The 57,671-nt window shown below is 62.2% G+C and carries 40 protein-coding genes (1 of these 40 running past the window's edge); 17 read left to right on the plus strand and 23 right to left on the minus strand.

Going from position 1 to position 57,671, the window contains the following annotated elements:
• Positions 1 to 1,329 precede the first annotated feature (1,329 nt).
• Positions 1,330 to 4,482, plus strand: a complete 3,153-nt coding sequence (locus Q6D67_RS14475; RefSeq protein WP_304706374.1) for a type ISP restriction/modification enzyme — start codon at positions 1,330 to 1,332, stop codon at positions 4,480 to 4,482.
• Positions 4,483 to 5,349: 867 nt separating this feature from the next.
• On the opposite strand, the gene Q6D67_RS14480 is transcribed toward Q6D67_RS14475, so the two are convergent.
• On the minus strand, positions 5,350 to 6,540 hold the full coding sequence (locus Q6D67_RS14480; RefSeq protein WP_304706375.1) for an ISL3 family transposase: 1,191 nt from the start codon (positions 6,538 to 6,540) through the stop codon (positions 5,350 to 5,352).
• Positions 6,541 to 6,932: 392 nt separating this feature from the next.
• On the opposite strand from Q6D67_RS14480, the gene Q6D67_RS14485 reads away from it, so the two are divergent.
• Positions 6,933 to 7,826, plus strand: a complete 894-nt coding sequence (locus tag Q6D67_RS14485) for a choice-of-anchor L family PEP-CTERM protein (RefSeq protein ID WP_304706376.1) — start codon at positions 6,933 to 6,935, stop codon at positions 7,824 to 7,826.
• Between the two features lie 65 nt (positions 7,827 to 7,891).
• Here the strand turns inward: Q6D67_RS14485 and Q6D67_RS14490 are convergent, their stop codons facing one another.
• Together Q6D67_RS14490 and Q6D67_RS14495 are read right to left on the minus strand one after the other, a co-directional pair.
• A complete protein-coding gene (locus Q6D67_RS14490; protein WP_304706377.1) occupies positions 7,892 to 9,064 on the minus strand; it encodes a triacylglycerol lipase in 1,173 nt (390 codons plus the stop codon).
• Positions 9,065 to 9,096: 32 nt separating this feature from the next.
• Positions 9,097 to 9,588 carry a hypothetical protein gene (locus Q6D67_RS14495; RefSeq protein ID WP_304706378.1) on the minus strand — a complete coding sequence of 164 codons (492 nt, stop codon included), beginning with the start codon at positions 9,586 to 9,588 and terminating at the stop codon, positions 9,097 to 9,099.
• A 195-nt stretch (positions 9,589 to 9,783) separates the two neighbouring features.
• On the opposite strand from Q6D67_RS14495, the gene ectB reads away from it, so the two are divergent.
• Positions 9,784 to 11,040 carry a diaminobutyrate--2-oxoglutarate transaminase gene (ectB, locus tag Q6D67_RS14500; protein WP_304706379.1) on the plus strand — a complete coding sequence of 419 codons (1,257 nt, stop codon included), beginning with the start codon at positions 9,784 to 9,786 and terminating at the stop codon, positions 11,038 to 11,040.
• Between the two features lie 24 nt (positions 11,041 to 11,064).
• Here ectB and Q6D67_RS14505 read toward each other — a convergent pair whose 3' ends face one another.
• The 10 genes from Q6D67_RS14505 to Q6D67_RS14550 all read right to left on the minus strand — a co-directional run bounded on the left by Q6D67_RS14505 (position 11,065) and on the right by Q6D67_RS14550 (position 24,355).
• Positions 11,065 to 12,375, minus strand: coding sequence for a malonyl-CoA decarboxylase (locus tag Q6D67_RS14505; protein ID WP_304706380.1), 1,311 nt, complete (start codon positions 12,373 to 12,375; stop codon positions 11,065 to 11,067).
• Between the two features lie 104 nt (positions 12,376 to 12,479).
• Positions 12,480 to 13,946, minus strand: a complete 1,467-nt coding sequence (locus Q6D67_RS14510; protein WP_304706381.1) for a dihydrolipoyl dehydrogenase — start codon at positions 13,944 to 13,946, stop codon at positions 12,480 to 12,482.
• Positions 13,943 to 15,757 carry a sodium:proton antiporter gene (locus Q6D67_RS14515; RefSeq protein ID WP_304706382.1) on the minus strand — a complete coding sequence of 605 codons (1,815 nt, stop codon included), beginning with the start codon at positions 15,755 to 15,757 and terminating at the stop codon, positions 13,943 to 13,945. The genes Q6D67_RS14510 and Q6D67_RS14515 overlap by 4 nt, the downstream gene beginning before the upstream one ends.
• 75 nt (positions 15,758 to 15,832) lie before the next feature.
• Positions 15,833 to 16,120, minus strand: coding sequence for a hypothetical protein (locus tag Q6D67_RS14520; RefSeq protein WP_304706383.1), 288 nt, complete (start codon positions 16,118 to 16,120; stop codon positions 15,833 to 15,835).
• 157 nt (positions 16,121 to 16,277) lie between these two features.
• Complete coding sequence (locus Q6D67_RS14525; RefSeq protein ID WP_304706384.1) at positions 16,278 to 16,688, minus strand: nuclear transport factor 2 family protein; 411 nt, start codon at positions 16,686 to 16,688, stop codon at positions 16,278 to 16,280.
• 27 nt (positions 16,689 to 16,715) lie between these two features.
• Positions 16,716 to 17,879 (minus strand): acyl-CoA dehydrogenase family protein, encoded by a 1,164-nt coding sequence (locus Q6D67_RS14530; RefSeq protein WP_304706385.1) that lies wholly within the window; start codon positions 17,877 to 17,879, stop codon positions 16,716 to 16,718.
• A 63-nt stretch (positions 17,880 to 17,942) separates the two neighbouring features.
• The gene (gene ppsA, locus Q6D67_RS14535; protein ID WP_304706386.1) at positions 17,943 to 20,348 is read right to left on the minus strand and encodes a phosphoenolpyruvate synthase; all 2,406 of its coding nucleotides are present in this window, start codon (positions 20,346 to 20,348) and stop codon (positions 17,943 to 17,945) included.
• Between the two features lie 99 nt (positions 20,349 to 20,447).
• On the minus strand, positions 20,448 to 21,497 hold the full coding sequence (locus Q6D67_RS14540) for a pectin acetylesterase-family hydrolase (RefSeq protein ID WP_304706387.1): 1,050 nt from the start codon (positions 21,495 to 21,497) through the stop codon (positions 20,448 to 20,450).
• Positions 21,494 to 21,970, minus strand: a complete 477-nt coding sequence (locus Q6D67_RS14545) for a Rid family detoxifying hydrolase (protein ID WP_304706388.1) — start codon at positions 21,968 to 21,970, stop codon at positions 21,494 to 21,496. The genes Q6D67_RS14540 and Q6D67_RS14545 overlap by 4 nt, the downstream gene beginning before the upstream one ends.
• A gap of 84 nt (positions 21,971 to 22,054) precedes the next feature.
• Positions 22,055 to 24,355: a TonB-dependent receptor gene (locus Q6D67_RS14550; RefSeq protein WP_304706389.1), complete on the minus strand. Its 2,301-nt coding sequence runs from the start codon at positions 24,353 to 24,355 to the stop codon at positions 22,055 to 22,057.
• A 155-nt stretch (positions 24,356 to 24,510) separates the two neighbouring features.
• On the opposite strand from Q6D67_RS14550, the gene Q6D67_RS14555 reads away from it, so the two are divergent.
• The gene (locus tag Q6D67_RS14555) at positions 24,511 to 27,201 is read left to right on the plus strand and encodes a cation-transporting P-type ATPase (RefSeq protein WP_304706390.1); all 2,691 of its coding nucleotides are present in this window, start codon (positions 24,511 to 24,513) and stop codon (positions 27,199 to 27,201) included.
• 104 nt (positions 27,202 to 27,305) lie between these two features.
• On the opposite strand, the gene Q6D67_RS14560 is transcribed toward Q6D67_RS14555, so the two are convergent.
• Positions 27,306 to 28,001, minus strand: coding sequence for a zinc-binding dehydrogenase (locus Q6D67_RS14560; protein WP_304706391.1), 696 nt, complete (start codon positions 27,999 to 28,001; stop codon positions 27,306 to 27,308).
• 265 nt (positions 28,002 to 28,266) lie between these two features.
• Here Q6D67_RS14560 and Q6D67_RS14565 point away from each other — a divergent pair, with 265 nt between their 5' ends.
• A complete protein-coding gene (locus tag Q6D67_RS14565) occupies positions 28,267 to 30,021 on the plus strand; it encodes a DUF3604 domain-containing protein (protein ID WP_304706392.1) in 1,755 nt (584 codons plus the stop codon).
• A 43-nt stretch (positions 30,022 to 30,064) separates the two neighbouring features.
• Complete coding sequence (locus Q6D67_RS14570; protein WP_304706393.1) at positions 30,065 to 30,940, plus strand: phytanoyl-CoA dioxygenase family protein; 876 nt, start codon at positions 30,065 to 30,067, stop codon at positions 30,938 to 30,940.
• A gap of 31 nt (positions 30,941 to 30,971) precedes the next feature.
• Here the strand turns inward: Q6D67_RS14570 and Q6D67_RS14575 are convergent, their stop codons facing one another.
• Complete coding sequence (locus Q6D67_RS14575) at positions 30,972 to 32,270, minus strand: MFS transporter (RefSeq protein WP_304706394.1); 1,299 nt, start codon at positions 32,268 to 32,270, stop codon at positions 30,972 to 30,974.
• 157 nt (positions 32,271 to 32,427) lie between these two features.
• Here Q6D67_RS14575 and Q6D67_RS14580 point away from each other — a divergent pair, with 157 nt between their 5' ends.
• A complete protein-coding gene (locus tag Q6D67_RS14580) occupies positions 32,428 to 34,386 on the plus strand; it encodes an NAD(P)/FAD-dependent oxidoreductase (protein WP_304706395.1) in 1,959 nt (652 codons plus the stop codon).
• 73 nt (positions 34,387 to 34,459) lie between these two features.
• Positions 34,460 to 35,323 carry an LLM class F420-dependent oxidoreductase gene (locus Q6D67_RS14585; RefSeq protein WP_304706396.1) on the plus strand — a complete coding sequence of 288 codons (864 nt, stop codon included), beginning with the start codon at positions 34,460 to 34,462 and terminating at the stop codon, positions 35,321 to 35,323.
• Positions 35,324 to 35,362: 39 nt separating this feature from the next.
• Here Q6D67_RS14585 and Q6D67_RS14590 read toward each other — a convergent pair whose 3' ends face one another.
• The 3 genes from Q6D67_RS14590 to Q6D67_RS14600 form a co-directional block, all read right to left on the minus strand.
• Positions 35,363 to 36,433: a c-type cytochrome gene (locus tag Q6D67_RS14590; RefSeq protein ID WP_304706397.1), complete on the minus strand. Its 1,071-nt coding sequence runs from the start codon at positions 36,431 to 36,433 to the stop codon at positions 35,363 to 35,365.
• 17 nt (positions 36,434 to 36,450) lie between these two features.
• The gene (locus Q6D67_RS14595; protein WP_304706398.1) at positions 36,451 to 37,845 is read right to left on the minus strand and encodes an FAD-binding oxidoreductase; all 1,395 of its coding nucleotides are present in this window, start codon (positions 37,843 to 37,845) and stop codon (positions 36,451 to 36,453) included.
• A gap of 94 nt (positions 37,846 to 37,939) precedes the next feature.
• Positions 37,940 to 39,244 carry an amidohydrolase gene (locus Q6D67_RS14600; RefSeq protein ID WP_304706399.1) on the minus strand — a complete coding sequence of 435 codons (1,305 nt, stop codon included), beginning with the start codon at positions 39,242 to 39,244 and terminating at the stop codon, positions 37,940 to 37,942.
• 270 nt (positions 39,245 to 39,514) lie between these two features.
• Between Q6D67_RS14600 and Q6D67_RS14605 the strand changes: the two genes are divergently transcribed.
• Complete coding sequence (locus tag Q6D67_RS14605; protein WP_304706400.1) at positions 39,515 to 40,246, plus strand: SIMPL domain-containing protein; 732 nt, start codon at positions 39,515 to 39,517, stop codon at positions 40,244 to 40,246.
• 128 nt (positions 40,247 to 40,374) lie between these two features.
• On the opposite strand, the gene Q6D67_RS14610 is transcribed toward Q6D67_RS14605, so the two are convergent.
• Both Q6D67_RS14610 and Q6D67_RS14615 read right to left on the minus strand, forming a co-directional pair.
• Entirely contained in the window at positions 40,375 to 41,103 is a 729-nt protein-coding gene (locus tag Q6D67_RS14610) for an anti-sigma factor (RefSeq protein WP_304706401.1), read from the minus strand.
• 14 nt (positions 41,104 to 41,117) lie between these two features.
• Positions 41,118 to 41,621 (minus strand): RNA polymerase sigma factor, encoded by a 504-nt coding sequence (locus Q6D67_RS14615; protein WP_304706402.1) that lies wholly within the window; start codon positions 41,619 to 41,621, stop codon positions 41,118 to 41,120.
• Positions 41,622 to 41,886: 265 nt separating this feature from the next.
• Here Q6D67_RS14615 and Q6D67_RS14620 point away from each other — a divergent pair, with 265 nt between their 5' ends.
• Positions 41,887 to 43,560, plus strand: a complete 1,674-nt coding sequence (locus tag Q6D67_RS14620; RefSeq protein WP_304706403.1) for a S8 family serine peptidase — start codon at positions 41,887 to 41,889, stop codon at positions 43,558 to 43,560.
• Here Q6D67_RS14620 and Q6D67_RS14625 read toward each other — a convergent pair whose 3' ends face one another.
• Positions 43,561 to 44,508 (minus strand): hypothetical protein, encoded by a 948-nt coding sequence (locus Q6D67_RS14625; RefSeq protein ID WP_304706404.1) that lies wholly within the window; start codon positions 44,506 to 44,508, stop codon positions 43,561 to 43,563.
• Positions 44,509 to 44,694: 186 nt separating this feature from the next.
• On the opposite strand from Q6D67_RS14625, the gene Q6D67_RS14630 reads away from it, so the two are divergent.
• Both Q6D67_RS14630 and Q6D67_RS14635 read left to right on the plus strand, forming a co-directional pair.
• Positions 44,695 to 45,555: a DUF3445 domain-containing protein gene (locus Q6D67_RS14630; protein ID WP_304706405.1), complete on the plus strand. Its 861-nt coding sequence runs from the start codon at positions 44,695 to 44,697 to the stop codon at positions 45,553 to 45,555.
• Positions 45,555 to 46,352, plus strand: a complete 798-nt coding sequence (locus tag Q6D67_RS14635; RefSeq protein ID WP_304706406.1) for a TSUP family transporter — start codon at positions 45,555 to 45,557, stop codon at positions 46,350 to 46,352. The genes Q6D67_RS14630 and Q6D67_RS14635 overlap by 1 nt, the downstream gene beginning before the upstream one ends.
• 15 nt (positions 46,353 to 46,367) lie before the next feature.
• Here Q6D67_RS14635 and Q6D67_RS14640 read toward each other — a convergent pair whose 3' ends face one another.
• Positions 46,368 to 48,164 (minus strand): DEAD/DEAH box helicase, encoded by a 1,797-nt coding sequence (locus Q6D67_RS14640; RefSeq protein WP_304706407.1) that lies wholly within the window; start codon positions 48,162 to 48,164, stop codon positions 46,368 to 46,370.
• A 175-nt stretch (positions 48,165 to 48,339) separates the two neighbouring features.
• Between Q6D67_RS14640 and Q6D67_RS14645 the strand changes: the two genes are divergently transcribed.
• Positions 48,340 to 48,768: a CBS domain-containing protein gene (locus tag Q6D67_RS14645; protein WP_304706408.1), complete on the plus strand. Its 429-nt coding sequence runs from the start codon at positions 48,340 to 48,342 to the stop codon at positions 48,766 to 48,768.
• Between the two features lie 16 nt (positions 48,769 to 48,784).
• On the opposite strand, the gene acnA is transcribed toward Q6D67_RS14645, so the two are convergent.
• Positions 48,785 to 51,529: an aconitate hydratase AcnA gene (acnA, locus tag Q6D67_RS14650; protein WP_304706409.1), complete on the minus strand. Its 2,745-nt coding sequence runs from the start codon at positions 51,527 to 51,529 to the stop codon at positions 48,785 to 48,787.
• Between the two features lie 193 nt (positions 51,530 to 51,722).
• Between acnA and Q6D67_RS14655 the strand changes: the two genes are divergently transcribed.
• The 4 genes in view from Q6D67_RS14655 to Q6D67_RS14670 are tightly spaced (at most 21 nt apart) and all read left to right on the plus strand, a layout consistent with a single transcriptional unit that may run on beyond the window.
• The gene (locus Q6D67_RS14655; RefSeq protein WP_304706410.1) at positions 51,723 to 52,826 is read left to right on the plus strand and encodes an efflux RND transporter periplasmic adaptor subunit; all 1,104 of its coding nucleotides are present in this window, start codon (positions 51,723 to 51,725) and stop codon (positions 52,824 to 52,826) included.
• Between the two features lie 21 nt (positions 52,827 to 52,847).
• A complete protein-coding gene (locus tag Q6D67_RS14660; protein ID WP_304706411.1) occupies positions 52,848 to 56,009 on the plus strand; it encodes an efflux RND transporter permease subunit in 3,162 nt (1,053 codons plus the stop codon).
• 8 nt (positions 56,010 to 56,017) lie between these two features.
• On the plus strand, positions 56,018 to 57,037 hold the full coding sequence (locus Q6D67_RS14665) for an amidoligase family protein (RefSeq protein WP_304706412.1): 1,020 nt from the start codon (positions 56,018 to 56,020) through the stop codon (positions 57,035 to 57,037).
• A protein-coding gene (locus Q6D67_RS14670; protein ID WP_304706413.1) for a gamma-glutamyl-gamma-aminobutyrate hydrolase family protein crosses the window boundary here: on the plus strand, positions 57,034 to 57,671 show its 5' portion. It continues 49 nt past the right edge of the window; the window shows 638 of its 687 coding nt (coding positions 1-638); the start codon lies at positions 57,034 to 57,036; its stop codon lies off the right edge, out of view. The genes Q6D67_RS14665 and Q6D67_RS14670 overlap by 4 nt, the downstream gene beginning before the upstream one ends.

Raw genomic sequence — 57,671 nt, forward strand, 5'->3', positions numbered from 1 at the left:
AAAAAGGCAGCCCGGCACCCCTACCCCCCGTCAAGGTACTATCCGCTGTCCTGGCGGCACGGGTGGCAAGCGGCGCACAGTCTCACTACTTGCGAAGTTTTCCCGGGGTGGGGTTGGTCATCATCATGTATCGAGCCAACCGGCGGAACCCCCTTTAGATACAGGGTATGGGCGATTCCGCTCGCTCGCCTATCCTGCACCATGACGCCATCCCGGGCTGGTGATGCCATGGTTGTGCGCCTGAGACAGGGGGCTGCGGAAAGTAGATCGGTACTCCACTCAACATCGATGGGTGGCTCTCTCGTTGTCGCTGACCCGTTTTTTCCGATTGAATCACCAGGATTGCACCTGGCAGCCACCCGCCCGGCCTTGTACAAGGTCACGGGGATCTATTCCCGGCCACCAGGCACCCCCAACCCTGCCAGTATCGAATCGCAAAGAAGGGTAGAATTGCCAAAGGATTTAGTGAAATATTCGAGGGCACAGCATGGGCGGATTCGGGAGCGGACCGCAGAGTAACCAGCCCGCCACCAGCGAGGCAAGGCGGGTGGATATTCGTTATCTGCGAAAGCGGGGGTTGTTGCAGCCTAGTTGTGCAGGGCGCCTCAATTGGAGCTGTAGGGGCGAACCCACCGGGAGCATTCGCTACCGGGTTGAGCAGAATGGCGAGACACTTGTTCTCGACTATCGCGTTAGGGAGCCTGGCGCAGAGTGGGAGCAAATAACCATTGCCGTCCCCTTGGAGAGCGTACCCTGCCGGTACGGGGGCGGGCGTCAATATTTCTGCTGTCCCAACAGACGCTGCAACCGTCGCTGTGAAGTGCTGTTTTCCTGCGGTGTGTACTTTGTTTGCCGAAAATGCTGCGGCTATCTGTACCCCAGTCAGAAGGGCGACAAGTTGGACAAGCTGCGAGAGGCGAGGGACACGTTGGGGGCTCGAATATTTGAAGACTGGGACGGCTCCTATGGTTGGCAAAAGCGAAAGGGTATGCATTGGCGGACCTTCGAGAGACTGAGCCGACGATACAGGGCAATTGATGCTTCGTGGAATAAAACCTACTGCGACATGGCAAGGGAGCTGTTAGGCGGGGATGCTGCGCTACATTTTTGAGAAGTACCATCGCTGGTTGCCAGAGAGAAGCCTGGGGGTAGTCAAAAGTCTGGATACCAGTGTCAAGTCAGGTGGGGTATCCGGATTTCAGGATAACTGGACTTGAGCGTGCGCTTTAACCTACCCCACCGGTGATACCCAATCTGAAGGTCGGGTTTGGTTGTGGGGCGCCCCCGTGGGACAATCCTGCCCTAAATCAGAAAAATGCGGGTATGGGCGTGAGCGTTATCAAGGAATTCCTGGACCAGGTAATCAAAACATACAAGACAGGTTCGGCCACTGAGCATTCGTACAGACCAGCGTTCGTGGATTTATTCTACGGTATTGATGAGGGCATCACCGCCCTCAATGAACCCAAGCGCATCAAATGCGGTGCGCCAGACTTCATCATCACGCAAGGTGAGATCGCGATAGGCCATGTGGAAGCCAAAGACCTGCACATCGGCATTCGGGCGATGAAGGACAGCAACAAAGACCAGCAACACCGGTACAAGGCCGCTTTACCCAACCTGATCTACACCAATGGCCTCGATTGGGACTTCTACCGTGACGGCGAGCTGACGGCCTCCGTCGCCATCGCTGATTTTCTGATGGGCGTGATCCCGAAACCCGACCAATACGAGACGCTGGAAAACCTGCTGCGCGATTTCATCGCCCAGAAGCCCCAGACCATCACCAGCCCGCGTGATCTGGCCGAGCGCATGGCAGGAAAGGCCAACCTCATAAAGGACGTGCTACGCAAGACGCTTGCCGATGACGAAGCACTTCAGACGGAGCTTATGGCCCAATATCAGGCGTTCAAGGAAAACCTGATCCACGACATCACGCCGGAAGACTTCGCCGACATCTATGCCGAGACCATCGCCTACGGGATGTTCGCAGCCCGCCTGCACGACACTACGCTAGATACTTTCAGTCGCCAGGAGGCCATGGAACTCCTGCCCAAATCCAATCCCTTCCTTCGATCGCTGTTCAGCTATGTGGCCGGCTATGATTTGGACGACCGGATCGCTTGGATCATCGACGACCTGGCGCGTGTTTTCCAAGCCTGTGACGTGGCACAGCTGATGGAGGGCTTTGGAAAGCTGACCGGCCAGAACGACCCCTTCCTGCACTTTTATGAGACGTTCCTCGCCGCCTATAACCCGGCCAAGCGCAAAGCGCGCGGCGTCTGGTACACACCCGAACCTGTGGTCAACTTCATCGTGCGCGCCGTGGATGAGGTGCTGCAAACGGAATTCGGCCTGCCCGATGGTCTCGCCGACACCTCGAAAGTTACGGTGGACTGGGACACCGGCCAGACCGACAAGAAGGGCAAGGCGGTTACGATTAAGAAAGACGTCCACCGCGTCCAGATCCTCGATCCGGCAACAGGCACGGGCACTTTCCTCGCTGAAGTTATCAAGCAGATTGCCCCCAAGATTCAGGGTGTAGCCCCTGGCATGTGGTCCAGCTACATTGAGGCCGATCTAATCCCGCGCCTACACGGGTTCGAGCTGCTGATGGCGTCCTACGCCATGTGCCACATGAAGCTCGACATGATCTTGACCGAGATGGGCTATACCCCCACAGGCAGCCCGCCTCGGCTGTCGGTCTACCTGACGAACAGCCTCGAAGAGGGCGAACCGGCCAATCAGCAATTGCCGTTTTCACAATGGCTGAGCCGTGAGGCTAAAGGAGCCAACGCTATCAAGCGCGACATGCCCATCATGTGCGTCCTCGGTAATCCGCCATACTCAGGCATTTCGCACAACATGGGCGGCTGGATCACGGACCTGATCGACGATTACAAGTACGTCGATGGCGTCCACTTCGGTGAGCGCAAGCACTGGCTGCACGACGACTATGTGAAGTTTATCCGCCTTTCCGAGAGCCTGATCGAAAAGAATGGCGAGGGAGTCCTCGGTTTCATCACCAACCACGGCTACCTCGACAACCCGACGTTTCGAGGAATGCGCTGGCACCTGCTGAACACGTTCGACCGCATTCACGTCCTTGATCTGCACGGCAACGCCAAGAAGAAGGAGGTCACACCCGACGGCAAGCCAGATAAGAACGTCTTCGACATCCAGCAAGGTGTGGCGATCATCATAGGGGTGAAGACCGGTGCCAAAAAGAAGGGATTGGCCGAAGTCTACCATGGAGACCTTTGGGGCTCACGGGACGCCAAATATACGGCGCTGACTCATAGTCGCCTTGGCAAACCGGTGACGAAACGGATCGACTGCGCTGGCCCCCAATATGCTTTCGCACAGAGAGACCACGCGCTGACAGAGGTTTATGGCAAAGGCTTTGGATTGGCCGATTTCATACCTGTAAATGGAACTGGCATAGTGACAGCCAAGGATGGCCTTGTGATCGACTTCACGAAACAGGGACTGAGAGACAGGATCAGCCGCTTTGCCGATCCGGTCAAGACTGACGATGAAGTTCGAGCCGAATTCTTCCCGAGCAAGAAGGCTGGGAAGTATCCTCCCGGAGATTCCCGAGGGTGGAAGCTGCCTGCCGCCCGCGCTTCCATTCAGAGTGCGGATTGGGTCGCTGACATCAAGCCCATCGCCTATCGCCTCTTCGATACACGCGCAATCCTATATCGGCCGGACATGGTAGATTGGGGGCGATTCGATACGATGCACAATATGCTGGCAGGTAAGAATTTTGCTTTGATTTCATGCAGGCAAAGCGCCGTTCCGACATGGGAGCACATATTCATAGCTGAGACCATTGTGGATGATAGCTTTGTCTCCAATAGGACTAAGGAGCGCGGCTACTGTCTGCCACTTTACCTCTATCCCAACGAACAAGAATTGGACCAGAACCGTAGAGTGAATTTTGACGACAAGCTTTACTCACGCCTGCAAGGACTGGCCTCGCATCCCGACCATGGTACGCCCGATGAAATCGCCGTGTTCGATTACATTTATGGCGTCCTACACTGCCTAGCTTATCGCGAGACCTATGCTGAATTCCTGAAAATCGACTTCCCCCGCATTCCCTGGCCTGTCACCCCGGATGAGTTCTGGAATGTTTCCGCCAAGGGAACCGAGCTGCGCAAGCTTCACCTAATGGACCCGGCCGTTATCGGGCAGACCCCATATCCCTTCACGGGCGAGGGCGACAACCTGGTGGTCAAGCCCCGGTTTGAAGAGGGCCGCGTCTGGATCAACGAGGCCCAGTATTTCGACAGCGTGCCCGAAGTCTCATGGTGCTTCTACATCGGCGGCTATCAGCCCGCCCAGAAGTGGTTGAAGGACCGTAAGGGACGCGCATTGGCCTTCGATGACGTGAAGCACTACCAACGGATACTGAAAATTCTTGCCGAGACCGATCGTGTCATGAGGACCATAGATATGACGTTGGATGCGTCGTGAGTGATTTCGTGAACTTTCCTAAACAGTCCGAGCGGATCTGATTTGCGAATATATGCGTGCTGCCTATAACAATGGGCGCAGATGCGGTGGAGGGGGTAGAGAAACATAGGGGGCACGCTTGGCAACACCGGCGGGTTACTGTCTCGTTAATGCTAAATCGTTTTTTTCTGGTGGAATTGGCCCACCGGCGCCGCTAAGAACCATACAAAATCATATATTGGGCCCGCGCCTGCGGAGCTGGGGTAGGCGACTGAGGTTTTCTGAGGTAGGAGGGATGCCTGGCAAATACCTGTACCGCCACCCCGGGGGGACCGTAGCGGGGGAACAATTTTTGTTTCCGCAAAATGGAGTGCGCTTGGGTGGCTGCCCTGGCCAGTCCGTATGAGGTGGTCGGCAATGTATAAGCAAACTATAGGTGGCTAAGTACGTCTTGTTACTTCCGGGGATGGGGAGTTTCCTGAACAGTACGCGCGCGCGAGGCCCGTGGTGATGACATCGCCTGTTGAGGTTTGTTGAAGTAGGTTACATGGTGGGCGGCTGTCGGCGGAATGCCAGCGTAAACCAGACGCGAAACCGAGGTGACAAAACTTATTGGGGGTATTTATGGGGGTACGGTGCCTTTTAATAGACGGTAAATTACTTATATAACAATACGTTAGGCATTGTATTCAGGCGATGCCGTCCCGACCAATTTTCCTTTTAAAATCAATGAGTTGCGGGCTCTACCCACTTAACGGGGGATGGGCCGGTTTTCACTAAACCCTGTTGATGATGCCATCCCATCCACAATGGGTCAGCACCCTCAGTCGGTAATTCTCAAAGGTTCTGAAGGCTCTACCCACTTAACGGGGGATGGGCCGGTTTTCACTAAACCCTGTTGATGATGCCATCCCATCCACAATGGGTCAGCACCCTCAGTCGGTAATTCTCAAAGTTTCTGAATCCGTACGCTCTCCTCGACATCATTTCCATCTTGTTATGAAAGCCCTCGGTGGGCCCGTTGCTCTTGCTGAACCGCCACATCGTGATGATTGGCTCTAGCCAAGATGTGAGGGTCCTTGCCAGCCGGTGAAGCGGGCTGGCGTGGAACTGTTTGATTAGTGCGAGCAGCTTGGGCAGTGCTCTTTCGGTCCGTTTTCTGGTCAAGGTTTTCAGGAGCAGCAGCCGGTTGAGGCGCTGCTTGGCCTGATACAGGGCGTTGAGCACCGGGAACGCACTGAGGTAGTTGCCGAGGTTATCGCGCTGCTCTGGTGACAGGCGCCATTCATGACGGCGCATGAGGCTAATCAGGCCGCGGTTCTTGCGACCCTCGGGGTCATGGTCCTGCCAGGCCTTCAGGAAGTGCTGATTCACGAGTCGGATGACGTGAAAGCGGTCAGCCACGATCATCGCATTGGGGAAGTAGCGACGAGCGATATTGCGGTAGGTCTCCGACAGATCCATGACGATCAGCTGGACGTTGTCCTTTCCCGGTAAAGCCTTCAGATAACGTTCCAGGCTGGCCTCCGAGCGCCCCAGCACCACATCAAACACCTTGTTGCGCTTGAGATCCACCAGCGTGGTGGCGTAGCCACGCTTGCGGGTAAAGAAGTGCTCATCAATGCCCAGTACCTTGGGGCAGGGGCGATTGGCCGTCTCAGACCGCCGCAGACGGCAATGGCTGTGATACCACCGTTCCACCGTGGCGGCACTGATCCCGTGGGTCAGCGTGAGCTTGCGCTGGGTGATGCCGCCGTCGTGGGCCTCAAAGACCTCGAGCCGGAACGCTTCCGAGGCTCTGAAGCGGGGTCGAACTCCCTTGAAACGGTGCCGAAAATACCGCCGACATTGCGGGCAGTGGTACTTGGGGGACGTCAGGTGAAGCGTCATCACCTGGTTGCCAAAGCGGGTATGCTTGAGCGTGCGCTGATAGGTCGCCTTGATCCTGACCCCGTTATGCTGGCAATAGATGCACGGCGGCCGTTTGGTGGGCCTGGCATAGACCTCAATGCCTTTATCGCGGTCGACCCGCTCGACCTCTAGCTCAGATATACCTAGAATATTTCCTGCGTGGGACATCGGTATTCTCCATTAAATTGATCGTCGCAAAATCAGTTTAATGAATACCGGTGTCCCCCGTTAATGATGAAGAGCCTGTCAGAATTTTTAACGATGGCCTCGCAGTATTTGACGCAGTCATAAATCCGTTTCATCAACTTATTGAAAAATAAAAAAAAGGCTGAGGCTGGCATGAGCAATGCTAAGAAGGGTCACTGGAGTGACGCTCTGCAATCATTTNTGTCAGAATTTTTAACGATGGCCTCGCAGTATTTGACGCAGTCATAAATCCGTTTCATCAACTTATTGAAAAATAAAAAAAAGGCTGAGGCTGGCATGAGCAATGCTAAGAAGGGTCACTGGAGTGACGCTCTGCAATCATTTCAGCCCAACCCAGCGAATTGGAGATGAAAATGAAAACGAACGTAAAAAACCTGACGATCGCACTGGCTCTCATCTTACCCGCCCCTGCCATGGCTTTCATTATCTCGCCGGTCAACAGCGATGCCGCCGCGACACTGTTCGCCGCGTTGCTCGGGCCAGATAGCGGCATCAACGTCGATATGACTACCCTGGCCTTCGTCGGCAAGACCACCGTGGGCGAGGAGCAGTCCGCCACCTACACCGGTATGAACCTGGTGCCTGACGACGGTGTTGGCGCTACCATCACTAATCCCGACGGGATCCTGCTGACCTCAGGTCATGCCAACATGCCCACGACCAACACGGAATCAAACTTCTCGAACAGCCTGAGCCAACCCGGCACTGGCTCTAATGCCGCGCTGAGTACCTTGTCTGGGAATAACACCTTCGACCAGAATTTCCTCTCTTTCGATTTCACATTGGCCGCTGGCAACGCCGTCAGCGCTAACTTCGTATTCGCCTCCGATGAGTTCCCAACGCAAACCGTGACCGATATCTTCGGTTTCTTCGTCGACGGTGTAAACAACGCCTTCTTCCCCGGCGGAGCGCTGGTCAGTAACGTTCCGCAGGCAAACTTCCAGTCCAACCCGGTAGGCAGCAGCCGCTATCCTAACGAGTACAACGGATTCACGCCCAGCCTCACCGTCACTGGCCTGCTGGCCCCCGGCTTGACGACCCATAACATGCTGATCGCCATCGCCGATACATTTGATAGTATCTTCGACAGTGGTGTGTTCATCGGCAATCTGCGGTCCACTACGGCAAGCAGCGGCGGTATCGGCGATCCCGCGCCTGTCGCCTCTGTGCCCGTGCCCGCGACCTATGCACTAATGGCCATCGGCCTGGCGCTTCTGGGCGCACTGCGTCGCCGCAGCGCTGTCTGAAGCTGCAACATCCCCAATGGGGAAAGCCGGCATAGAAGTGTCGGCTTTTTCATTCCAGCTGTAGCTCAAGTTGCCACTCGGCTCCCGCCTTTGGTCCACCACTGAATGAGCTGTTGGTGCACCCGGGGGTCACTCAGCAGGGCAAAGTGATTGCGCTCGTGGAACACCTTGCAGTGTTCAGGGTTGACCTCCAGGCACCTTGACGTGTCCTTGTGATAACCCACAGCGCTGTCGGTGCGCACCAGCATATCTCCGAGCAGCACACCCAGAGGGTGGCGCAGGTGCGCGCCCAGCGTGGCGGCGACAAAGTAGTAGTCGACACTTGGCATCAGGGGTACTGCTCGGCGCCGGTCCCTGCCGGGTCGGTCCGGATGCCAACCCTCCCAGTCTTCGTCAAGCAGGTTGCCAAAGCGCAAGTCCTTGATACCCGCGCTTCTGTATTTCCCCAGTGCCAGCGGTCGCGTGAACCGTGTCTGCTGTAGCATGAGATCAAGGGCGTGGCCCGCCCGCTCCAGCGGCGCACCGTGATGCGGTGTGCCGAGGCAGACAATCCGCCGCAGGGCCGGCAGCCAGGGCATCTTCGCTTGCTCTGCGTACCAGCAGGCGCTGCGGATCACCAGTCCTCCCATGCTGTGCCCGACCAGGGACAGCGACTCCAGCGGCACTGGCCAGGCCCTGAACAGGGCGTCCAGCAGCGCTGCCAGCTCGCGACCGTTGCAGGAGACGTTGCGACCGCTGTTGTACCGCAGGTACAGCGGAGTACAGCCCAGCGCCTGCTGCAGGCTGGAGCCGAGTGCAGGCGCCCCCGCGCGTGACCAGCCAAGCTCTGACATGCCGAGACCGTGCACCATCAGCGCAACGTGGCTGGCAGGCCTGGGAATGGCCGCCGCCAGTGCCTCTGGCTCCAGGCACAGCACGGTGCTATCGCAGAGCAGGGTCATGGGGATGGCGAGCGGATTTGCGGTTGCCTCCAGGTGATCGCCAAAAGCGCCGTTGAGCGCGGCGATTGCGCGCAGTTCAGCGGCCGAGCCGGTGTGGTTGGCGACCATTGAGCCGGGTAGCAGTGCAAGGGAGCGGTCCACCCCTTGCCGCAGGGCGCCATTCACACCGCGGATGATCGCGTACACCGAGGCTGCAATGGGGCCTCGGGCGATCGACTTGTGCACGCCCTCCACCGCATTGGTAACACCTGCCACGGAATCAAAGGCCAGCCGTAACCCGCCCTGAATGGTGTGCATGGAGAGCCCCCCCCGTTTTATCGGCTGTGGGTTCACAGCTCGCCCTCCTCGTCCGGGCCTGAAGCCTGCCCGCCCAGCTTGCCGAGGCAGGCGAGGCACAGTAGCGCCGGGCGGTGACCCGTTGGCACGCCGATGGCGGCGCGCACGCCCCGTTCGAGAATTGTATTACAATCTTCGCAAACGCCATTGCGATTGAGCGTGGCTTCATGCCAGCCGATAATTGCCCCGGGTTCGGCTGGAAGGGCCAATGTGCTCTCGGTAACGAGGGCCTGAGCTACCGGGTTGCGGCCCTGTACGGCGCGCGCGATCCGAGCGCTGTCGCTGACCACGTCTTCCACCAGATTAAAGGTGTTGAGCAGCACATTGCGCACGACGGTGGACACCGATAGCCCGAGCTGTTCGGCGCGCCCGCGCAACTCTTCATCGAGGTGCTCGGGTATTCGCGCCTGCAGGACTCTGGGCTTTCTCTGCTTGCCTTTATTGCCCGCCGGTTTGCGTGTTTGCGCCATGCCAGGTTCAGCCATAGTGTATTACATTAAAGCCAAATGTAGTTCATGTGTAATACAAAAGCAAGCCAGCTACTGCTGCAGTCTGAGGGCAGAGGTTCTGGACAACAGGTCGACAGGTGGACGGGTAGCCATGTCAAGCCTGAATTTTTTGTCGTTATTGCGCTAGGATTAACCATTGTCTGGCGCGTGCGCATTTGAGGGAGAACAGGTATGGAAGTGTTTGAGAAGCATGAGTCGCAAGTTCGCGGCTACATTCGATCCTTTCCGGTAGTTTTTGACAAGGCTATCGGAGCGGAGCTGTTCGATGAAGACGGCAACCGCTTTATCGATTTCTTCGCGGGCGCAGGCACTCTGAACTACGGTCACAATCCCGAAGCGGCCGTTGAGGCGAGCATCAAGTACCTGCAGGATCGGCGCATCGCCCACGGCCTCGACAAGGCCACGGTCGCCAAGAAAACGTTCATCGAGGTGTTCGTCAAGTATATCCTTGAACCCCGAGGTTACGATTACAAAATGCAGTTTACCGGTCCCACCGGTACCAACTGTACCGAAGCCGCGATGAAACTCGCGCGCCAGGTCAAGGGCCGGGCCAACATCGTCGCCTTTACCAACGGCTACCATGGACACACCATGGGCGCTCTGGCGGTGACGGGCAACGAGGCCTATCGCGATGCGTCCTACGGCTCGCGGGGTGCAGTGTCGTTCATGCCCTTTGACGGCTTTCTCGGCGACGACATTGATACGATTCACGTCTTCCGCCGCTTTCTTGAGGATCACGGTTCCGGTATGGAGACGCCGGCGGCGGTGATTGTGGAGACGGTCCAGGGGGAGGGCGGGATCAACGTCGCTTCCACCGATTGGCTGCAAAGGCTCGCCGCCCTGTGCAAGGAATTCGATATTCTGCTTATCATCGACGATATTCAGGTCGGGAACGGTCGCACCGGCAAGTTCTTCAGCTTTGAAGAAGCCGGTATAGAACCAGACATGGTTTGCCTTTCCAAATCAATTGGCGGCGGCAACCCGATGGCGCTGCTGTTGATGAAACCGGAGGCCGACGTCTGGTCGCCGGGAGAGCATACCGGCACCTTCCGCGGCAATTCAATGGCGTTTGTGGCGGCCACCGAGCTCATTCAACAATATTGGGCTGATGACAAACTCACCGCGGAAGTGGCGCGCAAGTCCGTCATCATGCTGGAAGCCCTGGATGGTTTGCGCGACGAGTTTCCCGCGCTGAACTGCAAGGTGCGTGGCCGCGGTCTGGTGCTGGGTATTGAGACCCCCGTAGCCGGGTTCTCAGACAAAGTGGCTGCCAGGGCATTTGAGAAACGGCTGGTGTGCGAGACATGTGGCGCTGATAGTCAGGTCAACAAGCTCTTCGTGGCGCTCAATATCGAAGACGAGCTGTTGCACGAGGGGCTGGCGCTATTCCGTGAGGCGTTCCGGGAAGTGGCGCAAGAGACACTGTAGGCTCCGGTTCGCACTGTGGGGCAGTCAGCTTTGACCGATGAGTAGCTTCCGGACGGCCGGTGTGGAGGCGATCTCGCCGCGATTCAGGAACGCCTCGTGGTGCTCTTCCACTTCCTCCAGATCGTACTCATAGTTCACCAGCAGTCCCGCTGACTGCTGTAGCCCCTTCGATGAGATATCCCCGAGCCAGTTGATGCGGGCGATGCTGGCGCCGTTGCCAAGGTGGAAACGGGCCACCGGGTCCAGCGGCACGCTACCGCGCTTTTCCTGCAGCAGGTAACGGGCGCACAGCCGCATGAGCAGCGGCTGCAGTCTGCTGTTCAAACCTTCATCCTGGTACCAGTGGGATGAGTCCAGCGCGCCGAGCAGGGCGGCATCCTGGGCGCCGAGCAGGGTCTGCTGTTCGTCCGCCAGCACCCGGTTCAGCCAGGCCCTGAAACCCGGTATTGGCGACAGGGTGGCAAATTCATCCAGCTGCGGCAGTTCCTCCTTCAACCGCATGACGACCTGCTTGATCAGGAAGTTGCCGAAACTGATGCCCCGCAGGCCGGGCTGGCAGTTGCTGATGGAGTAGAAAATGGCGGTTTTCAGGCGTTCCTGGTCAACCGCGCCGTCCTGTGGCGCGAGGATGCTCTGTACCGAGCTGGACACCGAAGCTACCAGCGCAACTTCGACAAAGATCAGCGGTTCATCCGGCAGCGCCGGGTGGAAGAAGCCGAAACAGCGCCGATCCTGGGCATCCAGGCGTCGGCGCAGATCGTCCCAGCCCTGCATCTCGTGCACGGCCTCGTATTCGATCAGTTTCTCCAGCACCGAGGCCGGTGAATCCCAGTCCAGGGTTCTGAGCTTGAGGAAACCGGGGTTGAACCAGGAGCTGAGCAGGTGTTGCAGGTCGTCGTCCACGGCCCGCAGCGAATCGTCAGCGGGCATCAGTGCCAACAAATCTTCGCGCATGTTGACCACGGTGCGGGTGCCCCTGGGGGCCATGTTGATGCGCCGGAACAGGGTCTGTCGCGGTGATTCAACTGCCTGCGCCAGTGCCCGGTAGGCCTCCAGGCTGAGGGTGTCGCGATAGTCCGCCGCGCAGCGGTTGATCAGCTCCGGGTCCGGGTTGTAGTTGGCAGCCAGTCTGTGGAAAAAATCAGCTTTCTTTACCTCACTGAGCCTGGCGTAAGCGACTGCTACCTCATCTGCCAAAGCGATGCCTAGCGCCTCCCCCTTGTTGGAATAGAGCTCGCGACACAGAGCGGTGATGGTGTTTCTGTTGCGGGCAGAGCGCCGCAGCAGGTTCTTGCCGGCGTTGGCCACGGAGTTTAGCCAGCGATTGATGACCATGAGCTACCCATCTGAAAAAAGCCAGCCCCGGATGTTACTTGGGCTGGCAGGCCATGACCATACCCCTCAGCTATGGCAAAGGGATAACGGTGGTCTGCCCGGCATCAATCCAGCGCTTCGAGCTGGTAGCCTTCGCAAGCAGCGAGGTCGGAGTAGTCAAACTGGGATTCCCGGGCGATCTCACGCAAGGCGGTACGCAGGCCCTCTTCCAGCACCGGGTGGTAGAACGGCATGGCCAAAAGATCAGCCGCGGTAAGTCCGCGATGAATGGCCAGAGCAATCAGGTGGGCCAGATGTTCCGCTGCGGGAGCGCACATTTCGGCTCCGAGAATAGGGCCCCCATCCCGTGCCGCATAGACACGCAGAATGCCCTCGTCGCGCTGCGCGGTCAGCGCGCGCCCTTGCGACGAGAAATCCACACAGCCGGTGATGAATTGCCCGGGTTCGAGATCGGCATGGCGCTGACCGATCATCGCCACACCGGGAGACGAAAAAACCACGGCGAGTGGTGTGCGGCGCTCAAAACATGCCACCTCATCGCTGACCGCATTGACGCCGGCGATAAAGCCTTCATCCGCGGCTTCATGAAGCACACTGCGATAGGCGTTGGCATCGCCGGCAATAAAAATCGGCAGATCCCTGATTTGCATGGTTGTGGGATCAAACGGTGGCAGGCCGCGCTGGTTGAGCTTGACACCCAGCGCAGACAAACCAATGTCTTCGAGGTTCGGCTTTCGACCTATGGCCACGAGCACCTTTTCCACCTCCAGGTCGATGGGGCCGGCCTGTACCCGCACGCCGTCGCGAGTCGCACTGAGCTGGACTTCATGTCCCGTAGTCAGGGTCAGCTCTTCGCTTAGCGCAGCCCGCAGGCAGGCGCTGACTGCGGGATCGGAAATTCCCGCCAGCTGGTCACTATCGCTGAATGCGTGTACCTTCACCCCAAGTCGAGCGAGCGCCTGGGCCATTTCGACGCCCAGAGGCCCCAGGCCAATTACGGCCATGGAGGCCGGCAGTGTTTCCTGTTCAAAAAAAGTATCGGTGGTCAGGATTCGATCGCCCAGCTTGCGCCATTGATCAAGCACAATCGGATGCGATCCGGTGGCGATAATAATGCGTTGCGCTGCAAATACCTGATCGTGAACCTCAACCGTATTTGGCCCGGTAAGCCGGGCTCGCCCTTCGATACTCTGCTTACCAAGCGATTCGGTTGCCTTGAGTACTCCCGCAACAAAACGATCGCGCAAGGCGCGTACCCGCTGCAAAACCGCCGCTGTGTCGATCGATAAACCGGCGCTGCCGCGAATACCGAAGGCGTCAGCTCTGTGGCGCGCATGATAGGCATTGGCAGCTTCGATCAGGGCCTTGGAGGGCATACAGCCAACCCGGGCGCAGGTGGTACCGTATGGCCTTTCATTGATCAGTACGAAGCTGTCGGTTTTCTTTTTGACCTCGCGAACAGCGGCCAACCCTGCCGAGCCGGCCCCGATAATGACAACATCAACCTGGGTACTTGCCCCCTGCCGTGCACCGCGCCCGCCCATTGCGTCATGGTTTCCTTCGCCAGTCATCCTGCCACCTGTTTTGTCGGTTCTGCGTCACTGTTCCGGGAAAAGTATAGCAGCGTCCATCCGGCGTCGGTTTTGAAGGGCTGTTCGCTGGAGTAGATCTGGAGTGTGCCCTGCGGAGACACGCTGCCAAGCAAGAGCCAGTCATCGCCGGGTTCGCCAAGTCGGCTTTTCAGCTTGTCGAGATCAAAATCCTCGCTTAGCCGGGTGGACTGTACCGTCCAGCCGTCTTCCAGGCGCTCTTGTAGCGTACAGAAATCCGTCGGCGGTTCAAACGCGAAATAACCACGCTGCTGCAATGTCAGGCGTTTTTGCTCCTGGTCCGACTCCATTTGCGGAGCAAGTTGAAAGGTGCGGTGGTGGCCGAAGACAGCGCCCTGCGCTTTGCATACCAGTGCGTTGTAAAAATGGTTATCGGTCGCGCACAATAGGTAACTCAGATGTTCATTATCCAGCTCATGCTCCGCGTGTTCGGAAAGGATCTCGCCGTAATAGACTTTGATACCGTTCATGCGGATCGGCTTGAGGCGTTGATAAGAACCATCGGTCACCACAACGTCCACTTTGAGATCCTTCAGGGTTTGCGCCAGGGCCAGCGACCAGGGAGAAGCGCCTACGACAAGGAGGCCATTTGCTTCCTGCGCCGCCAGCGACATTTTTCGCGCCAGGGGGCCCAGTGTGAGTCCATGGGCCAGCACAGTCACAATAATGATTAAAAAGACCAACGGCAGAAGCACTTCAGCGTCCGGGTAGCCGGCAGCCACCAGCGCCGGACCGAAAATTCCTGCAGTCGCAGCTGCCACGATGCCCCGCGGGGCAATCCAGGCCAGCAGGAGTTTGTCCCTCCCCCGCATGGGTGCCCCCAGCGTTGCGAGGGCGATGGTCAACGGACGTACCAGCAACAGGATGGTCAGCACGAAGGCTGCGACCCGCAGGTCCAGGAATTCCAGCTGCTCGATTTTCATTTGCGATGGAATAATAATGAACAGTACCGATAACAGTACGACAGTGAGATTTTCCTTGAAATGGCGCAGCGGCTCGCGCTCGACCAGTTTCATATTGCCAATAACCAGGCCCATGACGGTTACGGTCAACAATCCTGCCTCATGCTGCACGAGGTTACTCGTCCAGTAAGCTGCCAACACCAGGACCATCAGCAGCGGTGCCTTGAGGTGCGGGGGAACGCCTCCGCGCCGGAAAAACCAACCGATGAGCCAGCCTCCCAGTCCGCCGAGAAGCGCAGCCACCGCGACGGCTGCTCCGAGCCCCGTGACTATCTGCGACCAATTACTCCCGGCAAGAGTGAAATATTGAAAGGTGAGTACTGCCAGCAGAACACCTACTGGATCATTGACTATCCCTTCCCACTTCAACAGGGACGACGACTCTGTGTTGAGACGCGCCTGGCGCAGCAAAGGCAGAATCACGGTCGGACCTGTAACCACCAGGATGGCGCCCATGACCCAGGAGACCGGCCAGCTCAACCCGGCAACGAAATGCGCGGCCAGTGCGCCCAGAATCCAGGCCAGTGGCGGACCGACAATGGTCAGGCGGCCCACACCATGACCGACTCGCCGGACTTCGCCAAGTTTCAGGTCCATGCCGCCTTCGAACAGTATGATGGCCACCCCCAGCCCGATGAGCTCGGTCAATTCAGTCTGTGACAGCTCCAGCTGAATGATGCCGCTCACCGGACCCAGCAGAAGACCCGAAGTGATCAGGACGACGATCGCGGGTAGATGGATCCGCCAGGCCACCCATTGGCTGGCAAGCCCCGCGCTCAGCACGATCAGCAAAAGGGTGGCGGTGTGCATAAATGCTCCGTCTTCGAGTTGTTAGCATGAGAAGCGTAACGGACCTGTCGAGGCCCGTTACGTTTGTGAGGCGGGTCAGAGCTGCGATTTGAAGTAATTGAAGGATTGCTTGAGGGCCTTGGCGACGTTTTCGACCTCGTCGACCATGGACTCCCAGGCGCTCTCGGACGCTGACCTGAGCTCATCAAGCTTTTCTCTTACCTGCTTGACCTCCCTGCGCAGCTTGACGATCTGCTCGTCGTATTTTTTTTCGGTGGCGTCGCTGACGTTTTTTGCCTTGCGTTCCAGTTTATCGATGTCTTCATTCAACTCATCAATTTGCTGCTTCATCCTGGCAGCGTACTCATCTCGTTTCGACATCATGTATTTCCTCTTGCTCATGTGAATTTGCGGTCGAGGTTGAGCGTGGCGGGCCCAATGCAACAAATATACTCTCAGCTCCCGAAGCGACACAACAACCTTTGATAGTTCCATAAGGGGACCGGAAGCTGGCACGGCGCCCCGCGTCAGCGGGTGTGGGTTACCCGGATGCTACCGTCCCTGCCGCCAGGGCGTTGATCTTCTGGGTGTCGTGGTAGAAGGGTTTGATCTCGGTAATCAGTCCCTCCCGGAGGCGCCAGATTTCGCTGATGGGCATGCTGAAGGCCTCGCCGCTGACCTTGCTCTGTCCGGTCATGGTTGCCAACACCACAACGGTATCGCCGTCGGCAATATACTCGTCAACGGTGACGGCGGTATTGGCGAACGTCGTGAATACCCGGCGCACCAGCCGGGTGAAGCCCTCGAAGCCGGAGACCACGCCGCCGAAGGGCAGGGAGTCGGCCTCGATAACTTTTGCCTCGGGGTGGAGCAAGCTGGCCACGGTTGCCATGTCCCCCTGCTGGGCGGCGCTCAGAAATCTGCGGACAATGTCCTTGCTGCTGTCAGTCATGTGGGCTCCTGCTGCCTCTGTGAGCACTCAGAACGACCGCGGCATGCCGTAGCTCTCCGCGATCATGTTCTTCGCCATTTCATTGCTGATAGGGCCCAGGCGCAGCAGCCGCGAGTCGCGCCAGTAGCGCTGCATGTCGGTTTCCGCGGAGTAGCCCATGCCGCCGAGAATCTGGATGCCGAGGTCGGCGGCCTTGCTGACATAGTCGGAGCACAACACCTTGGCCATGCCCGATTCGATGGCGCTGGGCTTGTCTTCCGCCTGCAGGCGGGCGGTGTGCAGGACCATCAGTTCGCCCTGTTTCTGCCACATGGCCATGTCGGCGAGATAGTGCTGCAGAATCTGGAACTGGCCGATGGGCTGGCCGAAGGCATGACGCGACTTCATGTGCGCCACGGCATCTTCGATGACCCCATCCAGCATGCCCAGACAGGTCGCAGCATTGACCAGGCGCTCGTTGTTCAGGGTCTTGGTGGACTGGTACCAGCCCCGATTGGGCTCCCCCAGCAGCAATTCATCGGCGACGAACACATCCTCCATCAGTACGGAGCAGGAACTCATAGCTCGCATGCCCAGCTTCGACAGCGGAGTTATCGTGATCCCCTTGCTGTTGCGCGGAACGAAGAAGATGGAGATGCCGTCGCTGCGCCTGGCGGCGTGCATGTCCGTGCGCGCCATTACCAGCAGGTAGTCGGCGACATCGGCGCCAGTGCTCCAGATCTTTTCCCCGTTCAGCAGCCAGCCGCCGTCAACCTTGTCGCCCCGGGTCCGCATGCCGCCGAGCAGATCGGTGCCGCCCCCGGCCTCGGTAAAGCTCATGGCGGTCTTCAACTCGCCACTGGCGATACGGGGCAGGAATTCCTGCTTCTGGGCCTCGGAGCCGCAGAAGTTGATCGCCTTGGTGCCGGAAAAGGAGGTAACCCCCCAGACCCAGCTCAGACCCGCCGCGGTGCGGGAGAATTCGCGAGCGAACAGAGTCTGGTTCAGAATGGTGCCACCCTGGCCGCCGTATTCCTCGGGGACGCCGATACCGTGGGCGCCAAATTCCACCAGTTTGTCCCACAGCTCATGCGGAAAGACGTGCTCCTGCTGTTCCAGATGGCGGCACCAGTCCTTGGGGCACTCCTTGTCTACCCATTTGCGGGTGACGTCGACAAACAGCTGGTCTTCTTCCGACAGGTCCATGCTCATGCTGCGTGCTTCCGGGTCTGATTATTCGTGGGACCCGATCATATTTGAACTTAGTTCAAACATCTACCGGTTCGCGGCCTCAGCTGCCGCCACGTGCACACTGGCCCGGGCCACGGAATCGGGATTCAGGGAGATGGAGTCGATGCCACAGTGCACCAGGAATTCGGCAAACTCCGGATGATCGGAGGGCGCCTGGCCGCAGATCCCCACCTTGCAGCCCTGTTCGTGGGCCACCCGGATCACCTGTTCGATCATCCGCTTGACCGCCTCGTCACGGGCGTCGAACAGGCTCTTGAGCACCGCGGAGTCCCGGTCGATGCCCAGCACCAGCTGGGTGAGGTCGTTGCTGCCGATGGAGAAGCCGTCAAAGCGCTGGGCGAACCGGTCGGCGAGAATCACGTTGGAGGGAATCTCGCACATCACATAGACCTTGAGGCCGGCGCTGCCGCGCCTGAGTCCCGCCTCGGCCATCGCATCAAGTACCTTGTCAGCTTCCCCCGGGGTGCGGCAGAAGGGGATCATGACGATGATGTTGTCGAAGCCCATGTCTTCCCGGGCGCGGCGAATCGCCCGGCACTCCAGCTGGAAACCTTCCCGGTACAGCGGGTGGTAGTAGCGGGAGGCACCGCGGAAACCCAGCATCGGGTTCTCCTCGTTCAGCTCGAAGTACTCGCCGCCGAGCAGGCCCCGGTACTCGTTGGATTTGAAGTCCGACATGCGCACGATCACCGGCCGCGGATACTGGGAAGCGGCGATCTTGGCGACGGAGCGGGCCAGGCTGTCCACGAAGTAGTCGGTCGGCTGCTCGAAGCCATGGTGCAGGTCGGCGATCTGCCGGGCGATCTCCGGGTCGGTTACCTTGTCCGGGTGGATGAGGGCCATGGGATGGACCCGGATCTGGCTGGAGATTATGAACTCGATCCGGGTCAGGCCGATCCCGGCGACGGGGAGTTGCCACCACTGCAGGGCACCGTCCGGCAGGGCCGCGTTGATCATCAGCGCGGTTGTTGTCGCCGGCAGGTCTGCCAGGCTGATGCTCTTGCACTCGAATTCCAGGCTGCCCTCATACACCTTGCCGGTCGCGCCATCGGCGCCGCTGATGGTGATATCCATGCCGTCGTGCAGCAGTTCCGTGGCATTGCCGCAGCCGACAATGGCCGGCTTTTTCAGTTCGCGACTGACGATGGCCGCATGGCTGGTGGTGCCACCGCTGTTGGTGACAATGCCGGCGGCCTTGCGCATGACCGGCACCCAATCCGGGTCGGTACGCTCGGTGACCAGGATGGCGCCCTCGGGAAAATGTTCGACATCGTCCGGGTCCGCAACCACACAGACAGGGCCGCAGGCGATGGCGCTGCCGACGCTGGAGCCCTCCAGCAGCACCTTGCCTTGCTCCGTCAGCTGGTAGCTCACCAGTACGCTGCGGTCTTTCTGTGATTCTATTGTTTCCGGTCGCGCCTGCACGATGAACAGCTGGCCGGCGCTGTTCCGCGCCCACTCGATATCCATGGGCCGCTGGTAGTGGCGCTCTATGACCTGCGCCCAGCGCGCGAGCTGCAGGACAGCGCTGTCCTCCAGCACCCGGCCGCGCTGTTCGTTGGCGCTGGTGGGGACTGTGACGGTCGCCTCGGCCCGCCCGTGCTCGCCCACACCTTCATCCTCTGGCTGTGCATAGCGCATTTTGCAGAGCTTGCTGCCGACGGTGCTCTCAATCACCGGGTTCAATTCCGGTCGCTCCAGAAAGGGTTTGTAGGCCATGTAGCGGTCGGGGTTCACGGAGCCCTTGACCACGGTTTCTCCCAGGCCCCAGGCCGCACTGATCAGCACGATATCCGGAAAGCCGCTCTCGGTATCCAGGGTAAACATCACCCCTGCCGCGGCGGACTCCACCATCTGCTGGACCCCGATGGACAGCGCCACCTGATCGTGGGCAAAGCCCTGCTCCTCGCGATAGGCAATGGCGCGATCAGTGTAGAGCGAGGCATAGCATTCGCGGCAGGCCTCCAGCAGGGCATCGGTTCCGCGGACATTGAGGAAGCTCTCCTGCTGGCCGGCAAAGCTGGCCTGGGGCAGGTCCTCGGCGGTGGCGGAGCTGCGCACCGCAACCGGCGTGTCCGGGGTCTGCAGTTGCTCACACAGTTGCAGGTAGGCGTCGGCTATCTGTTCGCGCTGCTTGGCGGAGAAGTCGCCGCTGCGAATAAGTTCGCGGATCACGTGCCCGCTAGCGGCCAGCGGCTGCCTGCCCGCGGCCAGTTCCGCGAGAGCGTCGCTGATCGGCTGGTGCAGACCGTTTGCAGTGAGATAGTCGCGGAAGGCCTGGGCGGTGGTCGCGAACCCATAGGGAACGGCGACGCCTTGCTCCGCCAGTTGCTGGTACATCTCACCGAGACTGGCGTTCTTGCCACCAACCTCAGCGAGGTGCTGCAGGCCGACTTCGTTGAACCACAGGATACAGGTGCTGGATGTCACGGACTCCCTCCGGCGTAGCGGGCTTGTACTTCAAGCATAGCCCACCAGACGCCGGTGGCATTGTCCGGGATCAAGCGATAGTGCTTCCGTGCTGTCCGCTCAGCGGCAGGCCTCGGGAGCGCCGCAGTGCACCTCCGCGACGTTCTCGCCGGCAATGAGCGCTCGCACCCAGTCCACGGCCCTGACGCCTGCGGTCTCCCTGCTGTAGAGCTCGCTGAAGCGCAGCAGGGTGTGGAACTCTCCGGCCGCCACATAATTGCGCAGGGAAGGGATGTCCGCCTGCAGTTCGCTCCGGTTGGCGTCCAGCCCGGGCAGCAGCTCTACGGGATCGCCGAGCATGCGATGAAAGTCCTCCTGCACCGCATCAAAGGCATGGTCGAACTGGTGAAAACGCAGCGCCGGTGCGGCCCTGTAGGCGAGGCGATAGAGGTCGGGGATGGTCAGTGTCTCCGCCGTCTGGTTGCCGGCGTTGTACCAGCCCGGCAGCGCGGCCAGTACATTCCAGCTCTGCCACAACACGGTGGGCGGAGGGAGCCGGTAACCGGCGCCGCCACCGGCAAACTGCACCACGTCCGCTTCCGGGTAGTGGCGGGCCACCATGGCGGCAAACACCGGTGATGACACTGCCCCGGCGCTGCCGCCGGCCACTACCACCCGCTCCGGGGCGGTGAAGTGGGCAAACAGGTAGTCCAGCGCGGCCATGCTGTTGGCCCAGCCGCGGTGATGAATGCTGAAATCGGTGCCATCGGCGCGCGTATAGGTGGCGTCGGCGGCGCCGAGATGGACATCGCCGGTGCAATAGGAGACAAACACCTGGGACCAGTCGCGGAAGGGATTTTCCGGATTGGCCAGGGCAAAGGCGCCGTCGTAGTGGCGGGGGTCGTTGCCGGCCTCGGCACTGGCGAAGGGCCGGTAGCTGGGCTGGCCCGCGGCATCGCAGGTTTCTGCCGACCAGCAGGCGCCGCCGCCGTTGAAGAAGATCATGACCTTCTGCGGGTCGGCTTCACGCACCTGGAAACTGAACGGTGTCCCGGTCGCACAGAGGGTGTCTCCCCCCGGTGCGATGGTCTCCCACTCGCCGTCGGCCGCCGTGGCGGTCAGCGCCAGGCTCGACAGAATCAGTGCACAGAAAGCCCTGCAGCGGGTCATTCGCTGGCACTGCCGCTGGCGACAGCGATGCACTCTACCTCTGCCCTGGCGCCGAGGCCGAGGCCGGTGCTGCCGAACGCACTGCGAGCGGGGTAGTGTTGGCTGAAGAAGCTCCGGTAGACCTCGTTGAATATGCCCCACTCGGACATGTCCGCGAGCATCACGGTGCACTTGACGATGTCGTTCATGTCGAGACCCTGTGCCGCCAGCACCGCGGCAATATTCTCCATGGTCTGGCGGGCTTCCTCACGGATACCGCCCGGAACCAGCACCAGGGTGCCGGGTTTGACCCCGAGTTGCCCCGAGAGGTAGTAAGTGTTGTCGACCCGCACGGCCTCGGAGAAGGGCAGGCTGTTGGGCAGTACGCCGCTGCCCCCCAGGTATTCCACCTCGCTGGCGGACGCAAGCGTTGCTGTTGCGGTGACTGCGGCACAGAGCACGGCGCTGCGCAGGCGGTTGAGAAGCTGGGACATGGTGTCAATCCTGTACTGTAGTTGATGGCAAGGGCCGCCGACGCCCGCATGGCACAGGCATCGGCGTAGCGGCAGTCTTTAATGTCAGAGGAACCTGTAGGAAACCTCTACCCCGTAGGTGCGCGGGTCGCCGGGGAAGTTGGCCACGGTGCCGAGGAAATCAGCGGTCCAGGCCTGGTCATACTCCTTGTCGAGAATATTGCGGCCCCACAGATACGCCGACCAGGACTCTGCTTCCAGGCCGATACGCCCGTTCAACAGCGAGTAGCTGTCCACCTCGCCCCAAACCAGGCTGCTGCCCGGGCGGGCGAAGGAAACATTGTCCTCGGTGGCGTAGAAGCTGTCGCTATAGGTCCAGTCGACGCGGGTTACCAGGTCCGCGTTCAGGGCCGCCAGCGGCAGGTTGTGTTGCACCGCCAGCGCTGAAGTCCACTCCGGCGCGTCGGGCAGTTTGTTGCCGGCCAGGTCGGCGCCCAGTCCAGCGGGGTTGCGCACGCTGGCGCCGCCCGGGAAGGAGTCGAACTCGGCGTCGTTATAGCCCATGGCCGCCTGCAGCATCAGGTTGTTGGTCGGGTACCAGGTAACTTCCGCTTCCAGCCCGCGGGAACTCACCTCCGCCGCGTTGCGGATGGTGATGGCGGAGGTGTTGTTTTCGAGTTGCACGAACTGGTTCAGCTGATAGTCCTCGAAGTCCATCTGGAAGGCCACCAGGTTATAGCGCAGGCGGTTCTCCAGAGCGGTGCCCTTGAGCCCGATTTCCCAGGCATCCACCGTCTCCTGATCGAAATCAATACCCTCGCTGAGAGCGTTCTCGGAAACAAAGTCGACGTTGAAGCCACCGCTCTTGAAGGCCTCTGAGTACTTAACATACAGATTCGTGTCATCCCCCAGGGCATAGCTCAGGCTGATCATGGGGGAGAGGTCATCGTAGTCTTTCTTGTCCTGGAAGTTGGCTACGGTCTGGCCGTTGACAACGGGGCCGACCGCCACCCCGAAGACCGCGGCACCGGGTACCTGGATGGGGCCGAGATCGACGATGTCGCCCACCAGGTCGAAGTCGACTTCACGCTCCTCGTCGGTATAGCGCAGGCCAAAACCGAGAGTCAGGCGCTCCGTGAGATCGAAGGTGCCATTGATGTAGGCCGCATAGCTGCGGGTATCGACATCGGCGAAGGTGCCAACGCCAGCGCCAGCGAAGGCGGCACCGAAGGGCGCCAGCGGTGGGGCCAGGCCCTGGAACACGATGCCGATATCCGGGCCGATGGTTACCTGGCGGCTGGAGACAGCCTTTTCGTCGTAGAGAAAGAGGCCAGCGACGTACTTCAGGCGCCCGCTATCGGGTGAAAACAGCTGGAACTCCTGGGTGGTTTGCTCATAGGCGTCGGGATAGTTCACGAACAGCATGTCGTTGAACGAGTGGTCGGTGTCCTGTCGGCGCTCGATGGAGGTATCGCGGTAGGCGGTAATGGACGCCAGGTTGTAGTCGCTGCCCAGATCGACATTGACCGTGGCAGACAAGCCCCAGATCTCCCGCTCTTCGTTGTTGTCAAAGTTGTTGTCGATATTGAAGCGGCCGGGGGAAGCAGTATTGGGTACGCTTCCGGACCAGTCTGAAATAGCGGCGCCGAAAAAGGAAACCCGCTCGGATTCCAGGTAATCGCCGGCGATATTGACATCGTAGTGTTCACCACCGAAGGCAAACTGGGCGCGCATGGCTGTGCCGTCCTGCTCATTGTGGCGAGTGCCGGTAGTGACGTTCTTGATGAAGCCATCGCGGTTGTGGTCGACGATGGAAAACCGCGCCGCGGCATCCTTGCCCAGGGGCAGGTTGCCGATGGCGGAGACGCGGTAGGAATCGTAGTTGCCCATTTCGCCGGTGACCAACAGTTCCTGCTCCCGGGAGGGCTTCCTGGTGATCAGGTTGATCGCACCGGCAACCGTGTTCTTGCCGAACAGCGTGCCCTGGGGGCCGCGGGCGACTTCGATGCGTTCAAGGTCGAGGATATCGAGGTTCTGGGCGGGAGACTGGCCCATGTAGACGCCGTCGACGTAAACCCCGGCCCGGGTATCGAAGCCGATATTGCGGGTATTCGCCCCGACGCCGCGTATACGCACTGCGGTGGTGCTGTCGTTGCCACCGGAGATGCTCATGTTGGGGATGAACTCGGCGACTTCGCGCATCTGCCGCACACCGGTTTTCACGATGGCTTCGCTGCTCATGACCGCGATGGATATGGGCACATCGGTCAGGCTCTCAGTACGCTTCTGGGCCGTCACCACGACTTCCTCGAGCATGCCGCCGGCACGTTCCTGGGCGGCGGCATTGACCGACAGCACCAGCAGGGCTGCGAGTGTCAGGCGGGACGGGTTCAGTGAGCTTTGCATGGTGTTCCCCTATAATGATTTTGCTGATGTGGGCAAGATGATTCTACCTCGGGGAGTTGGCTGTGGCTCGTTTATTCTGGCTGTGTCGTTGCCGTTCCCCGGTATGATGGGGCTGGGACATGGTTATTGAGCTTACCCGGGGAGGAAAGCCTGCTATGACGGACCCATGGCACAGCCGTGATGGCGTCGAGGTACTTGCCGATCTGGATAGCGATGCCCGGGGCCTGTCCCGGGAGGCGGCGGCCGAGCGCTTGCGCGATCACGGCCCGAATACCCTGCCGCTGCCGGCACGGCATGGCCTGATGCTGCGTTTCCTGCTCCACTTTCACAATATCCTGATCTATGTGTTGCTCGGGGCTGCCGTGGTCACGGCACTGCTGGGTCACTGGGTCGATACCGTGGTGATCCTGGCGGTGGTCCTGCTGAACGCGGTGATCGGCCTGGTGCAGGAGGGCAAGGCCGAGAAGGCCATGGATGCCATCCGCCACATGCTGGCGCCAACGGCCGCGGTGCTTCGCGACGGCAAGCGCCAGAGCGTGCCCGGCGAGTCGCTGGTGCCCGGTGACATTGTTCTGCTCGAGTCAGGCGACAAGGTGCCGGCGGACCTGCGCCTGCTGAAGGCCCGCGGTCTCGCCATCCAGGAGGCGATTCTGACCGGCGAGTCGGTGCCGGTTGAGAAGGGTATTGAGCCGGTTGCGGCGGCCGCGGTGGTGGGGGACAGGGCCTGCATGGCCTTCAGCGGTACCCTGGTGACGGCGGGCCAGGGTCAGGGTGTCGTGGTCGTGACCGGCGCCGATACCGAAATCGGCCGCATCAGCAGCATGCTCACCCAGGTGGATGTGCTGACCACGCCGCTGGTGCGGCAGATGTCGATATTCTCCCGCTGGCTCACCATTTTCATTCTGGGACTGGCGGGCCTGATTCTCGCCTTCGGTCACTTTGTTCAGGGCCAGGATTTCAGCCAGCTGTTCACCGCGGTGGTGGGGCTGTCCGTGGCGGCGATTCCCGAAGGCTTACCGGCGGTCTTGACGGTGACTCTGGCGATTGGCGTGCAGGCCATGGCCCGCCAGCACGCCATCGTGCGCAGGCTGCCGGCGATTGAAACCCTGGGTTCAGTGTCGGTGATCTGCAGCGACAAGACCGGCACCCTGACCCGCAATGAAATGATGGTGGCGGCGGCGAGCGTTCCCGGAGCTGATTTTGTGGTGGAGGGCTCCGGTTATGAACCGGCCGGTGAAGTCGGTGGCGACACCGGTGGTGCCGACCCGAAACGCCTGCAGCACCTGGCCCGGGTAGCCGCGCTCTGCAACGACGCGGCCTTGCACCGGCAGGAGGGTGCCTGGCAGGCCGAAGGGGATCCGATGGAGGCGGCCCTGCTGGCCTTTGCCGGCAAGCTGGGCCTCAACCAGGAGGAAACGCACGCCAGCTGGGTACGCACCGACCTGATACCCTTCGATACCCGGCACCGGTTCATGGCCACCCTAAATCACGACCATGACCACCACGCCTGCGTGCACGTGAAGGGCGCACCGGAAACCATTTTTGGCTTCTGTAGCGAGCAGCGTGCCCCGGACGGCTCGACCATGCCCTTCGACCACGATGCCTGGCACGCCCGGGCTGAGGTACTGGCGAAGCAGGGGCAGCGTGTTCTGGCGCTGGCGTCGGTGGCCGTGGCGGAGGAAAAAACTGCCCTGGACTTCGATGATGTAGAAAGCGGTCTGGTGCTGGAGGGCGTGGTTGGCCTCATCGACCCGCCGCGGCCGGAGGCCATCGCCGCTGTTGCGGCCTGCGCCGGTGCCGGCATCAGGGTGAAAATGATTACCGGCGATCACGCCGGCACTGCCGCCGCCATTGGCCGCCAGATAGGCCTGGAAAATGCCGATCGGGTGCTGACCGGTGTCGAACTCGATGAGCTGAATGATGCCGAGCTGGCCGCGCGGGTATTGGATACCGATGTCTTCGCCCGCACCAGCCCCGAGCACAAGCTGCGCCTGGTCAAAGCCCTGCAGAGCCACGGCAAGGTGGTGGCCATGACCGGCGACGGCGTCAACGATGCCCCGGCGCTGAAGCGCGCCGACGCCGGTATCGCCATGGGCCTGGGCGGCAGTGAGGCGGCCAAGGAAGCCGCCGAGCTGGTGCTGGTGGACGATAACTTCGCCACCATTGTCGATGCGGTGCGCGCCGGTCGTACGGTATACGACAACCTGAAGAAGGTCATCGCTTTCCTGCTGCCGGTAAACGGGGGTGAATCCCTGAGCCTGTTGCTGGCAATTCTGTTTGGTCTGACCCTGCCGATCACCGCGGCCCAGATCCTGTGGGTGAACATGGTCAGCTCGGTGGCCCTGGCCATGGCTCTGGCCTTTGAACCCACCGAACCCAATACACTCAAGCGGCCGCCCCGGGATCCGGCGAGCGCTATCCTTTCCCGTGGTCTGATCGTGCGCATTGTGTTGGTATCGCTGCTGTTCTGCGCCGGCGTGTTCGGCCAGTTCTGGCTGGCGCTGGCCCAGGATCTGCCGCTGGAGACGGCCCGCACCATGGCGGTTAATACCCTGGTGGTAATGGAGATTTTCTACCTCTTCAGTGTGCGCTACGCCTACGGTTCCTCCCTCAGCCTGGAAGGAGTGAAGGGGACCCGGGCGGTGTGGGTGGCGCTGCTGGTGGTGACGGGATTGCAGCTCGCCTTTACCTACCTGCCGTGGCTGGCCATGTGGTTCGAGGCGCAGCCGCTGGGGTTGGCGCAGTCAGTACAGGTGCTCGCCGTGGGTGTGGTCATGTTGCTGCTGTTGGAAGCGGGCAAGGCGACACAGGCACGGCTGGCTACCCTTGAGGCTCATGGCGCGTAGCAGAGTTGGCCGTCAGTCAGTGATTTCCCCGCTCACGATGCCGTTTCCGGCGCCCAGACCCGACAGCCCGTTGTTGCACTGCAGGGTGTATAGCGTTTCCAGAGTTAGTTGGGGAACGTAATCATCACCTTGGCGGAACGCTCCTTGTCCCTGGCAGTCGCGAATGCCTCCATGAACTGGTCGAAGCGGTAGCGATGGCTGATCATGGGCACCACATCAAGTTTGCGCGCGATCAGCAGCGCCAGTACGTCGTGGAACTCGGTGGGGTAGGCCAGCGAGGTGGTAATGGTCACTTCCTTGGCCAGCGCGGTCTGGAAATCCACGGCCACCGGTTCGTGATGGACCGCGATCACCACCAGCCTGGCGTGCAGCGGCGCGAGTGCGATGGCGTCGGGGATGACCCGCGCAGCGCCGGAGACTTCGATGAATGTGTCGGTGTGCACCACGGGCCAGCCGTAGAGAGTTCCCGCGCCGTGCGCCTCGCCCAGGGCCTGGCGGACATCGACCCTGGCAGGGTTCAAAGCGGCCTTTGCGCCCAGGGCACGAGCCCGCTCCAGGCGCTGTTCGGACATGTCAAAAACCACGACGTCCTCGACGCCGCGCTGGCGCAGGAACAGCACCACGCCGAGCCCGATGGGGCCGGCACCGAACACCACGACTCGGCTGCTGGGCTCGACTTTGGCGCGATTGACACCATGCAGCGCGACAGAGAGGGGTTCGGTAAGGGCCGCCTCCTCGAATGACAGTGACTCGGGGATGGGCAACACATGCTCGCCCGGGGTGACTTCCTTGACCGGCACTGTCCGACGACCTTTTCAACCGCTGGTATAAAGGTTCAGTCCCGGATACGTTGGACCAGAGCCTTTGCGGGAGTATGTTCAGTGGATTATCAGGGAGGTAAATCTCGTGCACGAATCAAGGGTATACAGAACCCGGTTGTCGGCGATCATGTTCGCGCTGCTAACTCTGGCTGGCTGCGATCAACCGGGCTGCACTCCGTCGGAACATCCAGTCCCTAAGCTGGTTGCGCTGTCTGCTTCCGCAGCTGAGGAACAACCCGCGCCCGTGCACTCTGCTGTGCCCCGTTATCCCGAGCACATTGCACTGTTTGGTGAACTGCACGTGCACACCATGAATTCGCCCGATGCCTTCATGATGAACGTCCGGGTGGGGCCTGAGGAGGCCTATCGCTATGCCCGCGGCGAGGCCATAGCGCATGTCAGCGGTGACAAGGTGCAGCTGAGCCAGCCGCTGGACTTCCTCGCGGTCACCGATCACTCCGAGTACATGGGTATCCTGCCGCAGCTATTCGATCCGGACAGCGAACTTGCGTCCCTGGAGGTCGCACAGGCCCTCACCTCGGGCGATGGCGCCGCGCGCCAGGAGGCGCTGCTGGGGGTGTTGATGACCATGGGTGCGGGCACTCCGATTCCCAGCCTGGTGGAACCCGAGCTGAGGTACGGTATCTGGCAGGAGTATGTGCAGCTGGCGGAACGTTTCTATCGCCCCGGCGAGTTCACCACGCTGGTCGGTTATGAATGGACCTCCTCCGGGGCCCTGGACGAGGTCAACCTGCATCGCAATGTGATCTTCCGCAGCAGCAATGTGCCCGACAAACCCTTTTCCAGCTTTGACAGTGTCGACCCCCGGGACCTGTGGCAGTGGCTGGACCAGCAGCGCGAGGCCGGGATCGAAGCTCTGGCGATTTCGCACAATTCCAACCTCAGCAACGGCCTGATGTTCCCGGATTCGGTCGCCTTTGACGGGGCACCGCTGGATGCCGGGTACGCCGAGCTGCGCCAGCGCAACGAACCGCTGGTGGAAATCACCCAGATCAAGGGCAGTTCCGAAACCCATCCGCTGCTGTCCCCCAATGACGAGTGGGCCGGTTTCGAGATCCTCGGCGATCTGCTGGGCGGACGCGGCACCGTGGGCGAGGTGCGGGGCAGCTACGTCCGCGACGCCTGGCTGACCGGGCTGCAGCTGGAGGCCGCCGCCGGCTTCAACCCCTACCGGTTCGGGGTGATCGGTGCCAGTGACGGCCACAATGCCAGCTCGCCGGTCGAGGAAGACAACTATCACGGCAAGATCGGCGTCGCCGACGGCACACCGGAACAGCGGCGCGGCGGCAGTTTCATCAACAAGGAACACGTAAAATACAGTGCCTCGGGCCTGGCGGGAGTCTGGGCCGAGAGCAATACCCGCGAGGCGATTTTCGATGCCCTCGCCCGTCGGGAGGTCTTTGCCACCAGTGGCCCCCGGATCAAGGTCCGGTTTTTTGGCGGCTGGGAGTGGCCGGAGGATATCCTCGAACGACACGATGCCGTGAGTCTCGCCTATGCGGGCGGCGCCGCCATGGGCGCGGATCTCCCGGACCGCAACGACGTGGCCGCGGCGCCCCAGTTTCTGGTCTGGGCGATGAAGGATCCGGCCAGTGCCTGGCTGCAGCGGGTGCAGGTGATCAAGGGCTGGGTCGAGGAGGGCGAAACGCAGGAGCAGGTGTATGACGTGGCCTGTTCCGATGGGCTGGAGCCGGATCCCGCCTCCCACCGCTGTCCGGACAACGGCGCCCGGGTGTCGCTGACCACCTGTGATATCTCTCGCGACAAGGGGGCCACGGAGTTGCATACCCTGTGGCGCGACCCTGATTTCAAACCGGAGCAGGCTGCGTTTTACTACGTTCGTGTGCTGGAAAACCCCACCTGCCGCTGGAGCACCTGGGACAGCCTGCGCACGGGCCTGCCGCTATCGGAGTCGGTGCCGCCGACCTTGCAGGAACGGGCCTATACTTCACCGATCTGGTATCGACCCCGGGGATAAAGGGCTTTCGCAGCTCAACCTCAGGCAAGCGGTGGGGGCGTTTATGAACGACAAGGTTTTGCTGAGACTGCCCTCCGAAGAGGAGGTCACTGCGTTCTGGGAGGACGGGGTAGTATGCCTGCGCGGCGTGCTCAACCCTGCTTTCGTCCTGGCTATGGCCCCCGCGGTCGACCGCCTGGTACAGGAGTCGATCGGCGGTACCATGTACGACATGTCCGCCATGGGGGCGGAAATCGCCAGCACCGGCGGCGATGTGCTGACCGACGGGCGTCAGGGCCGCGGCCGCTTTGTGTCTGGCACTGACCACTGGCGGGTTGACGCGGGATGTCGGGCCTTCGCCCTGAATCCCGGTATCGGTGCGATCGGCGCGCGCCTGTTGCGCTCGCACAAGGTCAATATGTGGGAGGACAGCGTACTGGTGAAGGAGCCGGATACCGCCGAGCGCACCGCCTGGCACCAGGACTTGTCCTACTTTCACGTGCGCGGGGAGCAGGTCTGCACCACCTGGATCCCGCTCGATGTCGCCGACGCCGAGACCGGTGCCATGAGCTTTGTGCGGGGCTCCCATCGCTGGCAGGGCCAGTACCGGCCCAACTGGTTCGTATCCAACCTGCCGATGCCGGGCACCGAGGGTGAGGTGATTCCGGATATCGAGGCGTTGGCGGCCGCCGGCGAGGTCGAGGTCGTGCAGTTTGATCTTGGCCCCGGTGACATGACGGTGCACCACGCCCGCACCCTGCACGCCGCGGGCGGCAACCTGAGCCCCAGCCGACGGCGGCGGGCTATCAGCCTGCGCTACTGCGGTGACGACGTGGTCTATTATTTCCGCGCGGGTGCGCCGCGCAAGCCACACCATGAATTCGTCCGCGAGGGCGACGTGCTCGACGGTCCCGATTGCCCGGTGGTCTGGCCGGTCTGAGAAAATCCCGCTACCGGCCCGGACCAACAGGTTATGCGAGCTCCCGCTGCGGTCTCTCCCCGTTGTCGGCTACTGTAGCCGGAATCGGTCCGCTCCGGAGCAGTGGCACAAGGAGCAGGGCTACTGTGGTGAAGACGATGAACAGAAGAAGCAGTTGGCGGTAGTTCCCGGTCAGATCGAACAGGAATCCCGCCAGTACGGGTGACAGGGACGACGCGCCAACCGCGAACAGGGTCATGACACCCATCACCCTTCCATACTCCTGCAGTGCGTACAGGCGGCCGATCAGGGCGCCCCAGAACGGCATGAAACCGCCACCGCTTACCGCCACCAGGGCCGTCGCGATCGACAGCGCGAGATAGCTGCCCGCGTCGCGAAACAGGGCCAGTGCCATGATGTTGGTTAGCAGCAGGGCCGCGAACACGATGCGGATATCCAGGCGGTCACAGCAGCGCCCGATCAGCGGGCTGAATACCATGCCTACCAGGGCGTAGAGGGAGATGAGCCAGGCCGCCTGGTCGCGGCTGGCACCGATGTCGGTGGCGAAGAAAGCCAGGTTGCTAAGCACGGTCGTGAACATGGCGACCATGACCGCAATCCCGGATCCCGCGAGCCAGAAACTGCGGTCCCTGAGTATCCACATGAACTCACCGGGTTGGCGAGTGCCCGGGGCGGTCGCGGGTGCTGGATCATGCAGGGGCCGATCACCGTCCGGGCCCAGCCCCAGCACTGCCGGTCGATCCACAATCGAGCGCCAGCTCAATAGCGGGATTACCAGAATCACAAACATACCCATGCCGCGAACCGCGATGCGCCAGTCGAAGGTATCGATCAGCAGCGTCATCAGTGGCGGGAACAGGAAACCGCCCAACTGGGTGCCCAGGGCGGCAATGCCGATGGCCAGACCACGCTGGCGCAGGAACCAGCGCGACAGCAGGAGCGGGGCAAACAGCATGCTCAGGACAACGGTACCCGCTGCCACCAGCAGTGCGTAGCTAGCCACGAACCCCCACACGTTCGGAGTAAAGGACATGGCGACGAAGCCGGAGCCCAGGGCCAGGGCAGCGCCCGCGACAATTATTCTGATGGAGTGCCGGTCCAGCCAGGCCCCCATCTTCGGCGCCAGCAGGCCCGTGGTAATGCTGCTGCCGGTGAGACCCAGCATGACCGCCGCCCGCCCCGAAGAGAATTCCCGCTCCACTTCGCCGGCGAGAATGCTGTACAGGTAGATGGACATGCCGGCAGCGATGGCCTGTACCAGCAGGCAGACTCCCACCAGGTACCAGCCATAGAAAATGGGGGTCGGTCTGCCGGGAGGATCAATGCTCATCGGCCTGATTCTGAGCTCGAATCCGGCGCATCACAAGGACATGGCGTCGCAGGAATCGGGGCTGGCATAAATTGGCACACCTCTCACCCAAATGAGGGAGGACAGTGCTGCCGCCAGCAGGCACTATGGAAGAACGATAAAAATGGAGTATTTGCCAATGGTGCTGCCTGTCGCGCCCACCCTGTCACCCATTACCGAAAGCAGCGAAACCATTGCGGGGTACCTGCCGGAACTGAATACTGCCGCGCTTATCATGTCCATCGTGCACATGACCGGCGATACCGGCATCCTCGAGGAGCTGCCGAGCCCACGCACCCTGGACGTAGTGGCTGCTGGCGCCGAGGCCGGTGAGGAATTGCTCGAAGGCGGCTATACCGCTGCCCAGGTGCAGTTCGTGCGCGAGCGGGCGCTGGCAGCCATCGCGGACTTGCGGGCCCGCGAGGGGCAGTTGCCGCCGCTGACTCCGGCGACCATGGATGCGCTGTACCGCTTCATGTGCGGCCCCGACGTGGATGCGGAGTACCTGGAATTCATCAACGAAGAAGTGGCGCTGGACGGTATCGATCGCCGCGGCCTGCAACTGCAGGATCCGGCGCTGCAGGCGCGCGCGGCGGAGTTCCCGGTGGTTATCATCGGTGCCGGCATGGGGGGAATTCTGGCGGGGATACGCCTCGGCGAGGCTGGAATCCCTTACACGATCATCGAGAAGAATCCGGGCGTTGGCGGCACCTGGTACGAGAATCGCTACCCCGGCTGCCGGGTCGATGTTCCCGGTCACAGCTACAGCTATTCCTTTGCACCCAACCACGACTGGAGCAGCCACTTTCCCCTGGCGGACGAGATCCGCGCCTATTTCGACAGCTGCGCCGAGCGCTTTGGCGTAAAGCCGCACATTCGTTTCGAGACCGAGGTTGTGGCTGCGGAATTCAGGGATGCCAGCGGCGACTGGGCAGTGCGTATCCGGGGCGCCGACGCTAGCGAGCAGGTGCTGGAAGCGCGGGCGGTGATCAGCGCCGTGGGCCAGCTGAACCGGCCGAAAATGCCGGAAATTGCCGGCCTGGAGCAGTTTCACGGGCCGCTGGTGCACTCGGGTGCCTGGCCGCGGGGGCTTGATCTCAGCGGCAAGCGGGTGGCGGTGATCGGCTCCGGCGCCAGTGCCTTCCAGATCATACCGGAGCTGGCGCAGACGGCGCGGCAACTTACGGCGTTCCAGCGCTCGCCGGTGTGGATGTTTCCCAACCCCGAATACCATTCCCCGGTCGGTAAAGGCCAGCGCTGGGCGCTGGAGAAGCTGCCCTATTATTCCAAGTGGTACCGGTTCTGGCTGTTCTTCACCTCCGTGGAGGGCGTCTACGACAAGACCCTGGTGGACCCGGACTGGCACAGCACCTGTTCCGTGAGTGCGGACAACGACGGCATGCGCGAAGCCCTGACTGCGTGGATCGAATCCCAGATCCAGGACCCGGAGCTGCTGGCGAAGGTGCTGCCCACCTATCCCCCCTTCGGCAAGCGTATCCTGCAGGACAATGGCACCTACCTGGCCGCCCTGCAGAAGGACAATGTGGAGGTGGTGACCGAGGGGATAGTCGAGGTGGACGCTCGCGGCCTGACAACTGCGGACGGCGTCCATCACGAGGTCGAGGCCATTGTCTGCGCGACCGGCTTCTACGCCGACCGCTTCCTGTTTCCGATGCACGTCACCGGCCGCGGCGGCGTCAGCCTCAATGAACAGTGGTCGGGGACCAATGGCCGCGCCTATCTCGGCATTACGGTGCCGAATTTTCCCAATCTGTTCTGTATCTACGGGCCCAATACCAATCTGGTCGTGGCGGGCAGCATCGCCCACAACGCCGAGTCCCAGGTGCATTACATCCTGGAATGCCTCGGGCTGCTGCTGGAGCGGGGGCAACACACCCTGGAGTGCCGGCAGGAGGTGCACGATGCCTACAATGCCCGGGTTGACGCGGTGAACGCCGGCACTGCCTGGGGTTCGCCGCTGGTCGACAACTGGTACAAGAACGAGGCGGGGCGGGTGACCGCGAACCTGCCGTTCCGCATCATTGAGTACTGGAAAATGACCCACCGGGTGGAGCCCGACGACTTTGCGATCCGCTGACCGCGGCGGGACAAACACCGCCATGAACCGGCCCCTACTGCCATAATAACGCGAAACACAGGAGAATACGGCCATGCATCTGGGCTTCAGCTTCATGAATACTCCCCACGACCCGGACCCGCGGGATCTCGCCCGGGCCCTGGAAGAGCGCGGCTTTGAGTCGCTCTGGACCGGCGAGCACAGCCATATACCGGTGTCCCGCAAGACTCCGTATCCGGCCGGGGACGAGCTGCCGGAAGCCTACAAGCTGATGGGGGATCCCTATGTCACCCTGATGGCCGCGGCCACGGTGACCACAACTCTGAAGCTGGGCACCGGCATCGCCCTGCTGATGGAGCGGGAGCTGTTTTCCCAGGCCAAGACCATAGCCAGTCTCGACCGCCTGAGCGGTGGCCGCCTGATGATCGGCACCGGGGTGGGTTGGAACGAAGAGGAATTTACCAATTGCACTGGCCAGCCCTGGGACAAGCGCTATGGCGTGATGCGCGAGACCGTTGCCGCCACCCGCGCCCTGTGGCGGGACGAAGAACCCGAGTACCACGGCGAGTACATTGATTTCGACCCGGTCTGGTGCAACCCCAAGCCGGCCCAGGCGGGGGGGCCGCCCGTTACCTTTGGCGCGATGGGTCCGCTCGGGGTCAAGCACGCTGCCCAGTGGGCCGACGGCTGGATGCCGGTGGACGTGGCCATGGGCGATGTTGCCACCTCTATTGCCGCCTTCCGCGAGCAGGTCACCGGCAACGGTCGCGATCCGGTCGCGGTGCCGATCACCCTGCAAACGCTGATCACACCGGATCTTGACACCCTGCAGCGCTATCGCGACATGGGTATTGAGCGGGTGGTCATTGGCGTCGCGGTGGATATGTGGGACCAGCCCGAAAAGATCATGCCGATGATCGACAGCTTTGCGGAGCTGATCCCACAGCTGGGCGCCTGAACGCGGCCGAACTCTCGCTGCACGGCCGCGGCACCGGCTTCAGTCCGTTGCCAGGCCCTGGCCGGCCGTCACTGGCAAGCCGAGAGCTGTCCAGACCAGAATGCCCTCGTCAATGATGGCAGTGTTCTGATACCCCAGTTCCCGCAGATTGTTGATCACGAAGTCGGATGCGGCGTGTGGACAAGCGCAGTAGGCAACGATCCAGGTACCGTCATTGGGCAGGTTGTCGCCGGCGCGTTCCTTCTCGCGGTAATACGGCATGGGTACCGCGCCGGGGATATGGCTGCGCTGCCAGGCCGAGGCAGGGCGCGTGTCCAGGAGGATAAACCGACGCTTCTCCTGCAGTGCCCGCACTACCTCAGCGGCGGGCACATAGCGTCCCTCACGCAAGGTGAATACCGGTTCCTCCCCGTCGGGGTTGAGCACATACTCCTCGGGCGCTGGTGGCTTGCGCAGCGTCGGCGGCTGAGGGCTCCATCCGGATGCCTGACTGCGCAGATAGGCGACGATCGCGTCGATATCCGTACTGGGTAACAGATCTGCAAAGGCAATCATGGGTGTGTTGTCACGGCCGTTGGCGATGGCATGGCGCAGGAAAGCGTCAGAGGCATTGGCCAGCAGGGCCGGGTCGCCCAGCGCCGGGCCGGTATCGCCCTCGCCCTCGGCTCCGTGACAGCTGGCACACTGCTCAGCGTAGACGACGGCACCCCTCGTGGCGTCGCCGTGTACCGGTGTGTCCGCCAGCTTGACAGGCTCTACCCCCTCGACGGCGAGCAACCAGCGAGTCAGCAGCCGCAAGTCATCGCGATTCAGGGGGCCGCCCATCTCATCGCTGTAGCCGTCCATGGCCGTGCCGGCACGGCCGTAGCCTACCGCGGTGAACAGAAAACCGGGAAAGGCTGTCGACAGCAGGGATTGACTGCGCAGTGATGGCGCGTGATCGGCGCGGTAACCGCTGCGGTCCTCGCCGTGACACAGCGAACAGTATTGCTGGTAGAGGGCTTCAGCCTGCGCCATCTCCGCGGGCTCCAACTCCAGCGACCAGTTCGGTCGTGCGACACTGAAGGTCGACACCGACAGCAGGAACAGCAAAAGCGCAATACTACGCATATAAATCTCTCTGTAACTCAAGATAGAACCTTGCCCGGATTGAGGATGCCCCCGGGATCCAGCGCCTGTTTCAGGGTGTGCATCAGGGCCAGTTCGGTTTCCGAGCGGCTGATGCCGAGGTAGGGCTTCTTCTCCAGGCCGATGCCGTGCTCTGCTGACACCGAGCCGCGGAAGGGCGCGAGGGGTTGATACACGGCCTGTTCCACCACCGGGCGCAGGCGTTCGTAGTCCGCCAGTGGCACCTGCACGCTGAGATGAAGATTGCCATCGCCCAGATGGCCGAAAATCCACAACCTGTGCTGCTCCAGCTTTGCATTCAGGCTGGCTGCCAGCGCCTGCGTATATTGCTCCATCTCCCCGATTGGCAGGGAGATGTCGAAAATGATCGGCGCGCCGCCGTTGAGGACCTGGCCGACATCGTCGCGCAGGGCCCAGAAGGCCTGGCAGTCGGCCTCCGACTTGGCGAGGACCGCATCCGCCAGCAGACCCGCCTCCCAGGCCGAGGCGAGGCAACGTTCGAAGCGCGCCGGATCCAGTTCCGGGTCGGCCCCCTGGCTTTCTACCAGCACATAAAACAGGTAGTCCTGCGGAATCGGCGGCTTGCCGGCCGCGGGCGGGCTGGTTACGAGAGCGTAGAAATCCCGCCACATCACTTCGAATGCGGACAGGGTGCCGCCCAGGTTGCGGTCCATATGGCGCAGGAACTGACTGACCTGGGCGAAACTGTCAATGGCGACAAACGCCATGGAGTGGGTCAGGGGTTGCTCACGCAGGCGCAATACCAGCCGGGTAATCACACCCAGGGTGCCCTCGGAACCGATGAAGAGCTGCTTCAGGTCGTAACCGGTATTGTTCTTGAGCAGGGGATTCAGTGCCGACACCACGGTGCCATCCGCGAGCACTACTTCCAGCCCCAGCACCATGTCCCGCATCATGCCGTAGCGGATAACGCGATTGCCGCCCGCATTGGTGGCAGCGGCACCGCCCAGGGTCGCGCTGCCGCGGGCGCCCAGGTCCAGGGGAAACATCAGTTTTTGTGTCTCGGCGGCTTCCTGCAGGGCCTGCAGTACCACACCCGCCTGCACGGTGGCGGTGCGCTGCTGCGGATTGATGTCCTCAATCGTCCGCATGCGTTCCAGGGAGAGGATGACCTGATCAGGGCCAGCGTCCGCGCCGTGTACCAGCCCGGTCAGGCCCCCCTGGGGCACCACGGTGACAGCGTTCTGCTGACACCAGCGCAGCACTGCGGCGACTTCCTCCGTGCTGCGCGGACGCACCAGGGCAGCTGCCTGCAGCGCATCACCGCGCCAGATGCCCGCTGGCCGGGTGGCGGTCTCCGCTGCGTCCAGCACTGCTGCCGGATCCAGCAGATTTCTGAGCTCCGCAACCAGTTCCGTGGCGACCTGATTCATGACGACCTCCTGGGCTCTGCGCCCCCGGACGCCCCCGACGGGGCGTCCCCGACTAGGCGCCCCCGACTAGGCGCCCCCGACTAGGCGCCCCCGACTAGAGAGCGTTGCTCCCCGGATATTCCAGAGCGAAGCCGACCAGTGTCCGCACACCTACGATCAGGGCGTCTTCCTGGGCCGTGAAGAAGGGTGAATGGTTGGAGGGCCGCTGCTCCCGGGGTACTGCCGGATCACCGACCCCCAGCATCAGGAACAGGCCCGGAATTTTCTCCTGATAATAGGAAAAATCCTCGGCGCCGGTGATCAGGTTCCCTTCGAACACGCGGTCCTCCCCCGCGGCACGCACCAGGGTCGGCATCATCGCCCGCAGCAGCTCGGGGTGATTGCCGGTCACTGGATTGGAGCCGGTGATGGTGAACGAGGCGCTGGCGCCATTGGCTTCGGCGATGCCGGTCACGGTGGCCTCCAGGCGCTCGAGCAGGCGTTCACGCTCGCCCATGTCGAAAGTTCTCACCGTGCCCAGCATGGTTACGTCGTCGGGAATGATGTTGCCGCGAACGCCGCCCTGAATGCTGCCGATGGTGACCACCGCGGGGCCCTTGGTGATGTCGATGTGGCGCCCCGGGATGCCCTGCAGTGCTGCCAGGATCTGGCCGGAGACGTAGATCGGGTCCACCCCCAGCCAGGGCGAGGAGCCGTGGGTCTGACGCCCGGTAACCTTGATTTCAATACCGTCCGAGGCGGCCATGAAGCTGCCGCTGCGATAGCCAAGGGAGCCGGCATCGTCGGGCCACACATGCAGCCCGAGTATGGCCTCCGGGGTATCCGGCCCCTCCAGGACACCCTCGCGAACCATCAGCTCGGCTCCGCCCTCTTCGCCGGGAGGCGCCCCTTCCTCGGCGGGCTGGAAGATGAACTTGACGGTACCGGCCAGCAGCTCGCGGTTCTCTGCCAGCACTTCCGCGGCGCCCATCAACATGGCGACGTGAGCGTCGTGGCCGCAGGCGTGCATCACCGGGACCTCCTTGCCCATGTATTCTCCCTTGGCCTTAGAGGCAAAGGACAGGCCGGTCTGTTCCAGCACCGGCAAGCCGTCCATATCGGCACGCAGGGCTACCACCGGACCTGGCTTGCCGCCCCGAAGGGTACCGACCACGCCGGTGTGGGCTATCCCGGTTGCTACCTCGTCAAAGTCGAGGCTGCGGAGGTGGGCTGCGACCTTGTCCGCGGTGCGGAACTCCCGGTTCGACAGCTCGGGATTGGCGTGCAGGTCGCGGCGCCACTCAATGACTCTGGGCTCGATGGCAGTAAAGGCGGATTCCAGCCCGGTTTGATTGTCGGCGGTGGCGCCGGCACTGACCAGGACCAGAGCTGACAGCAGGGGGGTGAGTTTTTTGCGCATGCTTGATCTCCTTTGCGGAGTCCGAGTGTAGCGCGACCCCGCCGCCGCGAATAGGGCCGCCCGGGAAGGGGCGCCCGGCCAGGGTGGCCCGCATAGGGCAGCCTGCGCGGTTCAGCCTCCATTCAGCAAACGGAGCGTAGCTGTATCCGGTCTGGCAGGTTGCCGGCTATCGCCTCAGCTATCGCTCTGGCGGTACTATCTACCAACCTCACAACGGCCACTCACATCACAACGGGCACTGGCCCGTAAACTCACCAAGGAGTACCTGCAATGAAGACAACCATACCGAAGACCCTGGGCCTGTGTGCCCTGCTGTTGATGGGTGCCGCTGGCGTTCAGGCCGGGGACGCTGACCCGCAGCCGCAGATCCGTGTGACCGGTGAAGGGCAGGCGACGCTGGTGCCCGACATGGCAATGTTGCAGCTGATGGTCACCCGCGAGGGCGCAAGCGCTCGCGAGGCGCTGGACGCCAACTCTGCGGCCATGCAGGAGGTGCTGGCCGCCATGCACAAGTCCGGTATAGCCGAGCGCGACCTGCAAACAGCTCAGTTCTCTATTCAGCCCCGCTATCGTCATCACCGGCCTGAAGCTTCGGGCCAGCAGGAGCCGCCCGCGATTGTCGGGTATACGGTGAGCAACAGTCTGACGGTGCGGGTTCGCGACCTGGACCAGGTCGGCGCGATTCTGGACAGATCGGTGTCCCTGGGTGTGAATCAGGGCGGCAGTATCGAGTTCCTGAACGACGATCCCGCGCCGGCGCTGGAGCAGGCGCGCGTGGCAGCGGTAAAAAATGCGTTACAGCGGGCTGCTACGCTGACCGCGGCGGCGGGGGTGAAGACCGGGCATATCCTGGAAATCTCGGAGCAGTCCTACCAGCCAAGGCCCATGCCGATGGCACGGACCGAAATGATGATGTCGGCGGATGCAGGCGCTGTCCCCATAGCCGGGGGTGAGAACACCTATAGCGTGACGGTCAATCTGACCCTGGCGCTGGAGCAGTAGCTGCCCGGGCCAAAAATCCTGATTGTCGGGGATAAGTGCGTGGCCCTGTTCGTCTTGATGTTGGCAATGGAGTCAATGTCTTCAGACAGGGTGGGGACCGCTAGCCCTCCACCCCTTAACCACAGGGTTTATTGCCAGCTTCCGGCGATAAGCCCTGCTTCGCTTTCCGCCCCTGCCACATCTCCCGCTACATGTTGGTCAATGAACCTGGCGAAATCGCCGCTGTCACTGGCGCTGGCAGGTCGGTAGGCTTCCTCGTCGCCACCCGGAAGCAGCGCCTGGGGTACCGCAATACGGGTTGTCCAGTTGCTGCTGTCGCGGCAGGCAACGCCGCGGATGGCGGAATCTTCGTCCGCGAGGATGTACTCACGACACCAGCTCCCCTCCTTGTTCGGGAAGCTGAGAACGGCGCGCAGCCGGCGTCCGTCGTCCAGCGTGTCCCAACCAGCGGCGCGGGATGGCAGGGTCTCCAGAGCGGCGGCCAGCAGTACGTCATCGGCTGCCCCTTCAAGCCCGTTCTGCCACTGTGACGCCAGCAGCAGCCCGGCAACGGCCGTCAGGGAGGCGGCAATAGCCAGTCCCTGGCGCAGGTTGCCCTGGAACCGTGCGAGCCGGTGGGGAAGGGAGCGAATGCGGCCGGGCCGGGGCTGCAACAGTTCCCGGATGCGGGCGGGTACCGGGGTACCGTCGTCACTGGTGGCCGCGTCCTGGAGTTCGCTGTGCAGGGTCTGCAACTCCGCCAGGCGGGCGCTCAGGGCAGGCTCCTGCGCCAGTCGTGATGTCAGCGCCGCAGCGGCTGCGGGCTCAAGCTCGCCATCGACGTACGCGGATAAAAGCTCGAAATCTCTGTCTTGCATAGTGTTGTCCACGTCTAATCCCACCCCGGGCCTTCCCGGTATTTCAGTAATTGCGCCCTGGCACGGGCGATACGGCTCATGATCGTACCCACCGGCACCTCCAGAATCGCCGCTGCCTCAGCGTAACTCTTGCCCTCCACAGCCACCAGCGTCAGAGCCAGGCGCTGCTCCGGCGGCAGCTTCGCAAGAGCTGCGCTCAGCGTCTCCAGGGCTCGTTCGTGTCCGGCACTCTCCTCGGCCGAGGGCGCTTCGTCGTTATCCCAGGCCATCAGCTGGGGATACCGCTGCCGGACATCGCGGGACCGGAGCTCGTCAATCCAGGCGTTCTTGCAGACCCTGTAGGCCCACTTGACAGCGTCTGCATCAGCAGGCATACCTTTCTCCAGAATACGCTCCACTGTCATCTGCAGCAGATCGTCCGCATCGGCGGCCGATCCACTCAGTGACCTGCAGAACCGGCGCAAGCTGCCGAGTTCTGCCAGTAGAATTTCTCGCTGTGAAGTGCTCAGCGATGGCATAATGGTCCTGTTACTGGAGATGACGGATAACCGCGTGATTCTATTCCATTTACTGGAATTATTCGCGTTGTGATTCGTCTCAATTGTATGTGCGTCACCGACGCGAGGGGTGAAGATCGTGCCACAGTGTACCGGATTCGCAATGCAGGCTGCTCGAGGACAGGTAGCACACACTCGGTTGCTGCTCGCAGGCGCACTGGCCGTCGTCCTGCTCTGGGCGGCGCCGCTACCGATGCAAAACGCCTCCGCCCAGGTTCCCTGCTGTATGGACGAATCCGAGCTTGAGGACCGTCTCGAAGACGACATCGAGGAGGATATCGCAGAGGACGTCGAGGACGGCGTGGACGACGCGGTCGGGGAAACCATCGAAGAATCGATAGAAGAGTCGATCCAGGACACTATCGACGAGTCGGTGGAGTCCTCGGTTGAAGAGTCCGTTGCGGGAGTGGTCGAAGAGACGGTTGAGGAGTCTGTTGAAGACTCGGTAGAAGATTCTGTGGAAGAGTCGGTTGCCGGTGCGGTGGAGGAGTCTGTCGAGGAGTCCGTTGAGGAAGAGGTAGTGGCTTCGGTCGAAGAGTCGGTCGAGGAGAATGTAGCGGCCTCAGTGGAGGAGTCTGTCGAGGAGGACGTGGCAACCTCGGTGGAAGAGTCGGTCGAGGAGAATGTAGCGGCCGCAGTGGAGAAGTCTGTCGAGGAGGACGTGGCAACCTCGGTGGAAGAGTCGGTCGAAGAGAATGTGGCGGCCTCAGTGGAAGAGTCTGTCGAGGAGAATGTAGCGGCATCGGTAGAGGATTCGGTTGCGTTTAGCGTCGCCGATGGAATCGAAGAGCGGCTCGAGACCGAGATTGACAGCGTTGTCGACGAGCTGGAGAGCCAGCTGGAAATCGACGAGGCTCGCATCAACACCCGGCAGTGGCTGGTCATGGCAGAGCCGGAGGTATTCGAGGAGCTGGCAGTCGAGGGTTACCTGTTCGACCGCGTAACTGAGCTCTCGGGCATGGGGCTGCTGCTGGCGGAAGTGGAAGCCCCATCCAGTTTCGAGATTTACGATATTCGCGAGGGGGTGATCGACGTAGTCGGCACCGGGCGTGCCGAAGTCGATCTCAACCACGTCTACACCGCTGGCGCGCCGGTGCAGCACTCGGTGGAGGGCAGCACTCCGCGCTCTGTTTTGCGCTTTCCCGCCGATATAGAAGACATGCCCCTGCGTCTGGGCATGATCGACAGCCTGGTGGACACCGCGCACCCGGCGCTGAGCGACGCCAATATCCACAGCGAGGCCTTTACCAGCGAAGGGGCCAGTATGCCGTCTTCTCACGGCACTGCGATCGCCTCGATTTTCATCGGCCGCGACCAGAGCTATCTGGGGCTGGCACCGCAGGCGGAGCTGTACGCCGCCGCTGTGTTCGAACAGGATCCCAGTCGCGGGGAAATTGCCAGCACGGTCAGCCTGGTCCGGGCGCTTGATTGGCTCATGTCCTCTGGCGTCGATGTCGTCAATATTTCCCTGGCCGGGCCACCCAATCGGCTGTTGGAGAAGGCGCTTGACCGCGCCGCCCTGCGCGGGGTGCTTATTTTCGCGGCAGCGGGCAACGGTGGCCCGATGGCAAAGCCGATGTACCCCGCAGCCTATCCCTCTGTTATCGCAGTCACCGCAGTCGACGCCAGCGGCCGCATCTTCCGCCTGGCCAACCGTGGGGATTATGTTGATCTGGCAGCCCCCGGCGTCGGCCTGCTGCACGCGCGCTCAGGCGGGGGTTATGCGACCTCATCGGGGACCTCTTTCGCGGTGCCTTTCGTGGCCACAGCGGCCGCGCGCCTGCGCCTGCTGACGCCGCTGGAAGATATCCGCGCTGCGCTTATTCGCAGTGTGCAGGATGAGGGTTCTCCCGGCAGGGATGACACCTATGGTTACGGGGTACTGCGTTTCGCCGGCTGACTACCAGCGGTACAGGAAGCGGGTGCCGACGATGCCCTGTTCGTAATCGCTGACCGCGAAGTTGGACTTGTAGTCGCTGTAACCGGCGTAGACCTGCAGGGCACTGTTTTCCGTAAGTGGATACTCGAGGTCGGCGAGCCAGCGGTGTCGCTCATCCGCCCGTTCATCTCCCTCACCGCTGCCGATGCCGGGCGTAATGCCACTGTAATCCCGCTCCTCATAGCGATAGGCCAACTCCACCTTCAGCACCTTTGATCCGAGATCAATGCGGCGTATGTAACGCAGCTTGGCGGCATGGGCCTTGTAGTTCAGACGCTCCAGGTTTGCATCCTCGGTTTTGAACCGGTAACCGAAATTGAAATAGCTGCGCAGGCCGCGGGCAAAATAGTACAGGTCCAGCTCACCGGTGTGGGTCTGGGCATCCCGCTCCGATCGATCCTCGATGCGCTTGTCGGCGAAGACATACGCTACCCGGCTGAACACTTTGCGGTTGACGAAGCCGGATAGCGAGGGTGAAACCCGGTACAGCTCCAGGAACCCCGCGTCGTCCAGCAGGGAGTTCACATAGAACAGCGACAGCCCCGTGTCCACCGGCTGCATTTTCATGCCCAGGTTGGCGCCAAGGATGTGGGATTGCCGGTTCAGCTGTGAAAATTCCTGAAACATGTCCTGGCTGAAGTCGTAGCTGAGCCGCAGGTCTGTATCAGGGGTAAAGTGTTTGCGCAGGCCCACTTTCCCATCCAGGGTCAGCGCGTAATCACCCTGGCGCACGCTGGTGTCGAGTTCATCGACGGTGACGTTGGTGTCGTATTCTCCGCCAATGCCGACTTCCGCTGAGTAGGTGGTTGCCGGCGGTTTCGATTGCGCGTCATCCGCGAGGCAGAACATGGGAGCAAAGCCAAACAGCAGGGCAGTGAACCTGTATAGGGTGGAGCAGGGCCATTGCATGCCTGGCTTCCTGAAGGCAGTCGGGACGGAAACAGGAGCCTAACCAATGGTGGCGGGCGTCACAAGGATTTATAGGGAATTATGTCGGTTTGTGGAGTGCTTTCCGGCGCGGGTGCAACGCTATGGTATTTGCCCGACAGGCTGAATCAGCGCAGAATAATGGCCCCCTGTGAGCTGTGAGATCCCGTGACCGACCTGCAATCCCCACTGCGCTACCTGCCGCATATGCAGTCTCCCGAACTGCTGCATATGGGTCTCTCCCCCATGCCCACAAACGCGTGGATAGAGCCCGATGAAGATACTGCATTGTTCCACCAGCACAAATTGCAGCAGCGGCAGCGGCTGGGTGACCGGGTCTGGTGCGCACTGCCGGAATCAGGGCCCGCGCAGGAGGAAACCGCAGAGTTGTTGGCGGCCCATCTGCAGCGCGACTATCCTGCACTTTATTCCTTGCACGGCTCATCCTTACGCTGTGCCGGCGGCGAATTCACGGTGCCCCTGAAAGGGGGGGAGCCGCTGTGGAACAGCTCCCTGTGGATAGCTGACGATCTGGTGCTTATGGAGCAGCGGGGCACGGAGTACGTCCTCACCGCAGCCAGTCTCTGCAGCCCCAGCCACTGGCGGCTGGAAGACAAGTTTGACCGTAGTATGAGCGCAATCCATGCGGTGATTCCCGGCTTCGACGCTACCCTGGAGCCGAAGATTGAGCGGTTCTTTGCGCATCTCCGGGTAGAGCGCCCCGTCGTGCGGCACAACTGGAGCCTCCAGTTGGGCAATGTGCTCTGCGCGCGCCCCGGCGAGGAGGGGCGGGGCGTGGGCGAGCTCTACTACCGCAGTGAACGGCAGTCCCTGCGGCGGCTGCCCAGGAGCGGCGCCATTGTTTTTACTATCCGGGTCTACCTGCATCCATTGCAGGTACTGGCGTCGGTGCCGGGAGCGATTCCCCGGCTGCTGGCGGCAATTGATGCCTGTTCTCCGGCGCTCTATGCATACAAGGGATTCGCGGCTATGGAGGATGCGCTCGCAGTCTGGCGTAGCCCTGGCTGATGGCGGATCTCGCGCTTTGGCAGTATCTGGTCATCGCCCTGTTGTTTGTCTGGGGAGGCTTCGTGCGTTCGGGCCTGGGCTTTGGCGGCGCCGTCCTCACCCTGCCTTTCCTGCTCATGGTGCACAACGCGCCGCTGGTGTACCTGCCGATCATATCGGTGCACCTGCTGCTGTTCTCGTTCCTTACCATAGCGCAGGCCCATCTCCGAGTCCGACGGGCGGGAACCGCTGCTGCCGGCGCGGTGCAGACGACAGTCAATTGGACTTTCCTGCGCTACGCGTTCCTGCTGATGCTGATTCCCAAGCTGATAGGGGTGGCGGGGGTTATCACCTTGCCGGCGACGGTGGTCAGCAGTTTCATTTTTGTAGTGGTGGCAGTGTACGCCGTCAGCTATATCCTGCAGCGTCCCTTCAAAAGTAACAGCCGCAAGCTGGATGCGTTGTTCATGATCCTTGGCGGCTACGTCAGCGGGACCTCGCTGATTGCAGCGCCCCTGGTGGTGCCGGTGGCCGCCAGTCGGGTGGCCCGACACGAACTGCGCGATACCCTGTTTGTGCTGTGGTTTGTGCTGGTTGCGATCAAGCTGACTGCGTTTGCCTGGACCGGAATAGACCTGCAGTGGCAGCACCACCTTTGGCTATTGCCCTGTGCCGCAGTGGGGCACGTGCTTGGCTTGCGCTTTCACGACTACACCCTGCGGGCGGACACTGGCGTGTTTTTCCGGGTGCTGGGAGTGGGTCTGCTGGCGGTGAGCCTGGCGGGTCTGGCACGCATGCTGGCGCAGACCCTGTCCTGAGACTTCTCCCCTGAGCTAGGTCCGGGGCTTGAAGCGGGGCTTCGGCTTGTTGGGTTTTTTTGGGCCCGAGGGCTTGCCCTCACTGGTCTTGCCCAGGCGTGCCATGCTGTCCGCGCCGGCGGTCGAGCCGTCCAGGCGGGCGATACCGAGCCGCTGTCCGCTCACCCAGACTCCACGCAGGTGGTCGAAGATCTCAGGGGGCATTCCCTCCGGCAGGTCCACTGTGCTGTAGTCGTCGTGGATCACGATGCGGCCGATGTGTTCACTGTCGATGTCGGCCTCGTTGGCGATGGCGCCGACGATATTGCCCGGCTTGACCCCGTGATTGTGCCCCACTTCGATACGGAACCGTTCCATGCCTTTGCCGGGGGCTGCATCCCGTTGCGGTGTTGGCGCCCGGGCGGGCCGTTCACGCTCACGCTCGCGGCGCGGCCGGTCCTCGCGGTCGCGGGGGGCCTCCCTGGGCGTGCGCTCGGTGGCGGCGGTGGTCGTACCCTGCCCCTTGCCATCGCCCTGCGCCAGCAGCGCCAGTGCCGCGGCGATGTCCACCACCGGGACGCCGAACTCACGCTGATAGTCGTCGACCAGCTGGCGCGCGGTGTCGAGATCCCGGGTGTCCAGGGTGGCGGTAATCTGCTGCTTGAAACGGTCGCTGCGGCGATCGCTCACGTCCTGTGCGCTGGGCAGCTGCATTGGCACGATGGTGTTACCGGTAGCCCGTTCAATGGCCTTGAGCAGGCGCCGTTCGCGGTTGGCGGCGAACAGGATGGCCTGGCCGGTGCGCCCGGCGCGGCCGGTGCGGCCGATGCGGTGCACGTAGGCTTCGACATCGGTGGGAATGTCGTAGTTGATGACGTGGCTGATGCGCTCCACATCCAGGCCTCTTGCGGCGACGTCGGTCGCGACCAGGATATCCAGCTGGCCTTTTTTCAGGCGCTCGACGGTTTTTTCCCGCTGCTGCTGGGGAATGTCACCGTTCAGCGGCGCCGCCGAATAGCCGCGAGCCGCGAGCTTCTCCGCCAGCTCCGTGGTGGCAATGCGGGTGCGCACGAACACAATGATGGCGTCGAAATCCTCCATCTCCAGGATCCGGGTCAGGGCATCCAGCTTCTGCATCCCGGCAATCATCCACACCCGCTGGTGGATGGATTCATTGGCCATGGACTTGACCTGGATGAGCACTTCCTGCGGGTCTTTCAGGTGGTGCTGGGCAATGCGCCGGATCGCCTGGGGCATGGTGGCGGAGAATAGAGCGATTTGGCGCTGCTTGGGGGTTTGCTCCAGAATCCATTCAACGTCGTCGATGAAGCCCATACGCAGCATTTCGTCCGCTTCATCCAGTACCAGGGCCTGCAACTGGGACAGATCCAGCGAGCCGCGGCGCATGTGATCCATGACCCGGCCGGGAGTACCGACAATAACGTGAACCCCGCGTTGCAGCTGCCGCAGCTGGCCGCGGTAGTCGGAACCGCCGTAGATCGGCACGACGTGGAAGCCGGGCAGGTGACTGGCGTACTTCTGGAATGCCTCCGACACCTGGATGGCCAGCTCCCGGGTCGGCGTCAACACCATGACCTGGGGCAGCTTGCTGGCGGTCTTCAGGCGCGCCAGCAGCGGCAGGGCGAATGCCGCGGTCTTGCCGGTGCCGGTCTGGGCCTGGCCTACCAGGTCGGAGCCTGCCAGCAACGGTGGAATGGTGCGGGCCTGAATTGCGGAGGGCGTTTCATAGCCAACATCGCTCAGCGCGCGGAGAAGAAAGTCGGGCAGGTTCAGGTCCGCGAAAGTGGTCGCGTCGGGGGACTCGGAGGTCATGGGGAAAGTACCTTGAGGGGTGGCGCAATAAATGGAGCGACAGTATACAGGGTCGCGCCGGCAGAACAACGGCGAGGCCGGGTAAATATGCCGGCCTGGGGGTTCATGGGCCACTGCCCCTGGCAGGGCCTTGGGCTATACTGCTGCGATAACCCCAATAACCGGAGACCGAACCATGCCCCAGCCGACAACCGTCAACGACTGCATGCGCCGCCAGCCCCTGACCATTCGCCCGCAAACCAACCTGGTGCAGGCTGTCAATTTGATCGTCGAGCACAGGCTCACGGGCCTTACCGTCACCGATGAGTCCGGGGAGGTGCAGGGGGTGTTGTCGGAAATCGACTGCCTGCGGGGCATACTCGCTTCGATCTACAACGACGGGGATCCCGAACACGCCCTGGTCAGCGAGGTCATGACCCGCACGGTCAATTCCTGCAGCGCCGGCGACAGTATCGTCGAGGTGGCCCAGGCAATGCTGGACACCCGTCAGCGCCGCCGCCCGGTCCTTGCGGACGGCCGGCTGGTGGGGCAGGTCAGTTGTCGCAACATCCTCTGGGCCCTGATGGAGCATTCCCGGCGCAAGCTGCAGGACCAGCGCAAGTAGGCCCGGTTCGGGCACGCTAGCCCTCGCTGTCAGCGGTACCTGCGAGGCGGCGCAGCACATAGTGCAGGATGCCACCGTGGCGGTAGTAGCTGAACTCATTGGGGGTATCTATGCGGATGCGTGCCTCGAAGCTCTGCTCATCCGCATCCGACCGGGACACGGTCACAGTGACCTTTTGCTGGCCGGGCTCTATGGCCGGAATGGCGAAGGTCTCGTCGCCCTCAAGGCCCAGGGATTCAGCGGTGTCGCCCTCGCTGTATTGCAGCGGCAGGATGCCCATGCCCACCAAGTTGGAGCGATGGATGCGCTCGAAGCTCTCCGCTATCACCGCACGCACGCCGAGCAGGGAAGGGCCCTTGGCGGCCCAGTCCCGCGACGAACCGGTGCCATATTCCTTGCCTGCGAGTACCACCAGGGGCACTCCCTTGCGGCGATAACACTCTGCGGCGTCAAAGATGGAAGTCGTTGATTCGTCTAGAAAATAGGTGGTCCAGCTACCCTCGGTACCCGGCGCCAGCTGGTTGCGCAGACGGATATTGGCGAAGGTGCCACGCATCATGACTTCGTGGTTGCCGCGGCGTGAGCCGTAGGAATTGAAATCCTCGCTGGCGACACCCTGCTCCTGCAGGTACTGGCCGGCCGGGCTGTCAACCGCGATCGCGCCGGCGGGGGAAATATGGTCAGTGGTTACGCTGTCGCCGACCTTGACCAGGCAGCGCGCGCCCTCGATGCCGGTGACCGCGGGCGCCTGCGGCGTCATACCCTCGAAGAAGGTCGGTTTGCGCACATAGGTGGATTCCGGCCAGGGGTAGCGCTCGCTGTCTGCCACCAGCAGCTCGTTCCAGGTCTCGTTGCCGCTGTAGACATCGGCGTATTTGCTGCGGAACATGTCCGCGTTGACCGCACTGGCCACGATCTCGCTGATCTCCGCGTTGCTGGGCCAGAGGTCGGCCAGGGTTACCGGCTTGCCATCTGCATCTTCTCCCAGCGGTTCCCGGTAGAAGTCGATTCCCATGCTGCCCGCGAGGGCATAGGCTACCACCAGCGGCGGTGAGGCCAGGTAATTGGCGCGTACATCCTGGTGGATCCTGCCCTCGAAATTGCGATTGCCGGACAGTACCGACGTCACCAGCAGATTGCCTTTGTGGATGGCTGCGGCGATATCCTCCGGCAGGGGGCCGGAGTTGCCGATGCAGGTGGTGCAGCCGTAGCCCACCAGGTAAAAGCCCAGGGCCTCGAGGTCCTCCATCAGGCCGGTTTTTTCCAGATACTCGGTGACCACCTTGGAGCCGGGGGCGAGGCTGGTCTTGACCCAGGGCTTGGCTTTCAGCCCGCGCTCCCGGGCCTTGCGCGCCACCAGGCCAGCGGCCACCAGCACCGCGGGGTTGGAGGTATTGGTGCAGCTGGTAATCGCGGCAATCACCACCGCGCCGTGTTGCAGTTGGAACGGTTCGCTGCTGCCGCGCTTGATGGTGACACCGGTAAGCGCGGTCGTCTCCTCTTCGGTCACGGTCCCGCCTTCTTCCTCCCAGTCGCCCTCTTCACCGGACACCAGAATGAGTTCCTGGAACTCGCCCAGCACCTTGGTGAAGTCGGCCTTGCTCTCGGTCAGCGGTACCCGGTCCTGGGGCCGCTTGGGGCCCGCGATGCAGGGCACTACCTGCGCCAGGTCCAGCTCCAGGGTGGCGCTGTAGCGCGCCTCCACACTGTCCGCGTCGTGCCACATGCCCATAGTCTTTGTGTAGGCCTCAACCAGGGCAAGCTGCTCTTCGCTGCGCCCGGTGAGCCGCAGGTAGTTGATGGTTTCCGCATCCACCGGGAAGATGCCGCAGGTGGCGCCGTACTCCGGTGCCATGTTGGCAATGGTAGCGCGGTCTGCAAGGCTCAGGTGGGCGAGTCCGGGGCCAAAGAATTCGACGAATTTGCCCACCACGCCGTAGCTGCGCAGCTGTTCGGTGACCGTGAGCACCAGGTCAGTGGCGGTGGCGCCCTCGGGCAGCTGGCCGCTGAGGCGAAACCCCACAACCTCGGGAATCAGCATGGTCACCGGCTGCCCCAGCATCGCCGCCTCGGCCTCAATGCCCCCCACGCCCCAGCCCAGTACGCCGAGACCGTTGATCATGGTGGTGTGGGAGTCGGTGCCCACCAGGGTGTCCGGGTAGGCCAGGCGTTTGCCGTCCTGTTCCAGGGTAAACACGCCGCGGGCCAGGAATTCCAGGTTGACCTGGTGCACGATACCGGTGCCGGGCGGCACTACCTTGAAATTGTCGAAGGCCTCCTGGCCCCAGCGCAGGAACTGGTAGCGCTCCAGATTGCGTTCAATCTCCACCTCGGTGTTGCGGGCGAGGGAATCCTCAGTCCCGAAGTAGTCCACCATGACTGAGTGGTCGATCACCAGCTCCACTGGCGACAGCGGATTGATCTTGCCGGGCTCGCCGCCCAGCTCGACCATGGCATCGCGCATGACGGCAAGGTCGACGATCGCCGGAACGCCGGTGAAGTCCTGCAGCAGAACCCGGGCCGGCACGAAGGCAATTTCCTGGCTCGGTGCTGCCGCGGGGTCCCAGTTGGCCAGGGCCTCAATGTCGCCATCGCTGACATAGTCCTCATCCCCGTGGCGCAGCAGGTTTTCCAGCAGCAGTTTCAGCGAGTAGGGCAGGGTGGCGGTGTCACCGACGGCTTCCAGCGAGGCAAAGGGGAAGATGGTGTAGTCGGTGTCGTTGACAGTGAGGTTTTGCTGCTTGCGGTAGCGTGTGCTCATACCTGGTCCTCTGGGGCAAAAAGAGTGAGCCGGGACGCAAAGGTCCCGATCAGTTATCCTACTATAGCAGCCGGGCCGCAGGCTGTTGATACGAACACTGGCGGCGGCCGTATATGACCCTTTTACCCAGGTATTTCCACCCGCAGCAGGGCCGCCCGCGTCCCACTGCAGGCAGATACCAAGGAGGCGTGCTTTGCGACGAACCCCCGTGATGGTTCCCAAATCGGCTATGTGTCGGCTGGCGTTGGTGGCACTGCTGGTGGCGCTGGCCCCGGCGCGTGCCGACACTGCCGTGCCGGTCGTTGTCGCAACCTCGGCGGAGGTGCCGATCTTGCGGGAATTGAGTCTGCAGGGGTCCGTCACCGCCGAGCGCAACGCCCGCCTGTCTGTGGCTATCGGCGGGCTGGTGACCGCAATGGAGGTCGACACCGGTGATCGGGTAGAGGCCGGCGATTTGCTGTTGGAGCTGGACCCGGAGCTGGCCCGGCTGCAGCGGGACGCGGCCTCGGCCCGGGCCGCGCAGGCCAGGATTCGGCGCGATGATGCCCGCCGCAGGCTGGAGGAAGCACGCGTCCTGCTGCCCCAGCGGGGTATCGCGGAGACTGCCGTGCGCGACCTGGAGGCGGCGCTGGCGGAAGCCGAGGCGACCGGAGAGCAGGCGCAGGCGGAGGCAGCGCTGCAGGAAGCGCTGCTGGCCAGGCACAGTCTGCGGGCACCCTTCGCCGGGGTTATCAGCAAGCGGCTGACAGATCTGGGCGAGTGGCTGGATCCAGGGCAGCCGGTTTTCGAGCTGGTAGGTATGGACGGGTTGCTGCTTGATTTCGCCGTGCCCGAGAATCACCTGGCGAGCCTGAGTCCGGGCGCCGCGGTCAAATTCGTGCCGGGAGCGCGCCCCGCAGCGGAACATGGCGGCACCATCGAAAGTGTCGTGCCGGTGGCGGAGCCGGGCGCGCGTACATTTCTGTTGCGGGTGCGACCGGACGCCGGAGTCGCGCCTGACCTGCTGCCCGGCATGTCGGTCACCGCCCAGCTGCAGCTGGCGACGGGCCGGTCCGGGGTAACGGTTCCTCGCGATGCCATCCTGCGCTACCCGGATGGCAGGGTCGTGGTTTGGTCGGTGGAGAAAGAGGCCGACGGTGCTGGTGTCGCGGTGGAGAACGTGGTCACGACCGGCCTCGCCTTCGGTGGCCGCATCGAGATCAGTGCGGGCCTGGCAGCGGGCAGCCAGGTTGTTGTGCGCGGCAATGAGGCCTTGCAGCCCGGGCAAGCGCTGGCGGTGACAGGCGCCGCACCTTGACCGCAGGCCGGGACAAGCATCGTGTTTGAGCAGGTGGTGCAGCGGGGCACCCTGGTCACGGTCATCGTGCTGATGGTGCTGGTGGTCGGCGTCATCGCTGCCCTGCGCATTCCCGTGCAGATGATTCCCGATCTCGACACCCGCGTGATCAGCGTGCGCACGACCTGGCCCGGCGCCACGCCTCAGGACGTGGAGAAGGAGATCCTGGTCGAGCAGGAAGAGTATCTGCGCAATCTGCCCAGCCTGTCGCGTATCGTGGCATCAGCCCGCAGTGGCAGCGCCGAGGTCGAGCTGGAATTTCCCTTTGGCACCGACATCACCGAGATGCTGATCCGGGTCAACAACGCGCTCAGCCAGGTGCCGGCCTATCCCGAGAACGTGGATGAGCCGCGTATTTTCGCCAACTCCTTTTCCGCCAACTCGTTCATGTTTTTCAGCATCACCCCGCTGGCCGGCAATCCCCGGCAGGTAGAGATGGACCGGGTGCTGGATTTTGTCGAGGATTACGTCAAGCCCCGGGTGGCCAGGGTAACGGGGGTTTCCGAGGTCAGTGTCGGCGGCGGCGCCGAACGCCAGATCCAGATCCTCGTCGACCCGGGGCGTCTGGCGCTGCGCGGGCTGACCCTGACGGATGTGCGGGATGCGGTGCGCAGCCGGAACCGCGACCGGTCCGGCGGTGACATAGAGTCGGGCAAGCGGGAATATCTGCTGCGCACTGTCGGCCGTTTCGAGGATCTGGTCGAACTGGAACAGCTGATCCTGACGCGGCGCGGCGACGCGGTGATTCGCCTGCAGGATGTGGCGATCGTACGGGCGGGCAGTTTCGAAAAACGCAATCTGTCGTTCTACAACGGCGAACCCAATATCTCCCTGTCGATCCGGCGCGAGTCGGGGTCAAACGTCATCGACATCAAGCGCGAGATGCTGCTGGAAATGGAGGCTATCAACGCCGAATTGCTGGAGCCCGCCGGGTTGCAGATGCGGCTGACCTCGGACGATGTCCGCTATGTCCAGGCTTCGGTGCGCAATGTCTGGCAGAACCTCGCTCTGGGAGCGCTGTTTGCGACCCTGGTCATGTACCTGTTCCTGCGTTCGGGGCGGGCCACCGCTGTCGGCGTGATGGGGATCCCGCTGTGCATCACAGTGGCGTTTCTGGGGCTGCTGCTGGCCGGGCGTACCATCAACGTGATTTCGCTGGCGGGAATTGCCTTTGCCATCGGCATGACCCTGGACAACAGTATCGTGGTGCTGGAAAGCATCGAGCTCGAGCGCCGCAGGGGTGCGTCCAGGCTGCGGGCAGCGGTGGAGGGCGTGCGCCAGGTCTGGCCGGCGGTGTTCGCGTCCACCATGACCACAGTCCTGGTGTTCATCCCCGTGGTGTTCGTCGAGGAAGAGGCGGGGCAGCTGTATTCCGACGTCGCGGTGGCCATTGCCGCGGCGATCCTGGCCTCCATGCTGGTGGCGATCACCGTGTTACCCACCGCGGCAGCGCGCCTGTCCCTGGGTCGCAGCGGCGCGGCGGACGCCGGCATCGGCCGCCGCTGGCGTGAGGTTACGCTCAGCTCGGTCGCATTTCTGCTGTCCAGCGCGCGCCGGCGGGTGGCCTGCATTGCGCTGGTGACCGGGGTCAGCGTCTGGTTTATGATCGCGCTGACGCCGCCTGCGGAATACCTCCCCGAGGGGGAAGAGCCCAAGGTGTTCGCGGTCATGAACGCTCCGCCGGGCTACAATCTGGGCGCCATGGCGGAAATCGCACAGGAAGTGGGCGCCGGGCTCTTGCCCTTCGTCGATGCCGACCCCGAGGCGTTCGGCCGCGGTGAGGCGGAAGTGCCGGCGCTGTCCTACATCAATATGCGGGTGGCACCGGACTCGATGCGGATCATCTCGGAGCCGCTCAACCCGGCCGACATCGAGGCCCTGATGGATGTGCTGACCGAGCGTTACCAGCAATATCCGGGCATGCGGGCCTTTGCCGCCCGCGGATCGATCATCACCAGCAATGACGGCGGCACCCGCAGCGTCAACCTGGATATTTCCGGCGCCCGGCTGGAGGACATCTACGCGGTGGCGCTGGCGGCCTACCGCCAGGCGGAGCAGGTGTTTGCCAATCCCCGGATCCAGAGTCGACCGTCGTCCCTCACCCTGGCCCAGCCCCTGGTGGAAGTCCGTCCGGATTGGGAGCGGGCGGCGGAGTTGGGGCTGGATGCCGGTGCCATCGGTTTTACCGTGGCTGCCCTGACCGACGGCAGCTACGTGGATGAATTCTTTCTCGCCGATGACAAGATCGATATCTACCTCTACAGCGATGTCGGCCAGGCGGCGTCGCTGGACGCCTTGCCCCACCTTCCCATTTACACACCGGCCGGCGCCGTGGTGCCATTGAGTTCACTGGCGGCGATTGTAGAGAGTGTCGACACGGCCCAGGTACGACGGGTCGATGGCCGCCGCACCGTGACCCTGAATATCATTCCGCCCCGCAGTGTGCCGCTGGAGACCGGTGTGGCCATGGTCCGGGAACAGGTGGTGCGCGAACTGCAAAGCCGGGGGGAGGTGCCCGCGGGGGTAAGCCTGACGATTTCAGGCGCGGCGGACCAGCTTGATGCAACCCGGGAAGCCCTTCTCGGGAACTATGCAGTGGCTCTGCTGCTGATCTATTTGCTGATGGTGGCGATCTTCAGCCACTGGGGCTATCCCCTGCTGATCATGACCTCCATCCCCCTGGGAATTGCGGGGGGTATTGGCGGCTTGTGGCTGCTCAATACGGTGGGTGGCTGGTTGCCGCTGCTGGGCATGGCCCGAATCGTGCAACCATTCGACATGATTACCATGCTCGGCTTTCTGATCCTCATGGGGACGGTGGTCAACAATCCGATATTGATTGTGCACCGCGCGGTGGGCAATCTGGCCGGGCAGGGCATGACCGCTGTGGCAGCCGTGCAGGAAGCGGTAGAGGCGCGTTTGCGCCCCATCGCCATGTCAACCATTACCACCCTGTGCGGTTTGGCGCCTCTGGTACTGATCCCGGGCGCCGGCACCGAACTGTACCGGGGGGTGGGAGTCATAGTCATGTTTGGTATCCTTGGCGCGGCGATTGTCACGCTGACCCTGTTGCCGGCACTGACGGTGTTCGTCCTGCAGTGGCAGCAGTATCGCCTGGGAAACCGCCGAGATGCAGCCATATGAGGGATGCCGTGACCACAGCATTGTCTGACCAGTACCGCGAAAGTCAGTGGCCCATGCCGCCACGCACCGAAACCCAGGATGGGCAGCCCCGCCGGCTTGGGGTGGAACTGGAGTTCTCCGGCATCCCGCTGGACCGCGTAGTCGACCTGATGCAGAAGCACCTCGGTGGCGAGGTGCAAACGGTGTCGCCCTATGAGTTGTTCCTGTGCGACAGTAGCCTGGGTGACTTCGCGGTGGAGCTGGACTTCGCCTGGCTCAAGCGCCGCGGCCGCGAACGCGCCCTGGAGGATGCGCCCGATGAGCTGGGCCAGTTCGGTGAGAGCGTGCTGAAACTGGCAGCAGAGCAGGTGGTACCCTTCGAGATCGTCAGCCCGCCGATTTCCATGGCAAACCTCTGGCGTCTGGGTGACCTGTTCCAGGTATTGCGCCAGGCTGGGGCCGAGGGCACCAGTGTTGCCCCTCATTACGCCTACGGCCTGCACCTGAACCCGGAAATGCCCGACCTGGAGGCTGAGACGATCCTGGCCTATCTGCGGGCGTTTGTCTGCCTGTTTGACTGGCTGCGGGAGCGCAGCAAGGTCAACCTGAGCCGCAGGATCACACCCTATATCGATCCTTTTGAGAGACCCTACGTCAAGCTGCTGTTGCAGGAGGACTATGCTCCGGACCAGACGCAGCTGATCGCCGATTATCTGCGGCACAACCCCACCCGCAACCGGGCACTGGACATGTTGCCGCTGTTTGCACATCTCGATGAAAAGCGGGTGCGCAAGGCCGTGGACGACGACCGCGTCAAGTCCCGCCCGACCCTGCACTACCGGCTGCCCAACTGCGAGATCGATGACCCGAACTGGTCGTTGGTACAGCCCTGGCGCGACTGGCTGCAGGTAGAGGCGCTGGCCTGTGATCCTCCGCGGCTGCAGCGTATTGGCCGGCAGTATTACAAGCACTTGTCCGGTCTTGCGGGGGGGTTGTTCGGCGACTGGGCAGAAGTCAGCGCCGAGTACCTGTTGCCTGAACTGGCATGAAACGGCCGCTGATCGGGGTCACAGGCAGCGACCAGGGTCTGCCACTGGCCTGGTGGTTCATCCGCTGGGCACTGTGGCAATCAGGCGCCAGGGCTGTGTATCTGACCCATTCCCGCCCCGGCGACCTGGCTGCGCTGGATGGCATTGTTATCAGCGGGGGAGACGACATAGACCGCGGTTTGTACCTTGACGAACACGATGCGCCGGGGCCGGCCGATCCCGAGCGAGACCGCTTTGAAATTCGCGTCCTGGAGCACCTTATGGGCACTCGCCTGCCGGTGCTGGGGATTTGCCGCGGCGCACAGCTGATGAATGTTGTACGCGGCGGCAGCCTCTACCCGGACCTGCGTAACCTGCGCCGGAAAACGTCCAATCGCCGCACGCCGCTGGCGCGCAAGACACTGCTGGTTGAGTCAGCATCAGGGCTGGAAGCCATCCTCGGGGAGGGTCGCGTGCGCATCAACAGTCTCCATCAACAGGCCATCAAGGGCCTCGGCGAGGGGCTGGTGGTCTGCGGTCGCGACCTGGACGGTTTTGTCCAGGCCGTGGAACATCCCGCCGAGGCATTTCTCTACGGGGTGCAGTGGCACCCGGAGTATTTGCCCTTGCGGGCCCCGCAGCGGGCTCTGTTCCG

The organism is Haliea sp. E1-2-M8, assembly GCF_030649675.1.
In the GTDB taxonomy this organism is placed as follows: Bacteria; Pseudomonadota; Gammaproteobacteria; order Pseudomonadales; family Halieaceae; genus Haliea.

Bases quoted from the DNA above. Each gene is read 5' to 3' on its own strand.
- Q6D67_RS14480 (WP_304706375.1), bottom strand. From the start codon at position 6,540: ATGTCCCACGCAGGAAATATTCTAGGTATATCTGAGCTAGAGGTCGAG.
- Q6D67_RS14485 (WP_304706376.1), top strand. From the start codon at position 6,933: ATGAAAACGAACGTAAAAAACCTGACGATCGCACTGGCTCTCATCTTA.
- Q6D67_RS14490 (WP_304706377.1), bottom strand. From the start codon at position 9,064: ATGCACACCATTCAGGGCGGGTTACGGCTGGCCTTTGATTCCGTGGCA.
- Q6D67_RS14495 (WP_304706378.1), bottom strand. From the start codon at position 9,588: ATGGCTGAACCTGGCATGGCGCAAACACGCAAACCGGCGGGCAATAAA.
- ectB (WP_304706379.1), top strand. From the start codon at position 9,784: ATGGAAGTGTTTGAGAAGCATGAGTCGCAAGTTCGCGGCTACATTCGA.
- Q6D67_RS14505 (WP_304706380.1), bottom strand. From the start codon at position 12,375: ATGGTCATCAATCGCTGGCTAAACTCCGTGGCCAACGCCGGCAAGAAC.
- Q6D67_RS14510 (WP_304706381.1), bottom strand. From the start codon at position 13,946: ATGACTGGCGAAGGAAACCATGACGCAATGGGCGGGCGCGGTGCACGG.
- Q6D67_RS14515 (WP_304706382.1), bottom strand. From the start codon at position 15,757: ATGCACACCGCCACCCTTTTGCTGATCGTGCTGAGCGCGGGGCTTGCC.
- Q6D67_RS14520 (WP_304706383.1), bottom strand. From the start codon at position 16,120: ATGATGTCGAAACGAGATGAGTACGCTGCCAGGATGAAGCAGCAAATT.
- Q6D67_RS14525 (WP_304706384.1), bottom strand. From the start codon at position 16,688: ATGACTGACAGCAGCAAGGACATTGTCCGCAGATTTCTGAGCGCCGCC.
- Q6D67_RS14530 (WP_304706385.1), bottom strand. From the start codon at position 17,879: ATGAGCATGGACCTGTCGGAAGAAGACCAGCTGTTTGTCGACGTCACC.
- Q6D67_RS14540 (WP_304706387.1), bottom strand. From the start codon at position 21,497: ATGACCCGCTGCAGGGCTTTCTGTGCACTGATTCTGTCGAGCCTGGCG.
- Q6D67_RS14545 (WP_304706388.1), bottom strand. From the start codon at position 21,970: ATGTCCCAGCTTCTCAACCGCCTGCGCAGCGCCGTGCTCTGTGCCGCA.
- Q6D67_RS14550 (WP_304706389.1), bottom strand. From the start codon at position 24,355: ATGCAAAGCTCACTGAACCCGTCCCGCCTGACACTCGCAGCCCTGCTG.
- Q6D67_RS14555 (WP_304706390.1), top strand. From the start codon at position 24,511: ATGACGGACCCATGGCACAGCCGTGATGGCGTCGAGGTACTTGCCGAT.
- Q6D67_RS14570 (WP_304706393.1), top strand. From the start codon at position 30,065: ATGAACGACAAGGTTTTGCTGAGACTGCCCTCCGAAGAGGAGGTCACT.
- Q6D67_RS14575 (WP_304706394.1), bottom strand. From the start codon at position 32,270: ATGAGCATTGATCCTCCCGGCAGACCGACCCCCATTTTCTATGGCTGG.
- Q6D67_RS14580 (WP_304706395.1), top strand. From the start codon at position 32,428: ATGGTGCTGCCTGTCGCGCCCACCCTGTCACCCATTACCGAAAGCAGC.
- Q6D67_RS14585 (WP_304706396.1), top strand. From the start codon at position 34,460: ATGCATCTGGGCTTCAGCTTCATGAATACTCCCCACGACCCGGACCCG.
- Q6D67_RS14590 (WP_304706397.1), bottom strand. From the start codon at position 36,433: ATGCGTAGTATTGCGCTTTTGCTGTTCCTGCTGTCGGTGTCGACCTTC.
- Q6D67_RS14595 (WP_304706398.1), bottom strand. From the start codon at position 37,845: ATGAATCAGGTCGCCACGGAACTGGTTGCGGAGCTCAGAAATCTGCTG.
- Q6D67_RS14600 (WP_304706399.1), bottom strand. From the start codon at position 39,244: ATGCGCAAAAAACTCACCCCCCTGCTGTCAGCTCTGGTCCTGGTCAGT.
- Q6D67_RS14605 (WP_304706400.1), top strand. From the start codon at position 39,515: ATGAAGACAACCATACCGAAGACCCTGGGCCTGTGTGCCCTGCTGTTG.
- Q6D67_RS14610 (WP_304706401.1), bottom strand. From the start codon at position 41,103: ATGCAAGACAGAGATTTCGAGCTTTTATCCGCGTACGTCGATGGCGAG.
- Q6D67_RS14615 (WP_304706402.1), bottom strand. From the start codon at position 41,621: ATGCCATCGCTGAGCACTTCACAGCGAGAAATTCTACTGGCAGAACTC.
- Q6D67_RS14620 (WP_304706403.1), top strand. From the start codon at position 41,887: ATGGACGAATCCGAGCTTGAGGACCGTCTCGAAGACGACATCGAGGAG.
- Q6D67_RS14625 (WP_304706404.1), bottom strand. From the start codon at position 44,508: ATGCAATGGCCCTGCTCCACCCTATACAGGTTCACTGCCCTGCTGTTT.
- Q6D67_RS14635 (WP_304706406.1), top strand. From the start codon at position 45,555: ATGGCGGATCTCGCGCTTTGGCAGTATCTGGTCATCGCCCTGTTGTTT.
- Q6D67_RS14640 (WP_304706407.1), bottom strand. From the start codon at position 48,164: ATGACCTCCGAGTCCCCCGACGCGACCACTTTCGCGGACCTGAACCTG.
- Q6D67_RS14645 (WP_304706408.1), top strand. From the start codon at position 48,340: ATGCCCCAGCCGACAACCGTCAACGACTGCATGCGCCGCCAGCCCCTG.
- acnA (WP_304706409.1), bottom strand. From the start codon at position 51,529: ATGAGCACACGCTACCGCAAGCAGCAAAACCTCACTGTCAACGACACC.